36 protein-coding genes (1 of these 36 running past the window's edge) are annotated in these 42,639 nt (G+C 42.1%); 20 read left to right on the top strand and 16 right to left on the bottom strand.

Annotation, left to right across the window (positions count from 1 at the left end; genetic code table 11):
• Window positions 1-169: 169 nt before the first annotated feature.
• The 10 genes from WFY05_RS12855 to WFY05_RS12810 all read right to left on the bottom strand — a co-directional run bounded on the left by WFY05_RS12855 (window position 170) and on the right by WFY05_RS12810 (window position 7,883).
• Window positions 170-1,009 (bottom strand): mechanosensitive ion channel family protein, encoded by an 840-nt coding sequence (locus WFY05_RS12855; RefSeq protein WP_340113276.1) that lies wholly within the window; start codon window positions 1,007-1,009, stop codon window positions 170-172.
• Window positions 1,009-1,782, bottom strand: coding sequence for a DUF432 domain-containing protein (locus WFY05_RS12850; RefSeq protein ID WP_340113275.1), 774 nt, complete (start codon window positions 1,780-1,782; stop codon window positions 1,009-1,011). The genes WFY05_RS12855 and WFY05_RS12850 overlap by 1 nt, the downstream gene beginning before the upstream one ends.
• A 121-nt stretch (window positions 1,783-1,903) precedes the next feature.
• On the bottom strand, window positions 1,904-2,404 hold the full coding sequence (locus tag WFY05_RS12845) for a DUF4252 domain-containing protein (protein ID WP_340113274.1): 501 nt from the start codon (window positions 2,402-2,404) through the stop codon (window positions 1,904-1,906).
• Window positions 2,405-2,514: 110 nt separating this feature from the next.
• Window positions 2,515-3,051, bottom strand: a complete 537-nt coding sequence (locus tag WFY05_RS12840) for a PG0215 family putative anti-sigma factor (protein WP_340113273.1) — start codon at window positions 3,049-3,051, stop codon at window positions 2,515-2,517.
• Entirely contained in the window at window positions 3,008-3,574 is a 567-nt protein-coding gene (locus WFY05_RS12835; RefSeq protein WP_340113272.1) for a GFO_1088 family ECF-type sigma factor, read from the bottom strand. The genes WFY05_RS12840 and WFY05_RS12835 overlap by 44 nt, the downstream gene beginning before the upstream one ends.
• 98 nt (window positions 3,575-3,672) lie before the next feature.
• On the bottom strand, window positions 3,673-4,614 hold the full coding sequence (locus tag WFY05_RS12830; RefSeq protein WP_340113270.1) for a diacylglycerol/lipid kinase family protein: 942 nt from the start codon (window positions 4,612-4,614) through the stop codon (window positions 3,673-3,675).
• Window positions 4,615-4,646: 32 nt separating this feature from the next.
• Entirely contained in the window at window positions 4,647-5,495 is an 849-nt protein-coding gene (locus WFY05_RS12825; protein ID WP_340113269.1) for an aminotransferase class IV, read from the bottom strand.
• A gap of 3 nt (window positions 5,496-5,498) precedes the next feature.
• Window positions 5,499-6,110, bottom strand: coding sequence for a rhomboid family intramembrane serine protease (locus WFY05_RS12820; RefSeq protein WP_340113268.1), 612 nt, complete (start codon window positions 6,108-6,110; stop codon window positions 5,499-5,501).
• The gene (gene holA / locus WFY05_RS12815; RefSeq protein ID WP_340113267.1) at window positions 6,110-7,111 is read right to left on the bottom strand and encodes a DNA polymerase III subunit delta; all 1,002 of its coding nucleotides are present in this window, start codon (window positions 7,109-7,111) and stop codon (window positions 6,110-6,112) included. Before holA ends, WFY05_RS12820 begins: the two co-directional genes overlap by 1 nt.
• A gap of 1 nt (window position 7,112) precedes the next feature.
• Window positions 7,113-7,883, bottom strand: coding sequence for an AMP nucleosidase (locus tag WFY05_RS12810; protein ID WP_340113266.1), 771 nt, complete (start codon window positions 7,881-7,883; stop codon window positions 7,113-7,115).
• A 196-nt stretch (window positions 7,884-8,079) separates the two neighbouring features.
• On the opposite strand from WFY05_RS12810, the gene WFY05_RS12805 reads away from it, so the two are divergent.
• Entirely contained in the window at window positions 8,080-8,523 is a 444-nt protein-coding gene (locus WFY05_RS12805; protein WP_340113265.1) for a type I restriction enzyme HsdR N-terminal domain-containing protein, read from the top strand.
• On the opposite strand, the gene WFY05_RS12800 is transcribed toward WFY05_RS12805, so the two are convergent.
• From WFY05_RS12800 to recR, 3 genes are all read right to left on the bottom strand, one after another.
• The gene (locus WFY05_RS12800) at window positions 8,524-9,051 is read right to left on the bottom strand and encodes a GNAT family N-acetyltransferase (RefSeq protein WP_340113264.1); all 528 of its coding nucleotides are present in this window, start codon (window positions 9,049-9,051) and stop codon (window positions 8,524-8,526) included.
• A complete protein-coding gene (locus WFY05_RS12795) occupies window positions 9,044-11,005 on the bottom strand; it encodes a glycosyltransferase (RefSeq protein ID WP_340113263.1) in 1,962 nt (653 codons plus the stop codon). Before WFY05_RS12795 ends, WFY05_RS12800 begins: the two co-directional genes overlap by 8 nt.
• 79 nt (window positions 11,006-11,084) lie before the next feature.
• Window positions 11,085-11,705: a recombination mediator RecR gene (gene recR, locus WFY05_RS12790; protein WP_340113262.1), complete on the bottom strand. Its 621-nt coding sequence runs from the start codon at window positions 11,703-11,705 to the stop codon at window positions 11,085-11,087.
• Window positions 11,706-11,820: 115 nt separating this feature from the next.
• Here recR and WFY05_RS12785 point away from each other — a divergent pair, with 115 nt between their 5' ends.
• The gene (locus WFY05_RS12785) at window positions 11,821-12,375 is read left to right on the top strand and encodes a hypothetical protein (protein WP_340113261.1); all 555 of its coding nucleotides are present in this window, start codon (window positions 11,821-11,823) and stop codon (window positions 12,373-12,375) included.
• A gap of 43 nt (window positions 12,376-12,418) precedes the next feature.
• Here WFY05_RS12785 and WFY05_RS22315 read toward each other — a convergent pair whose 3' ends face one another.
• Entirely contained in the window at window positions 12,419-14,698 is a 2,280-nt protein-coding gene (locus tag WFY05_RS22315; RefSeq protein ID WP_340113260.1) for an NADP-dependent malic enzyme, read from the bottom strand.
• Between the two features lie 238 nt (window positions 14,699-14,936).
• Here WFY05_RS22315 and WFY05_RS12775 point away from each other — a divergent pair, with 238 nt between their 5' ends.
• On the top strand, window positions 14,937-15,491 hold the full coding sequence (locus WFY05_RS12775) for an HdeD family acid-resistance protein (RefSeq protein ID WP_340113259.1): 555 nt from the start codon (window positions 14,937-14,939) through the stop codon (window positions 15,489-15,491).
• A gap of 19 nt (window positions 15,492-15,510) precedes the next feature.
• Here WFY05_RS12775 and WFY05_RS12770 read toward each other — a convergent pair whose 3' ends face one another.
• Entirely contained in the window at window positions 15,511-16,377 is an 867-nt protein-coding gene (locus tag WFY05_RS12770; RefSeq protein ID WP_340113257.1) for a helix-turn-helix domain-containing protein, read from the bottom strand.
• A 112-nt stretch (window positions 16,378-16,489) separates the two neighbouring features.
• On the opposite strand from WFY05_RS12770, the gene WFY05_RS12765 reads away from it, so the two are divergent.
• The 17 genes from WFY05_RS12765 (at window position 16,490) to WFY05_RS12685 (ending at window position 41,617) form a co-directional block, all read left to right on the top strand.
• Window positions 16,490-16,741, top strand: a complete 252-nt coding sequence (locus tag WFY05_RS12765) for a hypothetical protein (protein WP_340113256.1) — start codon at window positions 16,490-16,492, stop codon at window positions 16,739-16,741.
• Window positions 16,742-16,980: 239 nt separating this feature from the next.
• Entirely contained in the window at window positions 16,981-17,169 is a 189-nt protein-coding gene (locus WFY05_RS12760; RefSeq protein ID WP_340113255.1) for a hypothetical protein, read from the top strand.
• 47 nt (window positions 17,170-17,216) lie between these two features.
• Entirely contained in the window at window positions 17,217-17,507 is a 291-nt protein-coding gene (locus WFY05_RS12755) for a hypothetical protein (protein ID WP_340113254.1), read from the top strand.
• A 299-nt stretch (window positions 17,508-17,806) separates the two neighbouring features.
• Window positions 17,807-18,388, top strand: coding sequence for an RNA polymerase sigma factor (locus WFY05_RS12750; RefSeq protein ID WP_340113253.1), 582 nt, complete (start codon window positions 17,807-17,809; stop codon window positions 18,386-18,388).
• Window positions 18,389-18,465: 77 nt separating this feature from the next.
• Window positions 18,466-19,650: a FecR family protein gene (locus WFY05_RS12745; RefSeq protein WP_340113252.1), complete on the top strand. Its 1,185-nt coding sequence runs from the start codon at window positions 18,466-18,468 to the stop codon at window positions 19,648-19,650.
• Between the two features lie 145 nt (window positions 19,651-19,795).
• A complete protein-coding gene (locus tag WFY05_RS12740) occupies window positions 19,796-23,068 on the top strand; it encodes a SusC/RagA family TonB-linked outer membrane protein (protein WP_340113251.1) in 3,273 nt (1,090 codons plus the stop codon).
• A 13-nt stretch (window positions 23,069-23,081) separates the two neighbouring features.
• Entirely contained in the window at window positions 23,082-24,911 is a 1,830-nt protein-coding gene (locus WFY05_RS12735) for a RagB/SusD family nutrient uptake outer membrane protein (protein WP_340113250.1), read from the top strand.
• Between the two features lie 165 nt (window positions 24,912-25,076).
• Window positions 25,077-28,460, top strand: coding sequence for a glycosyl hydrolase (locus tag WFY05_RS12730; protein WP_340113249.1), 3,384 nt, complete (start codon window positions 25,077-25,079; stop codon window positions 28,458-28,460).
• 114 nt (window positions 28,461-28,574) lie between these two features.
• Window positions 28,575-30,908, top strand: coding sequence for a glycoside hydrolase family 3 C-terminal domain-containing protein (locus WFY05_RS12725; protein WP_340113248.1), 2,334 nt, complete (start codon window positions 28,575-28,577; stop codon window positions 30,906-30,908).
• 65 nt (window positions 30,909-30,973) lie between these two features.
• On the top strand, window positions 30,974-31,921 hold the full coding sequence (locus WFY05_RS12720) for an MBL fold metallo-hydrolase (RefSeq protein ID WP_340113247.1): 948 nt from the start codon (window positions 30,974-30,976) through the stop codon (window positions 31,919-31,921).
• Between the two features lie 208 nt (window positions 31,922-32,129).
• Window positions 32,130-33,158 carry a prolyl oligopeptidase family serine peptidase gene (locus WFY05_RS12715; RefSeq protein ID WP_340113246.1) on the top strand — a complete coding sequence of 343 codons (1,029 nt, stop codon included), beginning with the start codon at window positions 32,130-32,132 and terminating at the stop codon, window positions 33,156-33,158.
• 57 nt (window positions 33,159-33,215) lie between these two features.
• A complete protein-coding gene (locus WFY05_RS12710) occupies window positions 33,216-34,865 on the top strand; it encodes a carboxylesterase/lipase family protein (protein ID WP_340113245.1) in 1,650 nt (549 codons plus the stop codon).
• Window positions 34,866-34,876: 11 nt separating this feature from the next.
• Window positions 34,877-35,704, top strand: a complete 828-nt coding sequence (locus WFY05_RS12705; protein ID WP_340113244.1) for an MBL fold metallo-hydrolase — start codon at window positions 34,877-34,879, stop codon at window positions 35,702-35,704.
• A gap of 33 nt (window positions 35,705-35,737) precedes the next feature.
• On the top strand, window positions 35,738-38,089 hold the full coding sequence (locus tag WFY05_RS12700) for an alpha-L-rhamnosidase-related protein (protein ID WP_340113243.1): 2,352 nt from the start codon (window positions 35,738-35,740) through the stop codon (window positions 38,087-38,089).
• Between the two features lie 18 nt (window positions 38,090-38,107).
• Entirely contained in the window at window positions 38,108-39,283 is a 1,176-nt protein-coding gene (locus WFY05_RS12695) for an esterase (protein ID WP_340113242.1), read from the top strand.
• Between the two features lie 35 nt (window positions 39,284-39,318).
• Entirely contained in the window at window positions 39,319-40,986 is a 1,668-nt protein-coding gene (locus WFY05_RS12690) for an FAD-dependent oxidoreductase (RefSeq protein WP_340113240.1), read from the top strand.
• A gap of 40 nt (window positions 40,987-41,026) precedes the next feature.
• Window positions 41,027-41,617: a hypothetical protein gene (locus WFY05_RS12685; protein ID WP_340113239.1), complete on the top strand. Its 591-nt coding sequence runs from the start codon at window positions 41,027-41,029 to the stop codon at window positions 41,615-41,617.
• A 14-nt stretch (window positions 41,618-41,631) separates the two neighbouring features.
• On the opposite strand, the gene WFY05_RS12680 is transcribed toward WFY05_RS12685, so the two are convergent.
• Window positions 41,632-42,639 carry the end of a rhamnogalacturonan lyase family protein gene (locus tag WFY05_RS12680; protein ID WP_340113238.1) on the bottom strand. 3,510 nt of this gene lie beyond the right edge of the window, so the window shows 1,008 of its 4,518 coding nt (coding positions 3,511-4,518); the start codon falls outside the window, past its right edge — the gene reads right to left on this strand; its stop codon occupies window positions 41,632-41,634.

Genomic DNA, 42,639 nt, shown 5'->3' with positions numbered 1-42,639 from the left:
GAGATACTTAAATATAAACAAAACCTTGTTTCTTTTCTAATAAATTATTGTGTTTCTTATGTCGAACTGACGTTAAATAGAAAGCGTCGTATCAGATTCCTGATGCGACGCTTTTTTTTAATAGAACTCTGTAAATCTCAGCGTTTATTTTCTAGTTCTTACAATATATTTATTCGTTATTTTCTTCTTTCGTTACAATCGGAAACGGCTTGGTAACTTCACCCGTATAAAGCGTAACATGCGGGAACGGTATTTCAATTCCTTCAGTATCAAAAGTGGATTTAATGTCCTGGAAAACCGAATTTTTAACTGCCAGGTAATTGGTCTTTTCAAACCAAACACCCAGTAAAATATCGATGCTGCTGTTGCCAAATTCTTTAAAAACGATTAGCGGTTCAGGTTCATCCAGGCAAAGTGGATTTTGTTTGGCTACTTTTTCCAATAGTTCTTTTACCTGCTTTAAATCTTCTTTATAGGCCACACTCACATTAAAATCGAGCCTGCGAATCGGGAACTTGGTCACGTTTGTAAGTTCGGTACTGATGATGGTTTGGTTGGGGATGCGCAACAATAAATTATCAAAGGTTTTGATTTTAATCGACAGCAGATCAATGCTGTAAACCACGCCCGCTTTATCGCCAACTTTAATCACATCGCCAATCTCAAACGATTTTTCCGAAACCAGAAAAAATCCGCTAACAATGTTCCCAATACTGGTTTGTGAGGCTACTCCAATCACTAATCCGATAACTCCTGCCGTTCCGAAAAGTGGTGCAACCGGTATTTTCAGTTCGGCAATAATTACGGCTGCCAGTGTCAGGTAACCGGTGTAGTTGATCGCCCTGCTGATGATCATTTGCCGTTGTTTTGAAAGTGATTTAGGGAGCAGGCGCTTTACAAGATAAGAAATCCCGTGAATGAGAATTAAACCAATTACAAGAATGATCGCTGCAATGATCAAACGTTCGAGGTTTTCTTCATTAAAATATTTCGACCAGTCAAATTGCATTATTCTGTGCGGTTATAAATGTTTCTGATAAAATGAAAATTAGCTTTTAACAGGCTTTTGGTATCGTTGCTACGTGCCTTGGTCAGGAGTACAGCATTTTCGCCATGATATAATTTTGAGGTTCCGTAATTTACCGAACTAATAGTGTCCTGGCCTTTGTATTCCAATTTCACAACGCTGGTTACAATTTTTGTGTCATTCTTAAAAAGCGTCATATTATCGGCTTTAATGATCAGGCGTTGAATTTCGAGTTGTTGTTCCCAGTCGTTGAAAATAGTAACCGGGCAAACGGCTTCCACCTCAGTTGATCTTATTTCATTAAATTCAAGCTGATAACCGCTTCCCAGCGCAAATGCAGCCACTCCGTTGTCGGGTTCGCCAAACCAGGTATCGGAAAGTCGGCTCGATGAAATTTCTTTTAGCAGGTTCTCGTCCTGGATTTTTGAAAAATAAAGCTGAAGAATCAGTGGAATTTTGACAAAGAAAGTTAAACGTTGATGCGGAGCGATAAGCATTTTATTGCCTTTAAAAACCAGTGGCTTATGTTGTAGTGCCGGCGCGATGACCAGGCTGTTTGATTTACCCGAATGAAAATATTCTCCTTCACTGATCGCTTCTTTATCGACTTCATTAATATCGGTGCAATCTTCGAATACTTTTACAAACCAGCCTTCTTTTTCGCGCTTCACACCCAAAACAAAATCGTTGCAGATGAACAGTTCGGCTTCGCCCGGTTGAATGGTTCGCTTTTTAAATAATGAGTTGTTTTCCATATTAAATATTGAAAACTAAATGTACAAAATTTTGGAATTGTTGGAAATGGGCACAAAAAAAATCCGGGACACTGCCCGGATTCGTTTACGTTGAATTGATGTATCTCTATCGGTGACCCGTTTATTCCAGGTCACCTACCTCGATGTCGAGTGCTTTGGTGATCTTTCCGATCTGTTGCGGATCGATCATTCCGCGGATGCTGATCAAGGCATTATCGTCTCCACCAACAACCAGCAGCAGATCTGATAATTTTCCATTGCCGGCATCTTTGGCCAGGAAACGAACCACTTCATCGTCCTCGGTTACTTCCATCAACACTTCAAAATCGTTGTTTTTGAAAAAGCCATCAGCTTCCAGTTCTTTGTAAAAATCAATCGATCCGTTCAGTTCATCGTCTTCGACGGTAAGTACACGAATGCCGTTTAAGCTCGACAGCATTTCCTGAGTTCCTTTATCACCGGTTTCGATTTCGGCGGCAAATCCAAGCAGTTTCCCCGAAATATTAACGGTTGTAAATCCCTTTTGGTTGGCGTATTTCTCAAACAGTTTATCAACCGGGTCTTTCTGTGCGAACACTGCCATGGGCAGCAAAATCGCTAAAATGATCACTAACTTTTTCATCTCATTATTATTTTAATTTTTTGTTGCACTTAATTTCGTTCAACTCTGTGATAAACGTTTCATGTTGCATGCTCACTGATCCTTTTATCTGAGTTGTCTCTACTTTTTATTTATTGTTGTTCTTCTTCAATTTTCTGCAAACCTTCGTAGAATTCCCTCACCGGAGCAGTACCTTTTTGTATCGGTTTTTTGGCTACTCTCAATTTGTCGAAATTGCTTAACTCGGCCAGTCCCTGGCTGTATTTACCCGATACATATTGTAAGGTCTCTTTTGCGTAGGCATAAGCCTGTTCCGGATCGTCGAAAGTATCGTTGTAAGGTTTTTGCTGTTCCTGGTAAAAGAGGAAGCCTCCAAGTACAATGATCACCGAAGCTGCTACACCGGTTACAATTCTCCACATCGAACGGTAATGTGTTTTTTCGCGGTGTTCGTTTTCGAGGATGTAGTCCATTACATCTTCTTCAATGGTCGGATCGTCGGCAATGCCGGCCAGTTCAGCAATTCCTCCAAAAAACTCGGCGTATTCAGCTACCTCGTCAGCTAACTCTCCCGACTGGAAATAAGCTTCCAGTAATCTTTCATCGACGTCGGTACTTTCGCCGTTAAAGTAGCGTTGCAGTAAGTGTTTTACTTCTTCGGTCTTCATCTTCTTTCAATTTTAAAAATTCATCACGCACTTTTTTTCGTGCTCTCGACAGGTTCACCCTAATGGCATTGACTTTTAAGTCGGTAACTTCGGCAATTTCATCGTACGACATTTGCTCAATGTCGCGCAGTTGCATTACCGTGCGTTGCAGGTCGGGCAATTTCAAAATCAGTTTCCTGATCTGTCCGGCCGTTTCGCTTAATTCAACTTTTGAATGAACGTCCACCGTTTGAGCTTTTAGCTTTCTGTCGGTTTCTTCGTCGATGGCAACCACTTTATTAGCCCTTATTACATCGAGGCAGCGATTGCGCGTCATGCGCATGGTAAAGGCCTCCATGTTTTCTATTTCGTCGAGTGTATCGCGTTTTTGCCAGAGTTTCAGAAAAATGTCCTGAACCACGTCGCGCGCCTGTTGCTCATCCTTTAGAAAGTGAGTTGCAAATCGCAGCAACTTTCGGCTTAATGGTAATACACTTGTTTTAAAATCGCGGGCAACCATGCTTTGTTTTTTGCTTCTTTTCAAAGTTAAGACGCAGCTTCGGGAAAAGCATTACATGGTGGGTGAAAATTTTTTGTGATTGATAAAAGTTCTTTGAAAAAAATAGTAAGTAGAAGGTTTAACTAATTGATCTCCCCAACAATTATCTGTAAAGTCTGAGGAAGTATCTCAATTTCAAACTGGCTTGTGCCAAGAGATTCACCATCTACTTCTCCTGCCAGCGGATTTTGCGACTGGATATTTACTTTTTTAGCCTGATAACAGGAAACACGATGGTCTTTGATATAATTTCCATTGTATAATCCGATCAGATTGCGAAGAATACCTCCGAGGCTAATCTTTTTAATGATGGTAACTTCGAACAATCCGTTGTTCGGGATGGCTCCGGGTGCCTGCATCATCCCAGCACCGTTGAATTTGCCGATTCCAAGGCTGGCAGAGAAAATGTAATCTTCAAGTATATTGTCGTCAATCGATAGCTTTACCTTTTCCGTTTTGTATTCAAGGTAAGCCCTGAACACGCTCACCAGGTAGATCCACAATCCGGTGTGTCCTTTTTCTTTTAACTGATTGGCTTTTTGTGCTGTCAGTGCGTCGAAACCAAATCCTGCCATATTCAGAAAATAACGGGTAAAAGTTTCATCATTTTGTGTGTAGGTAATTCTTCCGATATCCTGACGCAAAACTTTTCGTTCGATAATTTTCCGGATAGAACCTTTATAGCTGTTTGGAATTCCAAATGTTCTGATCCAGTCGTTCCCGGTTCCAACGGGAATTACACCAACCGTTATTTCATTTTTGTTGCCTGCGTTACTTTGGAAAATTCCGTTCACTACTTCGTTTATGGTGCCGTCGCCACCGGCAACAATAAATTGTGTTGCTCCCTGTTCATTGGCATTTTGTGCTAAGAGAATGGCGTGTTTTGGATATTCCGAAATGAGTAAATCGTATTGGAAGCCCTTTGTTTTCAGGTGTTTTTCAATTTCATTTTGATCTTGTCGGCCTTTATTGCCTCCGGCATGGGGATTTAAAATGACTGTCCATTTAGATTTGCTTTCGTTCATTGCATTTAGCAAAGTAAGATAGTAAATTTCCTTTATCCTTGAGAGCGTTGTTGGTTTTTCACCTTTTCTTTTAGATAGTGATTGATTTTTTCATGCAATTCAATCAAAACGGATCGTACAAAACGTTTATTCTCGATACCAAGGATCCATTCAACACCGCAAGCTTCGCTGACCAGAAAAGCTTCGTCCAGAACCAATAAAAGGTCTGGTTTGATTTCTGCTGATTCCAGAATTTTGATTTGCATTTTAGCAGCCTGTTCCAACACAATATTTCTCAACACATCTTCGTAACAACCCGATTCAAGGGCCGGGGTAATTAAAACGCCATCTTTTACAAAAAACAAGTTGGCAGCAATAGCTTCCGAAACAAATCCGAATTGATTGCAAATGATGGAATTGTGAAAAGGTGTTTCCCGAAGTTCTTTTTTTACCGCTTCCCAAAACCGTGAATTGTGGCACCGCAAATTGTTGTATAATTGAAGCGAATATTTTTTTGCGGATGAAATGTTGACCAAGAATCCATGTTCAATGAGCGGGAAGTTGAATCCATTGTAATTCTCGGCAGCGACCATAAAGTTGACTTGTTGCTTCGTAATTGAAAACTGAAAAAGTAAATGCCCCGACCGATAGAACTTGTTTTTATTCAGCAGACGCTTGCACAAACGAAACAGCTCACGAAAATTAAGGAAGAGTGGAGGTAGATCAGCTCCAAAAGAATTAAGTTGTTGTTGCAGATTCTCAATGTTTTCGTTTAACAGCGGGATTCCACCAAAACCAAACCATGCTTTTTGCGAGATCAGAATCGGATCGTTCCATAAAAAGCTTTTGAAGTTGGCTTCTTCTTTTGCTACAATATTTCCGTTAACGATCAGGAATTGCATGGTTCAGAGAAATGAAAACAGGTGGTCGATAAAGCGGTCAAACAATTCGGGTTTTAAAAGAATCGGAAAAATAAACCCAAATACAGCTCCAAGGAAATGGGCATCGTGCGCCACGTTGTCTTTTTGTTTTTTACTCATTTGGTACGAATAAAAAAGGTAGCCTGCTGCAAACAAAATTCCAGGAATGGGCAGTATTACAAACAGGTAAAGCGGCTGCCAGGGATCGAAAAAAATAGTAGCAAACAACACTGCTGAAACGGCACCGGATGCTCCAACTGCATTGTAGTAATAATTATTTCTGTTTTTAATAAGACTCCATAGGTTTGACGCCAAAATACCACCAAAATACAACAACACGAAATAGGCATTGGCACCACGTCCAAAATAGTAGCCAAAGTAGGCCTCAATGTTGCGGCCAAAGAAATAAAGTACCAGCATATTCACACCCAGGTGAGCCCAGCCGGCATGAATAAATGCATGCGAAACCAGGCGATAATACTCTTTCCGGTGAATAATTTGCGCCGCATTGAATTGCAGCTTCGAAGCCAGTGCGGGATTCTGAAATCCGAGGTAGGAGATCAAAACGGTAATACCTATAATAAACCAGGTTATCATCAATGTAAAATTTTATAGATCATTTCTTTTTGCAGATCAGCCATGTCCACCATATTGGAGGAGTTGAATCCTTTGCTTTTCATGTCGTACTCGCGCAAAATGCCCATAATTTCATACAGTTTGGTGGGCGAGTAGCGTTTGGCAGCGGTTATATAATCTTTTGCAAAAAAAGGATGCACCCGCAATTCGGCGGCTACGCTGCGTTCCGATTTATCTTTTAAGAAATGATAGGTAAACAACTTTGAAAAATAGAAATACAAACCGGCCACGGTTTTCTGGATGGGATTTAGCGTGGGATTGGCGCCAAAATATTTGATGATCTTGTTGGCTTTCAATACATCTTTCGCACCTAGAGCATTTTGCAGTTCGAGCAGGTTAAAGTCCTTGCTTACCCCAATGTTGCGTTCAATGTGCTCAGGAGTAATCCGGTTCGTATCTTTTACTGCTATAACCAGTTTATTCAGTTCGTTGGCAATTTTGCTGAGTTCGGTACCGAGATAGGCCGTTAAGAGTTGTGCAGCTTGCGGAGTGATGGTGTACTGGCGCTCTTTCAGGTAAGTATCAATCCAACCCGGAACTTGGTTCTCATATAACTTTTTCGATGTGAAAACTAGTCCGTTCTTTTTAATGGCTTTTATTAACTTACCACGTCCGTCGAGCGTTTTGTATTTATAGGCCAACACCAGAATAGTCGAATCCAGCGGCTTTTCCGCATAAGGTGCCAGGTTCTCGATCTTATTCAGACTTTGTGCTTCTTTAACCACAATTACCTGTTTATCGGCCATCATCGGAAAGCGTCTGGCACTTTCAGCAATATTTATCGGATCAGAATCTTTTCCGTAAAAAATGGTTTGATTAAATCCTTTTTCGGCGTCTGTCAGTACATGATCTTCAATGTAATCCGAAATTGCATCAATGTAATAGGATTCATCACCCTGCAACAAATAAATGGGGTGATAGATTCCCTTTTTCAGGTTTTGAAGAACGCTTGTAATCTCCATACTAAAATCTCAGGTGTTTTACAGAAAGTCCATTGTTTTTGATCTCCAGCAGCGCATCGATACCGGCCTGAATGTGTTTTTCTACATATTGCGAAGTTACTTTCTGATCGCTGGCCGAAGTTTTTACACCCGATGAAATCATGGGCTGGTCGGAAACCAGTAATAAAGCTCCGGTAGGAATAGAATTGGTAAAACCTACGGTAAACAAGGTAGCAGTTTCCATATCGATGGCAATGGCACGGGTTTTTTTGAGGTATTTTTTAAACCTGTTATCAAATTCCCAAACCCGCCGGTTGATTGTAGTAACTACGCCCGTCCAATAATCCTGTCCTGAATTACGCAAAATATGCGAGACCGCACGTTGAAGACTAAATGCAGGTAGTGCGGGTATTTCGGGGGGAAGGTAGTCGTCAGACGTACCTTCGCGACGAATGGCAGCTATCGGCAAAATCAAATCACCGAGCTGATTTTTCTTTTTCAACCCACCGCATTTGCCCAGGAAAAGTACACTTTTCGGGTGTATCGAACTTAAGAGGTCCATGATGGTTGCGGCGTTCGGACTTCCCATTCCAAAGTTGATAATGGTAATTCCTTCTGCTGTAGCATTGGGCATATTTCTGTCGCTGCCTTCCACCGGAACCTCAAACTTACGGGCAAATTTGTCGACATAATCCTGAAAATTGGTCAGTAAAATATAAGAGCCTATATCTTCGAGATTTTTGCCGGTATAGCGTGGTAACCAGTTTTCAACAATTTCTTTTTTCGTCCTCATAAACGTGAAATATTTTACCTTTGAACAATTGGAAATAATATAAGTTGAAACGAGCTTTTACATCATCTTGCACACAGGAGAATGACTATGAGCGAGTTCCATGAGTTACCATAAAAATAAACATTTCCAAACGAATGAAAGGTAGACACAAATGTACATTTTTCAGTGTCGTCGGCCAAAATGAGTTAATAAGTTTATGCAGAAACTGAATTTACCCGAATATGATCTCCGAATCAAAACAGAAGGGAACAGAACCTTAATTTTTGATGGAATCCGAAAGAAGTATGTCGCGCTGACGCCGGAGGAATGGGTACGTCAGAATTTTATTCAGTTTTTAAAAATGGAAAAGAAATTTCCGGAGAGCCTGATGGCCGTGGAAAAACAAATTTTGGTAAACGGGAATCCTCGCCGTTTCGATTTATTGATCTATTCGCGAAAGGGGCAGCCACATTTAATTGCTGAATTTAAAGCTCCGAACGTGAAAATTACCCAGGATACTTTTGATCAGGTGGTGCGTTACAACATGGCGCTTAGAGTGGAACAGGTGGTCGTGTCGAACGGAATGCAGCATTTTGCCTGCCAGATCGATTATACCAACAATTCGTATTCTTTTTTACGTGAGATACCGAAATACAAATGATCAGCATAATATTTTCTGATAAAGTTCTTCGTCTTTCCAGCCATACATGGTTTTCAGCCAGTTCTTTTTTACGCCTACCAGCTCAAACCCTGCTTTTTTAAAAAGATGAATACTTTCTTTATTGTCGGAAGCAATATTGGCAAATAGTTGTTTTAAGCCCAGCACTTCGAGTGTATAACCTGCAAGTGCCTGCAACGCATCGGTGGCATATCCGTGTTGGCGGTCTTTGGTGTTGTGGATCAAAATGCCCACTCCGGCCCGCAGGTGGTAAGGCTCAAAATCAAAAAGATCGACAGCTCCTACGGCTTCGTTTGCTTCGTTTTGGATGATCAGCCGCAGTTGTTTGGTTGCGTAAATATCTTTCGCCGACTCGGCAATGTATTCTGCCAGTATGTGTTTCGAAAATGGCGTTTTGGTATCACTTACCTCCCAAATCTCCATGCTGTTCTCCCAATTGTAGAGCAAATCGATATCCTCAGTTTCGAGGGGGCGCAAGCTGATCTTTCCGTGTGTAAGGTATTCATTCATTTCTGTCCAGCTTTTTCAATGCTTTTAGCAGAATCTCTGCATCCGTCAATATAAGATAATCTTTGGCATAAAGCATATTCAATCGCTTTATTTTATTGTTGTCGAGCTTAATATTCGTGAAAAGATCTACAGGATTCAGCAGGCCTGGCTTTAATTCAGGTAAATTCTCGTAAGTACCTTGAACACGGGCATAACCAATTATCGATTTTTTACCGGACAATACCTTCCATGCATTTGAAAAGAAGCTGATTTTTTGTTTATAGAACCAGCAAATTAACGGGCTGATCAACATTAACAGGAGGGCAATTTCAATATCGAAAATACGCTTTTTACGACGGTTTGCTGCTTTTGAGATCGCATTCACATTTACCACGTATAAATCGCCGGCCGTGTGAATGGAATTGCTGCCAATAATGCTCACACTTTCGGGCGGTGCAATTTTATATTCCACATCAAGCTGAGTGAGGTCGAGCATGGCGCGGATGATTTCGGCCGAACTGATATTGTCGGCACAAAAAATGAGTTCGTTTATGCGGTTAATGTTTATAATCTCGGATAACTGATCGATCTGTCCGATGTACTGTTCGTCACTATCTTCAGCATTGAGCGCAATAAATCCGGCCAGTTGAGAATTTAACCGGGTTTCTTCCAATAACTTTTTTACACGATTTGCTTCCTGTGGATGCCCGACAATGGCAATTCGTTTCACCCGGCTGAGATCGAGCCTGAAGCCCGGTAGTTTAAGCCCATGTCCTATAAAGCGAAGGAGAATGATAGTAACACCTGACCACGCTGCACCGAGCAAAATGAGCGCGCGCGAAAAACGGTATTGTTCATCTACGAGCGAATAAATCAGCAAGATAGCGATCAGCCCCCAGAATATTCCCCGTAAAAGTTTGTAAATGCTAAGTGGTTTGCGATAGCCCCCCGATGTGATAATCCCCAGTAAAAAGAAAAGAATGTAAACAGGTACGACAAACTTCATGAATTCGTCGGGATAATATCCGTGGTTGTGAAAGCGCATGTTTTCCCAAACAGGTGTGATCAGTAGGAAGCCGATGAAGATGAGAATGGCATCGAGCGCGGGAATTATTGCTCTGGAAAATACCCTCTTGCAGATTGAAAGGAAAGCACGAAAGTAAATGGCCAGGTGAATAAACAAGGCAAAAATGCCGGCTTTACGCGCGCTAAAATGCTTTTTCGCAAAAATAACCATGGCGTTGTAAAACACCTTTACATAATTCAAAGAACCTTTTTTGGTGCTTTCACCTTTGTAGTGAATAATGGTCGTTTCGGGGAAATAGTAGTTTTTATAACCTCCTTTTTGGATGCGGTACGACAAGTCGATGTCTTCGCCATACATAAAAAAACTTTCGTCGAGAAGTCCGACTTTATCCAGCGTTTCTTTTCGGATAAGCATAAAAGCGCCTGCCAGCACGTCAACATCGTGAATTTCGTTTTGGTTCAGGTAGGAGAGGTGATACTTCCCAAACACTTTGGATTTTGGAAAGAGGGCTGACAAACCGAACATCTTAAAAAAAGCTACCCACGGTGTTGGCAATCCTCTTTTCGATTCTGGAAGAAAACGTCCCCGGCCATCGATCATTTTTACGCCCAGTCCACCGGCCTCGGGGTGTAGGTTCATAAATGTAATTACCTTTTCAAAAGTATCTTCCTCGACTACTGTATCGGGGTTAAGCAGCAAAACGTACTTTCCTTTCGCAAGTTTAATCGCCTGGTTATTGGCCTTCGAAAAACCTACATTTTTCGCGTTCTCGATAAGATGAACCTCAGGAAATTTTTCGCGGAGAAGTTGCGTGGAACCGTCCACTGAATTATTGTCGACAACAAAAATTTCTGCAGCCACATTTTTAGTGGCCTTTTGCACCGCATGCAGGCACTGTTCGAGAAAATGTTTGACGTTGTAATTTACAATAATTACGGATAGATCCATAGTCAGCAAAAGCTAAGATGTTCAAATGTAGGCAATACTTTTGGATAACGGAAAAAACATGATAATGTGATAAGGAATCTTATTTTCCCACCGAACTTTCATAAGGAACACGGTTGAGCAAGGAACGCCCCAGCGTGATCTCATCAGTATATTCCAGTTCGTCGCCAATAGAAACGCCACGCGCCAGTGTCGATATTTTTACCTCGAAATCTTTGAGTTTACGGTAAATGTAAAAGTTGGTTGTATCGCCTTCCATGGTGGTCGAAAGCGCCAGTATAACTTCTATGATTTCACCTTCACCAATACGATTAATCAGCGATTCAATTTCGAGTTCGGCAGGTCCAATGCCATCCATCGGCGAAATTATTCCTCCAAGAACATGATAAAGCCCGTTGTACTGCTGGGTATTTTCAATCGACATTACATCACGTATGTTCTCCACAACACAAATAACACTTTTATTTCGCGAGGAGTTGGAGCAGATCTGGCAGACATCGGTATCGGAAATGTTGTAGCATACCTGGCAGTGCTTGATCTCATTTCGTAGTTCAATTAGGCTATTCCCAAAGGTTGTTACCTGTTCCTTATCTTGTCGCAAAAGGTGCAGTACCAAACGAAGGGCGCTTTTTCGTCCGATTCCCGGGAGTTTTGAAAATTCATTCACGGCGTTCTCCAACAAACGCGACGGATATTTTTCCATGTTCATGTTTCAAAAATAGATTGAAAAAAATGAAATTCCAGTTTATACGCTACTTCTTTAACAAATCAGTAAGCATTTTTACGTATATTGGAACATAATATTCAATTTTGAAAGTATGAAGTCACTGATAGTATTCCTGTTTGTTTTATTAATAAGTACAATGTCGTTTGCTCAGGTAGCCGATACCACGCAGGTTCAGGAGGAGATGCAAAAGCCCAAACTCGATAGAAGTAAAATGTATTACGGTGGGTATGTAACCTTGAATTTTAGTCGGGATTATAGTGTAATTGGTGCACAACCCATGGTGGCCTATAAGCTCACCCCAAAACTGTCGACCGGCGTACAAGCTACTTACGAGTACATTAATTACAAAAATAACTCGGATTACAGCGGCTCGAATTACGGAGCAAGTGTGTTTAGCCGATATCGGGTGACGCCGCGTTTGTATGCACATGCCGAATTTCAGTTAATGAGTTACAAATGGCTTTATTCTGATGGCGATACGCGCAAAACAGCTCCAATGCTTTACCTGGGAGGTGGATACAGTCAGCCCATTACCAGAAATACCTGGTTGACAGCACAGGTTTTATTTGATGTGTTGAACCACGAAAATTCACCCTACAAAGACTGGGAACCATATTTTAGTGTGGGTGTTGGCGTAGGATTTTAAATGCATAAAGGGCATTCAGTAAGTTACTGAGTGCCCTTTATTTTTATAACTCTTCGCAATTCGACTGAGCATCGATAACGGCTATGGCCGTCATATTTATAATTTCCCTGACGGTGCTGTCGCGCTGAAGAATATGGATCGGTTTTTTCATTCCCATCAATATCGGGCCTACGGCCTCTGCCGGTCCGAGTGACTGTAAGATCTTATAGGTGATATTTCCCGAACTCAGGTTAGGGAAGATCAGTACGTTGGCGTCTTCGTCGCCCAGTTTGTTAAACGGGTAACGGGAATATCGGAGCTTCCCGTTCAAAGCATAATTGGCTTGCATTTCGCCGTCCACTTTCAAATCTGGATATTTTTCGTGGAGCATACGCACTGCTTCTTTTACACGTATCGGGCTGCCCTCGCCTTTGTAGGCACCAAAATTGGAATACGAGAGCATGGCAATTTTGGGTTCAATGTTCAGGCACTGTACTTCGGCTGCAGTAAGAATGGTGGTATCGGCCAGTACCTGGGCCGATGGATTCATATTAACCGTTGTGTCCGAAAGGAACAGCGGACCACGTTTGGTCAGCATGATGTACATCCCGGCAATGTGATTGAACTTTTCTTTTACGCCGATCACTTGCAGCGCCGGGCGGATCGTTGATGAGTATTTTCGCGAGAAACCGGAGATAAATGCATCTGCTTCGCCGGTTTCAACCATCATCGAACCAAAATAATCACGGTTATACATTTTCTCAACGCACTCGTTATAAGTCATGCCTTTGCGCTTGCGTTTTTCATAAAGCACCTGTGCGAACTCATGTCGCTTTTCGTCGCTAACTGATTCGTAAAGATCAATCACCGGAACATTTTCAATATCCAGCTGATTTTCCTGAATTAGCGCATCAATTTTTGCCTTGTTCCCGATAAGAATCGGTTTGGCAATTCCTTCACGAAGAACAAACTGCACGGCTTTAAGAATGCGGTAACTGTTAGCCTCGGCAAATACAATCCGTTTCGGATCCTGTTTGGCTTTATTGCGGATGGCCATGATCAGTTTATTGTCGATGCCTAAGCGGTTTCGAAGTTCCTGTTCGTAGGCCGTCCAGCTTTTTACCGGTTTTCGTGCCACGCCGGTTTCCATGGCGGCGTGGGCAACGGCGGTCGACACCGTAGTTATTAGTCGAGGATCGAGTGGTTTGGGAATAATATAATCTTTTCCGAAGGTGATATTTTGCACATTGTAGGCCCGGGCTACCATTTCCGGAACATAATCTTTCGCGAGTTTTGCCAGCGCTTTTGCAGCAGCTATTTTCATCTCTTCGTTGATGGTTGTTGCCCGAACATCGAGCGCACCCCGAAAGATAAAGGGAAAGCCTAACACATTATTAATCTGATTTGGATAATCGCTTCGGCCAGTAGCCATAATAATATCATCGCGAGCCGAAGTGGCATCTTCGTAAGTAATCTCAGGATTTGGATTAGCCATGGCAAATACGATCGGATTTTTGGCCATCGATTTGATCATTTTTTTACTTACTACATCGCCGATCGAAAGCCCCAGAAAAACATCGGCGCCTTCCATGGCTTCTTCAAGGGTGTTAATTTTTTGTTTGGTGACAAACTGTTGTTTTATCGGATTTAAGCCGGTGCGTTCCTGGTTCAAAACTCCTTTGCTGTCGAGCATCACAACATTTTCAGGTTTTACGCCCATGCTTATGTACAGCTTTATACATGAAACAGCAGCTGCACCGGCGCCATTTACAACCACTTTAATGTCTTCTATTTTTTTATAGATAAGTTCCAGAGCATTTAATAACCCTGCAGCCGAAATGATTGCTGTTCCATGCTGGTCGTCGTGAAATACCGGGATGTTCAGTTCTTTCTTTAAGGTTTCCTCAATTTCGAAACATTCCGGAGCTTTTATGTCTTCAAGATTAATCCCTCCAAAAGTAGGTGCAATGGCTTTAACAACTTCAATGAGTTTTTTGGGATCTTTTTCGTTCACTTCAATGTCGAAAACATCAACATCGGCAAAAATCTTGAACAACAAACCTTTTCCTTCCATTACCGGTTTTCCGGCTTCAGGTCCAATGTCGCCAAGGCCAAGTACAGCAGTTCCGTTTGAAACCACGGCAACCAGGTTGCCTTTGGCCGTGTATTTATAAGCATTGTCAATGTTCTTTTCGATTTCGAGGCAGGGCTGTGCTACTCCTGGCGTATAAGCCAGTGAAAGATCGTATTGTGTATTATGTGGTTTGGTTGGCACGACTTCTATTTTTCCCGGCCGGTCTTTTTGATGGTAATTGAGGGCATCGACTCTTCTCAGTTTAGGCATGACAATAAATTTTTGGTTCCTTTCAAATTTAACGAGAAATAATGGGCAAATGTTAAGATAAATATCAGGTGAAAAATATTTTTATAACACATTATTTTGTTTTTATTAAATCCGGATGGAAATCAGTTTACGGTTAGAACAATAAATGATTCTATATTTAAAAGTTTTAGTCTCATGTTATTGCACGGAAGGCGAATTTTTATGTAAATTGAAAACCTAACTTAAAAACAGGCAACTCATGAATGCAGCAAATCCAGGCAATATAAACAAACAATATTGGTGGATCCCTTTAATTTCGGGATTAACACTCTTATTTTTTGGTATTTGGTTTTTACTGGCTCCGCTCGACAGTTTTAAGTCGCTGACCATTGTGTTTGGACTTATCATATCATTAAGTGGTGCGATTGAAATGTACATTGCCCTAAAGAATCGGAAAGTGGTGATAAATTATTTGTCGTTTTTGTGGGGTGGCCTGCTTAATGTAATTCTTGGGATTTTGCTCATGTTAAATCCCGAAGCCATCTTATGGATCATCAGCCTCGTCATTGGTTTTTGGATGATCTTTAAAGGGGGTGAACTCATCAAAAGAGCATTCCAGCTAAAAAAGAGCAATAGCACACACTGGAAACGTGTTCTTGTTTTTGGAATTTTACTGATTGTGGTTGCTGCAATTCTTTTGTGGCACCCCGAGATCATCGGATTTACCATTGCAATTTGGACATCTCTGGCATTTATTCTTATTGGCGTATTCCGGATTTATCTGGCGTTGCAGTTCCGAAAGATGAATGATTAAGCGTGTGACCGAACTATTGCTAGATGGTACCGGAAAGAAATTCGTTAAAATTTCCACTGATAAAAGTTGCTTTCAGATCAGGGTGAGCTTCCATAGTTTTCTCCCAGACTACCTGCATGCCCATTTCCCTAAAACGCTGGACTTTTAACTTCTGAAAGGTAATGCCGGCAAATATGTATGCTTCGGGTGCCTGCATTTTAAAGTACGATAGCATCCGATTTACCAGGTAATATGAATTGTCCAGGGAATTGGAATAGATGGAATAAAAGTAAAATACCTCGGGATTTTCGTCCTTAAACCGAGTCAGGTCGTTAACATTTAGCTCGTTCTCTTTCATTTTTCGGTCGCGTATTTTTTCGTAGACTTCAAATTTTAATGGGAATATCGAAACATGTCCGCCATGGTACCCTGATTGTTCCCGTATCAACAGGTTCAAATCGGGTAATAAACGGGCGGCGGTTTTTAATACTTCGAGAGGAAGTGGAGAACAATTCTTCTGATTTTTTTGAATATAGCTGATAAACTCAAAATCTTTATCGTAGGAAATCGTCTCGATTCGAGTGGTGTGGTATTCTTCTTCAGCAATAAAATCTTTCGAGTGTCTTACCATACTCGACAAAAGTGTGAGCGAATACCCCCATCGCTCAAAATCGAAATAAACTGGAATGGGTTGCTCGGTATTCAGGTTGCGGATCACCTGGTGTGGAATTCCCATGTTTTCGATCAGTATTTTTTCCTTCTCTCCTTTTATCAGGCTTTCGTTTTTTTCCCACCTGATTACGGTTCGTACATCAACATCAATCATTGCAGCAAGATCTATCTGCGTTATCCCGCGGTGGTTGCGGTAATCAAGAAGGAATTCACCTAATGTGTGGTACTTTTTCATGGGTTATTTTAAACATTTAAATATAGTGAAAATAAGAAAATTAACGACCTGACATTTCATGTCATGTACGCATCGGATTACTCCCCTTATTTTTGCCCTCGAAAGTTGATCGATGATGAATATATACAGAGTTTTAGATACATGCCTCGGGGAAGGTGCTCCTGTGAAATGGAGTAAAAAGATGGCCGCAGCCGACATTAAACGTTGGCTGTCGGCTGTCGACCTCGAAGCAGAAGTATTACCTGAAAAAAATGAAGATATGTTGTGTAGGTTGATCGCCTCGCTAAAGGGAGAAGAATTGAGTGTTGAGGAAGAGGCGATCATTTTTGAAATTACGAATGGGTACAGCAGAGAAAACGAGTAAAAACATACCTGGAGATGAAAACAGATATAAAGCAAAATATTAGCCTGGAAGGATTTGCACTTGGGGTATCGTTAACGGCAATGTTGGTTTATGGTGCAGTTCTGACCGTAGTGCTCTTACTCTGAGCCGTTTTGAAACAAAGTTCAGGAACGTGAAAACGGTTAACACAAAACCATAGAAATGGCTCCGGATGAGTTTCCGGGGCCATTAAATAAGAAAAACAATTAAAACAAAATATCATGTCAAAAGGAAAAAACACAGGTGGAATAAAAGAAAACTGGTTAATGGAAGACAACATCAGGGCTTGGCGCGCCGAAGCTGAAAAGAAAAACGGTAAGTCGAAAATGAGCGAGATCGGTAAACAGTATGAACGGGTTCCTCATCCAACCTTGAAGAATACCTACATATTAAAGGAAAAGAAACAGTAAGTAAATAAATACAACGCACACACTTTATAAATTAAAAGAAAGTAGGAATGAAATCGTTAAACTTGAAATATCCCAGGGGTGGCATAAAATGCACGGCGCCCTTCAGTACTAAAAATAAAATGATTGCAGTTCCGCAAATTTCGGGTACAAATCCCGGGTTGGCCATTGCCTTGAGTTTAATTGTTCCGGGTGCCGGACATATGTATATGGGGCGCGTAAATACCGGATTAAAATGGTTTATTGCGGTAATGCTCGGATACAGTTTGTTCATTGTCCCTGGAATTATATTGCACACGCTTTGTATGTATCGAACAAACTTGCACAACACGACGAAGTAGAACTTACATATAGATTGTTGTTTAATGTTTTTTGAAGGGTTTCGGCAGTTTAGCTGGAGCCCTTTTGTTTTGTTATCTGGCTGATGATTCTGACCATTAAATCAGAGCTAAAGAAACACCAGATATGCCTGAATATAAGAGATGGCATTAACCCAGGTATAAAATAATTTTGAGCTGCTTTATAAAAAACTGCTTACGCTTTCAGGATTTAAGGCCTTTCTCAAAAAGTTGGAAAAGTCTTTTGGATTTGTAACTTTACAATCAATAGACTAAGACTAATCAATCTAAACTGTAGTATTTTGAACCATCGTATCGACGCGGAATACTGGCAACTTATATGGACTAATTTCAAGGCAGGCGATCAGAATGCCTTTAAAACCATATACAACGAATTTGTTGATGCGCTTTTTTCATACGGTTCAAAAATCTCATCCGATCGCGACCTGGTAAAAGATGCCATTCAGGATCTTTTCATCGATGTTTATACCTACGGGAATAAACTGCGTAAACCCGAATCGCTCGAATTTTACCTGTACAAATCGTTAAAACGAATTCTGATTCACAAACTGACTGAAAGACACAAATTTTCATCGGTTCATGAGATCAAGGATATATTTGATCTTAAATTTTCAATCGAAGAGGATCTTGCCGATGATTATTGCGAAGGACAGATAAAAAAAATTAAGGATGAAATCGAGCAATTGACTCCCAAAAAACGTGAGATTCTTTTCCTTAAATTTAATTCCGGGCTCACCTATAAAGAAATTGGTAAACTGTTGGAAATCAATCCCGATTCTGCCAAAAAGCAAGTCTACCGAATCCTTGATACATTGCGTAAAAAGCTAAGCAACGATGTAATTGTTTTGTTTACAATATGTTGAAGAGCATAATTGTTTTTTGAAAAAATGTGTCCCCTTTTTCAATTCCCTACCTCTTATACTAAAACAGAGCCCGGCTTATGAATATATATCATCAACTAATAGAGAACCCATTATTTTTCAAATGGATTTATCAGCCATCCCCAGAAATCAATACTTATTGGACCCATTTTCTGGAACAACATCCCGACGATGCAAAAGTTATCCGCGAATTTAAAGCCGGTTTTCAAAAACATCTCAGGTACAAACAGCATATACTTTCTGAAGGTGAGAAGAAAGAGCTGGCCCTGAAGATCCTTAAACAGCTCGAATTAAAAGACAAGCAAAGCAGAAAGGGAAGAGTAGTTAAATTGATGATGCGGTATGCAGCAGTTGCTATTGTTTTTCTACTAATTGGTGCAGGATTAAGCTATTATTTTTACGACCAGTCTGAACGGTTTTCTGAATTATCAGCACCGGTAAATCCCAATATTCAGATCCCTACACTGATACTGGACGACAAGGAAGAGATTGCCTTAAATCCGGGAGAGTCGAACCTGCAATATTCCGAAAAAGGAGAAATTACAGTAGATGATAAACAAATTACCAAAGAAGAACCACGCGAAGAAGTGAAGACCAATACGTTGGTAATTCCTTACGGCAACCGATCGAACATTACTCTTGCCGACGGGACAAAGGTGTGGTTGAATGCCGGAAGCCGTTTAATTTATCCGTCGAGATTTGTAGATCGCGAGCGGGAAGTTTTCCTGGTCGGTGAAGCCTATTTCGATGTGGCCAAAAATGCGGAACAGCCTTTTGTTGTTCGAACCCCCGATATTGAGGTGGAAGTTTTAGGAACACAATTTAATATCTCGGCCTATCCTGAAGAGAATGTTGTACAAACCGTTCTTACCGAAGGTAGTATTGAGTTGGCGTGGACAAACAGCAGCATTTTCGATCAAAAAATGAAAGTTGTTCCCGGCCAGTTGGTGGTAGCCAACAAAGCAGAAAAAGAAACAAAAGTATATACCGTAAACACCAACTACTACACAAGTTGGAAGGAAGGCTACTTAACGTTCTCGAACAGCGATCTGAACCGCGTTGTAAAAAAGTTGGAACGCTACTATAACATTCATTTCCGCTACGAAGATCCGCTGGATGGAATGATGAAAATTTCGGGGAAACTGGATGTGAGCAACAGTAAAGACGAAGTCTTTAAATACATGAGCTCGTTAACAGGATTAAATTTTACAAAAATCAATGAAACCTACTATATGATAAACTAAAAAAAAGCCGGTATATGCGGCAACATAAACCGGCTTAACCAATACCATCTATCAACAGTATTAATTTAAACATTGTAAACTTATGAAAAAAAATTGGTTACGTGATTCCCTTGACCCGGGAATCCTAATGAAAATTAGTAGAACTATGCGCCTAACTATTATCTTGATCTTTGGAGTCATGTTCACGGTAAGTGCAAATGAGTCCTACTCTCAAGCCAAACGAATGGATGTACAGTTGAGCAACAGTACAATTACTGAGGTGTTCAAATACATCGAACAAAACAGTGAATTTATCTTTTTGTACCGCGAAAATGATGTGGATAAATCACAAATTGTAAATGTCGATTTACAAAACGCAAGTATTAACGAAGTACTCGAATCCGTGCTCGCTGATCAGAACTTATCCTATGAAATTTACGATCGGCAAATCGTAATCACAAAAGGAGACAGTGATGCCGCAGCGCAACAAACCGAGAAAACAATTACCGGGGTGGTTACTGATATTACAGGAGCACCCATGCCTGGGGTTACCGTAGTTGTGGAAGGTATGACCATTGGTACAATTACAAATTCCGATGGTACTTTTACATTAAATATACCTGAAGAAGCCGCAGAATTACATTTCTCCTTTGTTGGAATGAAAACACAAATTATTCCGATTGAAGGAAAAACACATTTTGTTGTTGCCCTGGAAGAGGATGCCATCGGGTTGGACGAGGTAGTTGCTATTGGTTACGGTGTAACAAAACGTAAAAACTTTACCGGTTCAGTGGCTCGGGTTGATATGGAAAATTCACCGATAATGAATAAATCAACTACCGATGCATTTTCATTATTAGACGGTATTACAACCGGTATTAACTTTTCAAAATCGGGTGAAGCAGGAGAAGAAACAGAACTTTTAGTACGTGGTCAGAAATCAATTAATGAGGAAAGTACAGCTCCTTTGTTAGTTGTTGACGGCATCATCTTCTCCGGCAGTATGAATGACATTGATCCTTCAACCGTAGAAAATATCCAGGTGTTAAAAGATGCTACATCCCTGGCCGCTTACGGATCGAAGGCAGCAAATGGTGTTATCATGATTACCCGTAAAAAAGGGATTAAAGGAAAACCGATTATCTCTGTTAGCGCAAATACAGGTTTTTCAAATCCGAATTTTCGTCCCGATATGAGAGATGAGCAGGGGTATATTGAATTGATGAATGCACGTACTGGGGCAACTACCTGGGTATCGGCTCTGGAACAAGCAAACATTGACGCCAATACACCCACCGATTATTACGATATGATCACACGAACCGGAGTTCAACAAAACTATTCTGTAAATGTTTCCGGTGGAGGTAATGCCATGGATTATTTCATCGGTACTTCGTATTTGGATAATAAAAACTTTGTTGTTGGCGACCAGTATAAACGAACAACTTTTTCAGCGAGGATCAACACCCACATTAACGATTATCTTTCGGTAAGTGCCAGTTTTGACAAATCGTTTAACAACTACGATGGTATTGTTCCTAACTACGGTGCTGCGGTAACACTTTCTCCCTGGACCGAACCATATTTGTCTGATGGGAGATGGAGATTATATGTCGACGGTCGGGAAGAAACAACACAGAACCCATTGTGGGATACAAATGTTGGCAGAGATGATGAAGATCGCAGAAACGCTACAATAATTGGCGGTACAGTAGATTTTAAAATCCCCGGCATTGAAGGATTGAGCTACAAACTAACAGGTTCGTACACCACGAACACCAGATTACAACGTGAATTCACTTACGAAACCAACTTTGTAAACCTGGCACTTGGAGAAGCAGGTTATACACCAGAAGCACAGTCTGCCTATCTCGACAGAGCCAATGGATCAATCTCCGAAAATAAAACCACTTCGTGGGTAATCGATAATATTCTGACATATACCAATCAGTTCGACGACCATTTTATTAATGCTACATTGGTATATACACGCGATTCCAGAAAAATGGATTCTTTTGGAATGACCGGTACCGATTTTACAGGAATTGGTAACACTAACCTGGGATTTTATGGATTGTCGAATGCAGTAACTCAGGCGATTGATGAGATTGGATATGAATTGCACAATGACGTTGGTTATCTGGCTCGTGCGAGTTATTCATATAAAGATACTTATCACCTGAATGCATCTTTCCGTCGCGATGGAAGTTCTGTTTTTGGTACCGATAAAAAATGGGGTAATTTCCCTGCTTTTGGTGTAGCCTGGACCATGTCGAACGAAGGATTTTTAAGTACAAACAGTTTAATCGATAACTGGAAGTTAAAAGCTTCGTGGGGTAAAAACGGTAACCAAACCTTGCAGCCTTACGGAACGCTGTCTACTATGGATGTTGGTAGAGGTGGCGGAATTGCTTATTGGTTCGATAATCAGGTAATGTGGGGTCAGAGTCTGGCAACACTTGGTAACAATGAATTGGCATGGGAAACCACAACTTCGTTCAACATTGGTACTGAAATTGATCTTATAGATCGTATTCATCTTGAAGTGGATGGTTATAAGTCGGTTACAACGGACCAGATCTTTAGCAGAACAATTCCTGTTATGGGAGCCGGTATTACAGATCAGATGGCAACCATGGGTAAAGTGGAGAACTGGGGTATCGAGGCCGTAGTAAACACTACAAATATGCAGTCGGGTGATTTCCGTTGGACTTCCGGTTTAACCTTCACAATGAACCGCAACAAGTTGGTTGAGTTATATGGTGGTGACGAAACGGGTGATATTAACGCAGGTTTCTTTATCGGCGAATCATTGTCAGCTATTTATGGTTATGAATGGATTGGTGTTGTTCAGGAAGATGACCTGGATTACATCAATGCAAATAGTGCACACCCCGGAGATGGAAAATTCGCGAATATTGACGGTAGCGAAGATGGTGTAATAACTGTAAACGACAGAAAAATCCTTGGATTCGGTAAGGAAAGTTTCAGAATGAGTTTGCAGAATACATTTACCTGGAAGAACTTCCAGTTGTATGCCTTGTTCAATGGAATTTTCAGCGGTGGCGATTACGGTTATGCCGAAAACAATATCGCTTACCTGTCAACCGATGGTTATCAGTATCATAATATGTTGAATCATCCATTCTGGACACCGGAAAATAAAAGTGATACCTATACTGCTGTAAACTGGAGCGATTCCAAGTTTACCGCCTTACAAAAATATACGTTTGTAAGACTTCAAGAGCTAAATTTATCCTATACGTTTGACAGAGCGACGCTTGATCGAATTAAATTATCAAGTTTGAAAGTATTTGTATCGGGTTCAAACTTATTCTTTTTTGCGCCTGACTGGGAATACAGTGATCCTGAAATCAGAAGTTTCGAGGCAGCGCAGTTGCCAAGAACATTTACTTTAGGTATTAATTTTACACTCTAAACATTTTTGAATAATGAAAAATCTTAAGTATATACTATTAGGCTTAATCGTCATATCATTCTTTCTACCATCTTGTGAGAGTGATAAAGATTTTCTAACGGAAGATCCAAAAACAATATACACGCCTGAAACTGCTTTTGAAAAAAGCAGTCAGGTTGATGCTCAGCTGGTTACAGCGTACAGGCAAGTTTTTAATATGTACGGTGGTTATAATATGTTTTGGACCGGATTAACTACCCAGCAATTGTTGCATGGACAGGGAGCCGACGTTTTTGATATTGTTCATACCGGTGTTGGCCAGCCTACCGCTAATGCTTATTCCAATTATGCTACCTGGTCACCCGGCAATGGGATGTTCAACAACCTTTGGGTGGACATGTACCAGTTGATCAGTTACGCAAACATGGCATTATTAGGTGCCGAGAATGTGGAGTGGTCAAGTGAAGCAGATAAAAGTTATGCGATCGCTCAGGCACGATTCTTCCGGGGCTATGGCTATTTGCGTTTAGCCGAATGTTTTGGAGGAGTGCCAATTGTTGATCAGATCAGTGAAACCTTAAAGTTAGATTATGTGCGCGATTCGCGCGAAGATGTATATAAGTTTGCCATTGCCGATTTAGAGGCTGCAGAAGCGCTTCTTCCCATGTATCCTTTGCAGGACGGACGTTTGGCACAAGGCGTAGCCAATCATTTTATCGCTGAAGCTTATATTGCACTTGGAACTGAGATGAATGATGCTGCCAGTTATGACAAAGCCATTGCAGCTGCAACAAAAACAATTGATGCTCATCCGCTTATGACTGATCGTTTTGGTACGCGTGCAAATCCTGCTGATCAGTCAGTAGTTAACGGAGTACCGGCATATCGCGAAGATGGTAATGTATTCTTCGATTTGTTCCAGGTTGGAAACTACGATTACAGTGCAGGGAATACAGAAGCAGTATGGACTTTACAGGCTGCAACATTTGAAGAAGCCCAGGCCAATGGACTGATTGGTGGTTGGCCATTCGAGAATCCTTACTATTCGCTAACAGCATTTGTTGGTCCTGTTTTCAGGAATATGACGTGGCGGGAAGATTTAATTGAAGAGGGCGCTGCCAGTTGTCCTTTTGCCGGAAACATTGATCAAAGCTTATTTCCCGGTGGAGCTACATGCGCATACCTTGGAGGTTTCTCTACCGGAGGTACAATGGAAACCAATTATGTTTCTAAGAAAGTTTGGGTCGGCGATTACGCAGATGATATGCGCAATCTTCCTATAAATCTTACCCGCGAATTCTTATGTCTTGATCAGGATCACAGTTTGTATTTACAACCTGTAACTGAAGACATGATTTCAATTCCGGATATGATGAGTCCGATGCGTTCAAAAATCAAAATGGACGATTGGGGCTGGCACCCTTCTGAAATCCCGATGCATATATCGCAGTACGGAAGAGACTGGTACGCAGTTCGCTCGGCCGAAACCTTGTTGTTACGCGCGGAGGCTTATTACAGAAAAGGTAGCTCTGATTTAGCAGCTGCCGATATCAATGAAATTCGTAGCCGTGCACAGGCAACCAAGCTTATCTCTGCCGGTGAAGTAGACATTTACACCATTTTAGATGAACGTGCACGTGAGTTATGCTACGAGGAGCACCGTTTCCCAACCCTGCTTCGTATGGGTAGCAGTAATTCAAGTGCTAATGAGGTTCTTGTCAATCAACTATCAAATCATTCAAGATTTATGGGTGATATACCTTATTACACAGGTACAATTCATTTCAAGTTCTTCCCGATTCCTCAAACTGTTATCAATGCGAATACAGAAGGAGGATTAGAACAAAATCCCGGTTGGCAATAGTCTGAAATACTTAAAGGACAGTATGTATTCTGCATACTGTCCTTTTCAACCATTAATTTCGATAGGTACCCAATTAGAATTCAAAGCCTCAAGGATTTACTAAATGTATCTCCCCAGGATTACACAATATGTTTGGATCGATTATAAACTGAAAATCAAAACCTTATGCTTAGAAATATACTAACCGTATTTGTGGTAGGTGCGTCTTTACTGCTTGTTCAGTGCACAAAAGAAACAGGTCGGCAAAACACGGAAGTTAATCTTGAAGAAGGATTTATTAATCCACCCAATGAAGCAATGCCCCGCGTTTGGTGGCACTGGATGAACGGAAACATTACCAAAGATGGAATCCGAAAGGACCTGGAATGGATGCACCGGTCGGGCATAGGTGGTTTTCAGAATTTCGATGCCGGGATGACAACCCCGAAAATTGTTGATGAACGACTGGTTTTTATGACTCCCAAATGGAAGGATGCTTTTCTGTTTACCACCGAATTGGCCGATTCGCTAAATCTTGAGATGGCCATTGCAGGATCGCCCGGTTGGAGCGAGAGTGGCGGCCCATGGGTGAAACCCGAAGAAGCCATGAAAAAAGTAGTGTGGTGCGAATTACGTGTTGAAGGGGGAAAACCTTTTTCAGGCGAACTGCCTCATCCGCCAACATCCACCGGAACTTTTCAAAACCTGGGTGCGGAGGGACCAATGGGCGCACGTTCAGAAGATATGGAGCACCTTCCCGAATTTTATAAAGATATTTCTGTGATCGCCTACCGCATTCCGGAAAATGATTTTACCATGGCTGAATTACAGCCCGTAGTTACTTCAAGCGGTGGTCATTTCAGTTTAGCACAGTTAACCGATGGTGACTTGGTAGAATCGACCAGCCTTCCTTATACTAATCCCGGCGAATTTGCCTGGATTCAGTTTGAATTCAAAAATCCGGTTGAGGTACAATCAATTACTCTGGTAACCGGAGGCGGAAGAAACATGTTCGATTTTGGCGGCGGAGGCCCGGCAAGTCAAATACTGGAAGTGAGTAACGATGGAAGACAGTTTGAAAAAGTTACAGATATCAGGGGAGGCCGTGCAACACAAAAAACATTGGCGTTTTCCGCAGTTACCGGTAAATTTTTTAGAGTTAAAGTAAGAACTCCTCAGCCTTCAAGAGGACCGGGTATTATGGAAATGATGGGGCTTCCGGGCAATAATGGACCAGCACCCACCGGCACTGAAATTATGGAGCTGGTTTTAAATACCGGGGCGTATGTAAATCGCTTCGAGGATAAAGCAGGTTTTGCTGCCGCTACCGATCTGGAAGAGGTTCCGACACCTGCAGTATCAAACGCAATTGCAAAGGAAAATATTATTGACCTGAGCGGTCAGTTAGCAGAAGACGGCACTTTAAAATGGGATGTTCCCGAAGGAAACTGGAATGTTATTAGATTGGGATATTCACTTACTGGACGTCAGAACCACCCGGCTTCACCTGAGGCTACCGGCTTCGAAGTCGACAAGCTGGATCCCGACTACGTACGAAATTATTTCACCAATTACCTCGACCAATATAAAGATGCCACCGGCGGTTTAATGGGAAAACATGGCTTGCAATTTATTATAACTGATAGTTGGGAAGCCGGTACGCAAAACTGGACCGACAACATGGCGGCCGAATTTAAAAACCGGCGTGGCTACGACATCACGCCGTGGTTGCTGGCGCTTACCGGAAAAGTGGTTGCCGGTGCTGCTGAAAGCGATAAATTTCTGTGGGATTTCAGAAGGACACTCGAAGAGCTGGTAGCCGAATACCATTACGATCAGGCTACCCAAATTTTGAACGAAAGAAACATGGGACGCTATTCTGAATCGCATGAAGGAGGACGAGCTTTGATCGGTGACGGAATGGAAGTAAAACGCACAGCTGCTGTTCCGATGAGTGCAACCTGGACACCGGGCGGATTTGGCGGTAATGGTCCCGGGGTTGCTACCCGATTTAAAGCCGATGTTCGTGAATCGGCTTCAGTATCGCACATTTATGGCCAGAAATATGTGGCTGCCGAGTCGCTGACTGCAATGGGTACGGCATGGGCGTGGTCACCAAGGTTGCTAAAACCTGTAGCCGATATGGAACTGGCCAGTGGTTTGAATCGATTTGTCATTCATACTTCAGTGCATCAACCGGTTGACGACAAATTACCCGGACTTAGCCTGGGGCCTTTCGGACAGTGGTTTACACGTCATGAGACATGGTCGGAACAAGCCATTGCATGGATGACTTACCTTGCCCGTAGTTCTTACATGTTACAACAAGGTGATTTTGTGGCCGATGTAGCCTATTTGTATGGCGAAAGCCACAACATTACGGAACTGTTTGGACAGCAGTTGCCACAGGTTCCGGCAGGGTATGAATTCGATTTTGTTAATGCCGATGCTGTATTGAATGTGCTAAAAGTTGAGAACGGAACAATTACAACACCCGGAGGAGCAGCATACAAACTTTTAGTGCTCGATAAAAGTACGGCGCACATGACACTTCCTGTTTTGCAAAAAATTAAGGAAATGGTTACTGCAGGAGCAGTTGTAGCCGGACAAAAACCTTTGAGTACTCCAAGTTTAAGCGACGATGCTGAGCAGTTCAATAAACTGGCGAATGAATTGTGGCCTATTGAAAATGGAATCAACACCCTTGGACAGGGGAAAATTTACATTGGTTATAATATTGATGAAGTGCTGAAAAAAGAACAAATCGTTTCTGATTTTTCATATACGAAAACCTACGACGACACGGAACTGCTTTATGTCCACCGTAAACTTGGAGATGTAGACTTTTATTGGGTAAACAACCGAAAAGACAGAGACGAAGATGTTAAAGCGACTTTCAGAGTTGAAGGAAAAGAAGCCGAAATCTGGCATCCTGAAACAGGTGAGATGACAAAAACTTCCTATAACATCGAAAATGGCACTACAACTGTTCCATTACACCTTGTTCCCAACGATGCTGTTTTTGTGGTATTCAGAAATAAAGCAGATGCAGCCACATACACAGTTCCCGAAGTTAGCGAAACCAAACTGACTGATATCACCGGACCGTGGGAAGTTGCTTTTGAATCGAAAGTGGGGACACCATTTCAGGCAAATTTTGAAACATTATCTCCATGGAACGAAAGTCCGGATAAAAACATTAAATATTTTTCAGGAATCGGAACTTATGTGAAAACTATTTCTGTACCTGCAGAATGGATCAAGGACAAAGGAAAAATTTTCCTCGATTTGGGCGAAGTTGAGAATCTTGCTGAAATACGCATCAATGATAATGACCTGGGAGTTGTTTGGAAAAAACCGTTTAGAATGGATATCAGTTCAGCACTGCATGAAGGTGAAAACGAAATTCAGATTAAAGTGGTCAACCTTTGGGTAAATCGCCTGATTGGTGATGCCCAACCAGAAGTAACTGAAAAATTGACGTACACGGTCATGCCATTTTACCGGGCCGATTCACCCTTGAAACCTTCTGGTTTGTTAGGGCCGGTTTCAATTTTAAGCATGAAATAAAATCACCTTGAGCATTTAGTTTAAATAGTTTAGTTAGCAAATATTCTGGCAGGCACTGCCTGCCGGAATATTATTTTAATGAAATAGAAATCACAAAATTTAATTAATATAAAAATGAAGAAGATATTTTCAATCTTATTGACCGCAGTTTTAAGTTCAACGATTTTCAGCACTGTGCAGGCGCAAAAGCTGAGTTCAGATAATGTTGACGAAATTGTTAAAGCAATGACTCTTGAAGAGAAGGCAAAATTGCTGGTCGGCGCAAGAAACCGAATGTTTGGTGGTGGAGCTGCCATTGGTAATACTGAAGATTTGGTACCGGGTGCGGCAGGTACTACTCAGAGAATCGATCGTTTAGGAATAAGCAGCACAGTGCTTTCCGACGGACCTGCCGGACTTCGGATCAGTCCTACCCGCGAGGGCGATTCCAATACTTATTACTGCACCGGTTTTCCGGTTGGAACTTGTTTGGCTTCTTCCTGGAATACAGAATTGGTGACCAGTGTGGGTAAATCAATTGGTAATGAAGTGCTGGAATACGGTGCAGATGTTTTACTCGCACCGGGAATGAACATTCACCGGAATCCACTCTGCGGAAGAAATTTTGAATATTATTCTGAAGATCCGGTTCTGACCGGGAAAATTGCAGCGGCGTATGTAAACGGTGTTCAAAGCAATGGGGTGGGAACCTCGGTAAAACACTTTGTGGCAAACAACCAGGAAACAAACCGCACCGGCAACGATTCACAAGTGTCGCAACGGGCCTTGCGTGAAATCTATTTAAAAGGTTTCGAAATTGCCATAAAAGAAGCCCAACCATGGACGGTAATGTCATCGTACAACAAATTAAACGGAGAATTTACCCAGGAAAGTCACGACTTGCTTACCACCATTTTGCGTGATGAGTGGGGCTTTGGTGGGATTGTAATGACCGACTGGATTGGACAAAGAAATACTGCCGCTCAGGTGCATGCCGGAAACGATTTAATGGAGCCAGGAATGCCTGAGCAGAGTGAAGAAATTGTAGCGAAAGTAAAAAGTGGTGAACTAAGCATTGAAGATGTGGACAGAAATGTAAAACGCATGCTCCAGTACATTGTAAAAACTCCGCGTTTTAAAGGTTACGAATATTCAAATAAACCCGATCTGAAAGCGCATGCCGCAGTAACCCGTCAATCGGCTACCGAAGGAATGGTGCTGTTGAAAAATAACAATGAAACACTTCCTATGGGCGACCAGGTAAGTAACATTGCGCTCTTCGGTGTAACATCGTACGATTTTATTGCAGGAGGAACAGGTTCGGGCGATGTAAACAAAGCTTATGTGATTGATCTGATGCAGGGACTTGGAAATGTTGGGTACAAAGTTCAGGAAGATCTAAAAGACCTGTACGAAAAATACAAAGCTTACGAAAGGGCAAAAGAAGACAGTGAGTCGACAGGGCGTAACTGGTTCCGTGGAAGATCAGTACTGGAAGAAATGCCGGTTGCCAAGCTTTTTGTTGAAAAACAGGCAGAAAATGCAGATATCGCCGTCGTGACCATTGGTAGGAATTCAGGTGAAGGTGGCGACAGAAAAATCCCTGCCGATTTTAACATTACCGATGATGAACGACAATTGGTAAATAACGTTTGCAATGCATTTCATGCAGCGGGTAAAAAAGTAGTGGTCATTTTAAATGTTGGCGGAGTGATTGAAACGGCCTCATGGAAAGATCTGCCAGATGCTATTTTGTTAGCCTGGCAGCCCGGTCAGGAAGGTGGAAATTCGGTTGCGGATGTTCTAAAAGGAACCGCCAATCCATCGGGTAAATTGCCGATGACTTTTCCGATTGCTATGATGGATCACCCGTCTTCACTAAACTTCCCATACGATTATACCCCTCAACCACAGGGAGGATTCTTCGGCCGCCGGAGCAGTGTGAAAAACGTTGATTACACCGTTTATGAAGAAGATATTTATGTTGGATACCGGTATTTTGCAACAGCCAACAAACAGGTTTCTTATCCTTTCGGATACGGATTAAGTTATACCGACTTTGAATACGGACAGCCAAAAATCTCCAATAAAGGAGATCAGTTCACAGCAACTATTTCGGTTAAAAATGTTGGCGAAATAGCCGGCAAGCAAGTTGTTGAATTGTTTGTAACAGCACCGGATGGCAAACTTGAAAAACCGGCCTGCGAGTTAAAAGCCTTTGGTAAAACAAAAGAACTGGCTCCGGGAGAAAGTCAAACCCTGACTTTAAGTTTTAGTGCTTACGATTTGGCTTCTTACGACGAAGAACTTCAGTCGTGGATTACTGATGCCGGAGAATATATAGCAAAATTCGGAACTTCGGTAAATGATATTTTTTCAACGATTGAGTTTGATGTCAAGGCAGCGTCATACAAAGCAAATGATGCTCTAAAACCTGAAGTTCAGATTAACCGCTTATCATTAAAATAAAAGGGGATTTTTGTAATGATGACGGAGGCAAATCTATCGCAACGATTCAACTAAAACCCAAAGAAATGAAACAAAGGCATATCACAATTTTTGTTACACTATTGCTTGTAAGTTCGTTTTCTCTTGTGCAAGCGCAAAATGTGCAAGACAGACCCGGTCCAATAACCCGGCCAATGATTGTTGAGATAGCAAAGAATACCTATTTCATCAATGAATTCGGAATGAATGCCATGTACGTTTTAGTGGGCGACAAAAGTGCACTGGTTATCGATACCGGCACAGGTTTCTGCGATTTCAAAGGAATTGTTGAAAGCTTAACAGATTTACCTTACAAAGTCGTTCTAACGCACGGACATCCCGATCATGCCGGTGGAATCAATCAGTTCGAAACAGTATATATGAACCTGGCAGATACCGCCATGGCAACGCATATTCCGTTCGAGCAAAAAGTAGAATACGGTGAGATCATGCGGAAAATGAACATAGGTTATAAGAATGTTTGGGGCTACGTAAAAGAAGACGTGATCACAAGCACCGAATTGCCGGAAATTAAGCCAATTCAGGACGAACAGGTTTTTGACCTGGGAAACCGCAAAGTTACCGCTTATTATGCGCCTGGTCACTCACCGGGTTGCACTGCCTTTCTCGATATGAACAGTAAAATTCTTTTCTCCGGCGACGCTGCGAACGGAAATGTTGGCACCCGTCTTCCTGTGAGCACCACGCTTCGTTATTTGGTGCGACTTAAAGAATTGCAGCCTTCGTACGACAGAATGTTTACAGGTCATATTTCGTATGCCGGAACCATCGATGTGTATTCACAAAAGCTCGAGGTTTTGGATGATATTATCGAAGCTTTCCGATCGATATTGCGTGGTGATGCTGAAGTAAAGGAAGTTCAGAATCATCTTTTCCCGGAGATGAAAAATACCGTGGCTGTTTATGGTAAAGCAAGTGTTGGTTTCGATCCGAACAAGTTATGGGAAGAAGGCGAAGAACATATTATTTATTGATTGGTCGATAATAATTAAAGTTGAATTGCAAATACGTAGGTGAACCGATAATGTTGACATTGTGCCGGTTTGATTGACCCGGTTAAAATAGCTGAATCATTTGATAGAATAAACTTTTCTAACGAAATGAAGTCAGAAAATTACATAACGGAAGTTAGAACTTTAAATAAAATAACTGAATACCGAATTAACCTTTAATAACTTGAAAATGATAAGAAAAATAGCGATTCTAAGTTTGGTGATGTTGGTTGTGAGCATTGCTGCTCATGCGCAGGGGGGATCAAATGGTTTATTAATTCCAAAATTCATAAAACCTACCGATAACAGTACCAGTACCGTGTTAACGGACCTTTCAAAAGAAAGACATTGGTTTCGGGAACTGCCTGCTGACAGTGAAATGAATCTTGTAAAAGATGTTGTTTTTCACGAGACAAAGAGTATTGATGGCGACCCGATGTCGCTAAAAATGGACGTGCTAACCTACAAGGATGATCAGATCCGTCCGTGTGTGGTTTATGTTATTGGTGGTGGCTTCTCTTTTGCTGCAAAAGAACGCAATCTTTACGATCGTTACGAAGTGGCAAAAGCAGGATATGTTGTGGCCAGTGTGCAGTATCATGTAATCAGCACCGGTATTTACAGCGATGCGGTAAAAGATGTAAAAGCTGCAATTCGTTATCTGCGAGCCAATGCAGAGGAATATGGAATCGATCCTGAAAGTATTGCAATTTGGGGTGAATCAGCAGGTGGTTATTTAACGGCTATGGTGGCTACAACAAATGGTGTTAAAGATTTTGAAGAAGGTGAGAATCTGGATCAAAGTAGCGATGTAAAAGCAGCTGTTGATGCTTATGGTTTATCTGATCTGACCAAAATTGGAGCCGATTATGACGAAGCAGCAGAAAAGGCTCACTTCACGGTTATCTCTCCCGACGGACAGTTTATTCACGGAAAAAACAGCGGACTAACCAGTCTTGACAAACCGGAAGTTGTGGCCAAGGCAAATCCAATAAATTATGTCGATAAAAATGATCCGCCATTTTTGCTGTTCCATGGAACAAACGATATGGCAGTTTCACCAAGCCAGACCTTATTACTGCACAATGCCTTGCGCGAACATGGTGTTTCTTCAACACGCTATGTGCTTGAAGGAGCGGGACATGCGTCTGCCGAATTTTCTGATCCGCAGGTAATAAATATTATTATTGATTTTCTGGACAAACACCTGAAAGAATAAAATTTAATTTCACCTAAAATGAACGTAAACCATATCATTTCGATGAAAATTGAACCTATGAAATCCGTAAAATTTCTTGTTGTAGCCTTTCTTTTCGCCGGACTGTTTTCGTGTCGAAGCAATCAATCGAATTCAAATAATGCAAGCTCGCAACCGGGAGCTACACCGATGATCGCCGATAGTGAAACAGGCCGAACCACTACCGAAAGCGGTGATGTAATTGGTTATGTACACGACGGAGTTTTTAATTACAAAGGAATTCCTTATGCCAAGGCCGAACGTTTCATGCCGCCACAAAAGCCCGATAAATGGGAGGGAGTAAGAAGTAGTCGTTCATATGGCCCGGTTTGTCCGATCGATGTATCATCGATGATTCTGGCTGACGAAATGGAATTTGCCCAGCAACACAATTTCTGGTTTATGAAAGAAGATGCATGTCAGAATCTAAATGTTTGGTCGCCGGGAATAAATGACGGTAAAAAACGTCCGGTAATGGTGTGGTTGCACGGTGGCGGTTACACAGCCGGTTCATCATGCGAGTTACCAAGTTACGACGGCGAGAATTTAAGTCGTACCGGCGATGTGGTGGTGGTTTCAATCAATCATCGTCTGAATGTACTTGGTTTCCTTGATCTGTCGGCTGTTGATGAAAAATATGCTCAATCGGCCAATGTTGGAATTATGGATGTTGTTGCTGCCTTGGAATGGGTGCATAACAATATTGCCAACTTTGGTGGAGACCCTGAGAATGTAACAATTTTTGGTCAGTCAGGTGGAGGAGGAAAAGTAGCGACAATGCTCTACACACCTTCAGCAAAAGGTTTGTTCCACAAAGCGATTATGCAAAGTGGCGTTGCCGGAAATTTTACCACCAAAGAAGCATCGCAGAAAGTGGGACTGGCCATTTTGGATGAATTGGGATTAAAGAAAAGCGAAGTAGATAAATTAAAAGACATTCCACATGATGAGTTACTGGCAGCAGGAAACCGTGCCATTGCTAAATCGAGAGGAGAGGGCATGGCCCGATTAGGATGGGCTCCGGTTTGCGATGGTGAGTTTATTTCACTGCAACCCGGATCTCCGGGAGCTGAAGAGCTTTCAAAAGACATTCCGGTGATTATCGGTTCTAACCAGGTGGAATTTGGTTCATTTGGCGGGCAAGATCTATTGCATGCCGGTGAAGCCACGATTATCGAATATCTGGAAGAAAGATATGGCGACAAAACCGATGCATTTGTAGCGGCATTTAAAAGTGCATATCCAAATACAAAAATGCCGTCGGATATGAAAGATGTCGATCTCATGTTCCGTCCAATGGCACTGAGTTTTGCCAGGATAAAATCTTCCGTTCCGGAAGGAGCGCCCGTTTACAATTACATATTTAAATGGAATGCCCCGCATCTGGATGGTATGTTAAAATCGAGCCACTGCATGGAAATCGCTTTTGTTTTTAACAACATTGCGCGTACCGAAGAATACAACAGCGGATCGCCGGAAGCATACGCCCTTGCTGATAAAATGAGTAAAACATGGGCAACTTTCGCTCATACAGGAGATCCGAACAGCGAAGCCATGCCGGAATGGGAACCTTTTACTCCTGAAGGCGGAGCTACTATGTTATTTGATAATCAGTCGGAATTGGTTCACAATCACGATAAAGAATTGATTGAGATTGCCACATCAGTTCCACAATCAAGAATGTTTTAATCTTTTGCGATATGAAGAAATTAGTATTGATTTTTAGCACCTTATTTCTAGCACAAATTGCTGGATTGGCGCAACCCAAATTTCAAATCGATGGGGAAGAAGTTTATAAAGGTGACGACGTTGTTTTTCACAAAATTGATGATCACACCTGGGTGGGAACCGGCAAGGCAATGTCGAACGAGAGCCTGTATTTGCTTGAAGGAAGTGATAAATCACTACTTATCGATGCTGGAACGAACATCAAGGATCTGGATAAGATCGTAGCCTCTATTTCAGATAACCCGGTAACGCTGGTTGCCACACACGTTCATCCCGATCATACCGGGCCATCCATCGATGTTTTCCCGGAATTGTACATTAATCCTGCCGATACAGTTGGAATTCCTCAGTTCATGCCCAACTACAAAGGCGAAGTAAAATTCCTGAAAGATGGCGAGATCTTCGATCTGGGAGGCAGACAAATTGAAGTCGTTTTTACTCCGGGACATACACCCGGTTCAACAACTTTTATCGATAAGGCTGCCCATTACGGCTTTAGTGGCGATTCGTTTGGTTCGGGAAATTTGCTGCTCACCACTAATTTTTCCACTTTAGAAGCTACATGTGAAAAGATGAGCGAAATAATGGCCGATAACGGAATAACTGAGCTGTATCCCGGGCATTATTTCGGCGCCAATAAAGAAACCAAAAAACGGGTTGACGACCTGTGTGAAATCAGCAAAGGCGCGCTTTCAGGAGAGATAAAAGGAGAGGAGAATCCAAGGGCTTTTCTTGGGCTAAATCTTCTTATTAACCAGAATGGTGTTCGTGTGAATTACGCACAGAGTGCTTTAAAATAGGAAATACTATAAACCAATAAAAACCTTACATAGATGAAGCAACTAGTTACATTAATTTTAATTGCGTTAGCATTTTCCATTTCCGCCCAACCCTGGAATCGCAATCAAAATAACGAATGGGATGCCAGCTGGGTGTGCGTTCCTGAAGCAGAAGCTACTGATGCAGGTCTTTACCTGTTCCGAAAGACGATAAATTTTGATGCGGTACCTGACAAATTTGAGATGCGGGTGACTGCCGATAACCGCTACAAACTTTACATCAACGAAAAGCTGGTTTCCTTAGGACCTGCTTTGGGCGATATCGAGCACTGGAATTACGAAACCGTGGATATTGCGCCCTATCTGAAAGCGGGTGAAAATATTATTGCTGCAGAGGTTTGGAACGAAGGAGATTTAAAGCCGGTGTCACAATTTTCGTACAAAACCGGATTTTTATTCCAGGGAATTGATGATGCTACAAAAGTGCTGAATAGCAATGACTCGTGGAAATGTATTGAGGACAAAAGTTATACACCAATTCGTCAGCGGGTTCGAGGATATTATGCGGCCGGCGCTGGTGAAAAAATTGACATGAACCACGCCGTAAAAGGCTGGAAAGTTCTTGATTTTGACGACAGCAACTGGAAGTCGGCGAAAGCTGTTTTCGAACGCTCAACACGAGGAATGGGCTTTAATACCCGCGGTGGCTGGACTTTGCAGCCTTCAGTAATTCCACAAATGGAAATGACTTATCAACGTTTGGTCTCAACCAGAAGGACGGAGGGAGTAACTGTTCCCGAAAAGTTTCCGGCTGAAAAAGTGGCTTTTGAAGTAACTGCAAATACTACGGCAAAAATTTTGCTCGATCAGGAAGTGTACACCAATGCTTATCCAACGCTTGTTTTTAGCGGCGGAAAAAACAGCACCATTGTACTAACGTACGCTGAAGCATTATATGGTGAAGATGGTGCAAAAAATAACCGTAACGGGATTGAAGGAAAAACCATTTCAGGACGTATGGATACCATTATTTCAGATGGTTCGTCCAATCAGAGTTTCACCTCATTAAACTGGAGAACTTATCGTTATGTGGAGTTACAGGTGGAAACAAAAGACAGTCCGTTAACTATCGAGGATTTCTATGGAACTTTTACCGGTTATCCTTTTGAAATGAATGCCAAACTGCATTCCGACGATGCGGAACTGGATAAAATCCTGGATATTGGTTGGCGAACTGCGCGCTCGTGTGCGGTTGAAACCTACATGGATTGCCCGTATTATGAGCGTTTGCAATACATAGGTGATGCACGGATACAGCTTTTTGTTTCGTATTTCAACAGTGGCGACGACCGGCTGGCAAAAAATGCGCTGAACCTGATGGATAACTCGCGCCAGAAAGATGGATACACCTTAAGTCGCTATCCCGATACGCAAAACCAGGTAATTGCAACATATTCCATGTGGTATGTTTGTATGTTGCATGATTATTTAATGTACGGCAGCGATCCTGAATTTCTGGATGATAAACTGCTGGGATCACGCCAGATACTAAACTACTTCATCAGTTTTGTGGATGACGACGGTTCGCTTAAGAATCTTCCGGGATGGAATTTTACGGACTGGGCAACGAACTGGCGCATGGGAATGGCTCCAACTGCCGAAGATGGAAGTACCGCTTTGCTCGATTTACAGTTGTTGTTGGCTCTGCAAGCCGGTATCGATCTGGAAAATGCTGAAGGAAGCAAGGAATTTGCAATGATGTATGAAAGTCTGGCGAACAAAATGGCAGCAACCATTAAAAGCAAATATTGGGACGCTTCGCGAAATTTGTTTGCGGATACACCGGATAAGAAAGATTTTTCGCAACATACCAATTCAATGGCTATTCTTGCGGGCCTTACAACTCCGGAACAAAACGTAAAAATTGCTCAACAAATGCTGGATGATGAGTCGCTTACTCAGGCAACCATCTATTTCAAATATTATTTACATCTGGCACTGGCAAAAGCAGGTATGGGCGACGATTTCCTGGATTGGCTGGACATTTGGCGTAAAAATATCGAGCTTGGGATGACGACCTGGGGAGAAACTTCTGAGGTGGAAACCACCCGTTCTGATTGTCATGCTTGGGGTGCCAGTCCGAACATTGAGGCTTACCGGATAATTCTTGGAATTGAGAGTGCTGCTCCTTATTTCAAAAAGGTAAAAATTGAGCCGAACCTAGGTGACTTTGAAATAATCAGTGGTGAAATGCCACATCCGGCCGGTACAATTTCTGTTGATTACGACAATTCCGGAAGTGGTTTAAAGGCAGAAATTAGCCTACCGGATGGAATTAACGGAACATTTGTTTGGGAAGGCGAAATCCACGATCTGAAAAGCGGAAAGAACACAATCAATCTATAACAATATCTACCAAAAATTATGAGTTTCAAATCAATCAAAACCACACTTATTGCACTGGCCGGACTTTTTATTTTTACAGCATCGCAGGCTCAGGAGATTCAACGTCGACGTGGGCCACAGGTAGTTTCACCAGAAATTGCCGGCGACAATAGTGTAACTTTTCGGCTTTATTCCGAAGATGCGAAATCAGTAAAAGTGAATGGCAGTTGGATGGGATTTGGCGAAAATGCTGAAATGACTAAAAATGAAGAAGGGGTGTGGTCAGTCAAAATTGATCAGCTTGAACCTTCCATGTATCATTACAATTTCATTCTAGATGGAGTAAGTATTCTCGATCCCCGAAATCCGCAAGCCATGCGTGATGGAACAAGGTATGCGAACACTCTCCTGATTCCTGGCGAAACTTCTGAAGTTTTTCAGGTAAACGATGTTCCGCACGGAACGATTGAGAAAGTGTGGTACGATTCGCCAACGCTGAAATTAAACCGTAGAATGTATGTATACACGCCTCCGGGATATGCCAGCAGCAAGGAAAAATACCCGGTATTGTACCTGCTCCATGGTGGTGGTGGCGACGAAGATGCCTGGACTTCGCTGGGAAGAGCCAACTACATTCTTGATAATTTGATTGCTGAAGGAAAAGCCAAGCCGATGATCGTGGTGATGACCAACGGAAATCCAAATCAGAAGGCAGCTATTACCGAAACAGAACCCGAACCGACTAATGCAGCATTCGCGATGGCTTCTGATCAATTCCCGGTGAGTTTGGTAAACGATGTTGTGCCGTATATTGAAAGTCATTTTCGTGTTCTTGCCAACAGCTCAAACCGTGCTGTTGCGGGCTTATCGATGGGCTGTTTACATACTCAGATCGTTTCTCTAAATAACCCGGAAATGTTTAAATACATGGGACTGTTCAGCCTCGGATTACATCCTGACGACAATAATCTTAAGGATATTATGAAACCGCTGATAGCTGCATACGACAAGAATCTGAAAACATTGCAAAAGAATTACAAACTGTTTTATGTAGCCTGCGGAACCGAAGACTTTGTTTATGACGGTGTGCAGAACCTACGAAAAAAACTGGACGACAACAATTTCGAATACATTTATAATGAAACAGGTGGAGGCCATACCTGGGCAAACTGGAGAGATTACCTGACCGATTTTACACCACGACTTTTTAAATAGTTCTTCTGAGCGAATGAACTACATCACCGATTAAGATGGATAAATATACTAAGCATACGATTCAACACGGATTATCAAGACGAAGCTTTTTGTCGCGTGCAGCAATTGCTTCTGCAGCAGGATTAGTAAGTTTCAGTGGTTGCACGCCAGACAGTCCGAGCGAGGAGGCGTTTGATGAAGGAGTGGTTTACGGAAGAAGTGCTGATGATGCAGCTAAGCTCTCGTTTTTGCCAAAACCGGAAAAAATTAATGAAGAAGATATTTCTTCCACTGAGACTTATGATGTGGTGGTGGTTGGTGCAGGTGCATCAGGCGTTCCTGCAGCGCTTTCAGCCCTCGAAAACGGTGCTTCAGTTGCAGTTCTTCAAAAAGAAAATATCGCCATTTCGCAGGGGAATTCAGGAGCCGGAATTGATCTTGAAAGTAGTGATAAGGCAGGTGTGGAAGCACTCGTGTCGAGACTGATGAAAGACAATGCCCATCGTTGCAACCCGAAACTTTTAAGAGAATGGGCCTACAACTCAGGGGAGGCAGTTTCGTGGGTGATCGACCGCGCTCAAAAAGCCGGAGCAAAGGTGATAAACCAGGGGAATTTGCAACAGGTAAATATCCTCGAAATGAATGGCTACAAGCTTGGATTTCATACCGCTTATTTCGGATCGAAACCATACACAAATGGCGATGGAATGCGCGATTTGGCGGCGTATGCCGAGAAGCAGGGGGTGCAGTTTTTCTACAGCACTCCTGCTGTTCAGTTGGTTCAAAACGAGTTGGGCGAAATTACCGGCGTTATTGGAAAAGGAGAGGACAGTAAGTACATCAAGTTTCTGGCAAAAAAAGGTGTTATCCTTGCTACCGGTGACTATCAGAATAATAAAGCCATGTGCGATTATTTTGTTCCCGATGCCAGGAATTTTGGTAGAAAACAGATCAATAAAACGGGTGACGGATTTGTGATGGGTTACTGGGCCGGTGGCGTGATCGAACCGATCGGGCATACCAAAATGCTGCACGATTTCGATGCGGGGCCCGCTACTATGTGCGATATGCCCTTTCTGGCTGTCGATCACAACGGGAAGCGATTTGTGGACGAAAGTGTCGAAATGTCCTTGTTGAACAACTACCTGCGTGGCCCTGAAAAGACCGGGCAATATTCGCAAATATTTGACTCGAATTACATGACGCAGGCAAAAAGCTGGCCCGGTGTTCTGGTCCCTCCCGAAGCTTTGAAGAATTATATGCCCGATGAACAGGTTCCTGACCGTCATGGTGTTTACGAAGCATTTATAAATACCCATAAAGCGGATACGATTGAAGAACTTGCCGTGAAAATTGAGGCAGATCCGGCGACTTTATCAGCTACGGTAAAAAGGTACAACGAACTTGCAGAAGCAGGTGAAGATCCGGATTTTGGAAAATCGGCAGAACATCTGAAACCGATCGATACTCCACCTTTTTATGGTATTCACCGGACATTGCGACTGTCAGCAGTTTGTTCCGGTCTTCTTGTTGACGAAAACCATCAGTGTTTGAATGCCGAAGGTAGCCCGATAAAAGGCTTGTATGCCATTGGTAATCTCGGCGGAGGTTTTTATGGCGGAGTGGATTATCCGCTAACTGTTTATGGTTTGTCGCTGGGACGCTGTTATACTTTTGGTTATCTGGCCGGGCGACATGTTGCCAATTTGCAACCTTTAGCTTAAAGCACACTTTTTACTACTTACAAGTTTTAAAACAGATAAAATGAACGATAAAACCAAGTCAGCCGGAAAGAAGTCAAAGCTCAGGATGCCGAGAGTTCTGATTCTTGCGACTGTAATAGTTGTTGTCCTCTCAGGACTCGTAACCGGCGGGGTGCACTGGCACAATCAGCCCGGTTTTTGCACCAATTGTCACACCCCGATGAATAAATATGTAGATAATTATTACGGGGGAGACACCACGTTGATGATCACACGTCATGCCACCGGAGACACCATATTTAGATGTGTTGATTGTCACTCTCAGAAACTAAATGAACAGCTTACAGAAGGAGCTCACTGGCTGACCGGAAACTATACATTTCCTCTGGAAAAGCGGCAAATTGGTACCCGCAGTTTTTGTCTAACCGAAGGTTGTCATGTGGAAGCTGAAATTATTAAAACCACAACTGCAAATCATAATATGTTGTTTGCTTTCAGCCAGCACGATCCCCGGCACGGGAAACAGGAATGTTACACCTGCCACTCGATGCACGGGCAGTCGGTTTATTCCTGTAACCAGTGTCATCATTTTGACTTACCGGAAGGCTGGATTTCGCCGCAACCCAATGGAGTAGTGGCAAGTTTAAATTAAAGTTGATATAAAACCTATTGCTTTGATATTTTTTGAATGATCACATCGTTTCCAAACCGAACTTTAACGAAATAAATACCCCGGGCCAATTCTGATAAGTCGACACTTTCCTCGTAAGAATTAATTTCCTTTTCAAAGACCTTCGTTCCATTTAAAGAATGAAAAGTAATGTCTTGTATCAGTTCACCATTAACAGATTTAATAAAAAGATGGTCATTAACAGGATTTGGAAAGATCTTCAGTTTGCCGGAAGCATTATGGATGATTTTTTCTCCGGTAATACTCGACACTTTTAATTTTCCTTCAGTATAAAGTTCTGAGGTATCCCACTGCAACCCTTCTCCGGGAATCGAAGGTATTATTTCTTCAAATTCGCCGCTAAATTTTGATGCTGTAAATAGTAAAAGCTCGTCGCCATTTTTGAACCCTGCTGTATCTGTTTTATTAATAGTTAGTTTCCCCGACACATTAAATGTTCCTGATACCTCAATTTTGTCATTTGAGTTATCATCAACCTCAATAATTACTGAGCTTCCCTGATTAAGTGTCAGGTTTGAATCAAATCCAATACTTCCGATTCCATCCTTTCCGGGTGTTAAATTTCCACCCGATAAAATAGTGGTCGATCCATGTATTGTAGCGGTTCCTGCAAGTGTTCCGTTATTTTTTACCTGAACGGTTCCACTTCCGGTTGAACTGCCAATCGATGTGATTGCCATAAGCGTACCTCCCTCTATGATTGTTCCTCCGGAGTACGTGTTCTTTCCCCGGAGCGTCAATGTTCCAGAACCTACCTTTTTTAATGATCTGCCTTCGATAATACCCGGGAAAAGACAATCCTTATTATTACTCCCGATCACCCAGTTTTCATCGTACAAACGTGAAGAAGACTTACTACCCAAAGCTCCGATTTTTACTACTGAAGCTTGCGAATCACCACCTGTGGTTCCTGTTCCACCGTGATACATTCCAATGTTGTAACCCAGGTTAATCGTTGCATTTTCATACCCGTAAGAATTCGC

It is taken from the genome of Maribellus mangrovi (genome assembly GCF_037646455.1).
GTDB lineage: Bacteria > Bacteroidota > Bacteroidia > Bacteroidales > Prolixibacteraceae > Draconibacterium > Draconibacterium mangrovi_A.
Note: the sequence above shows the minus strand (reverse complement) of the source record. Positions and strands in the feature narration are given on the sequence as shown.

What these genes read in the sequence shown, in the direction of transcription:
- holA (WP_340113267.1), bottom strand. Translation starts at nt 7,111, where the DNA reads ATGGAGATTACAAGCGTTCTTCAAAACCTGAAAAAGGGAATCTATCAC.
- recR (WP_340113262.1), bottom strand. Translation starts at nt 11,705, where the DNA reads ATGGAAAAATATCCGTCGCGTTTGTTGGAGAACGCCGTGAATGAATTT.
- WFY05_RS22315 (WP_340113260.1), bottom strand. Translation starts at nt 14,698, where the DNA reads ATGCCTAAACTGAGAAGAGTCGATGCCCTCAATTACCATCAAAAAGAC.
- WFY05_RS12740 (WP_340113251.1), top strand. Translation starts at nt 19,796, where the DNA reads ATGCGCCTAACTATTATCTTGATCTTTGGAGTCATGTTCACGGTAAGT.
- WFY05_RS12765 (WP_340113256.1), top strand. Translation starts at nt 16,490, where the DNA reads ATGATGAATATATACAGAGTTTTAGATACATGCCTCGGGGAAGGTGCT.
- WFY05_RS12735 (WP_340113250.1), top strand. Translation starts at nt 23,082, where the DNA reads ATGAAAAATCTTAAGTATATACTATTAGGCTTAATCGTCATATCATTC.
- WFY05_RS12685 (WP_340113239.1), top strand. Translation starts at nt 41,027, where the DNA reads ATGAACGATAAAACCAAGTCAGCCGGAAAGAAGTCAAAGCTCAGGATG.
- WFY05_RS12770 (WP_340113257.1), bottom strand. Translation starts at nt 16,377, where the DNA reads ATGAAAAAGTACCACACATTAGGTGAATTCCTTCTTGATTACCGCAAC.
- WFY05_RS12845 (WP_340113274.1), bottom strand. Translation starts at nt 2,404, where the DNA reads ATGAAAAAGTTAGTGATCATTTTAGCGATTTTGCTGCCCATGGCAGTG.
- WFY05_RS12810 (WP_340113266.1), bottom strand. Translation starts at nt 7,883, where the DNA reads ATGAGGACGAAAAAAGAAATTGTTGAAAACTGGTTACCACGCTATACC.
- WFY05_RS12850 (WP_340113275.1), bottom strand. Translation starts at nt 1,782, where the DNA reads ATGGAAAACAACTCATTATTTAAAAAGCGAACCATTCAACCGGGCGAA.
- WFY05_RS12720 (WP_340113247.1), top strand. Translation starts at nt 30,974, where the DNA reads ATGAAACAAAGGCATATCACAATTTTTGTTACACTATTGCTTGTAAGT.
- WFY05_RS12755 (WP_340113254.1), top strand. Translation starts at nt 17,217, where the DNA reads ATGAAATCGTTAAACTTGAAATATCCCAGGGGTGGCATAAAATGCACG.
- WFY05_RS12840 (WP_340113273.1), bottom strand. Translation starts at nt 3,051, where the DNA reads ATGAAGACCGAAGAAGTAAAACACTTACTGCAACGCTACTTTAACGGC.
- WFY05_RS12705 (WP_340113244.1), top strand. Translation starts at nt 34,877, where the DNA reads ATGAAGAAATTAGTATTGATTTTTAGCACCTTATTTCTAGCACAAATT.
- WFY05_RS12690 (WP_340113240.1), top strand. Translation starts at nt 39,319, where the DNA reads ATGGATAAATATACTAAGCATACGATTCAACACGGATTATCAAGACGA.
- WFY05_RS12695 (WP_340113242.1), top strand. Translation starts at nt 38,108, where the DNA reads ATGAGTTTCAAATCAATCAAAACCACACTTATTGCACTGGCCGGACTT.
- WFY05_RS12775 (WP_340113259.1), top strand. Translation starts at nt 14,937, where the DNA reads ATGAATGCAGCAAATCCAGGCAATATAAACAAACAATATTGGTGGATC.
- WFY05_RS12795 (WP_340113263.1), bottom strand. Translation starts at nt 11,005, where the DNA reads ATGGATCTATCCGTAATTATTGTAAATTACAACGTCAAACATTTTCTC.
- WFY05_RS12805 (WP_340113265.1), top strand. Translation starts at nt 8,080, where the DNA reads ATGCAGAAACTGAATTTACCCGAATATGATCTCCGAATCAAAACAGAA.
- WFY05_RS12820 (WP_340113268.1), bottom strand. Translation starts at nt 6,110, where the DNA reads ATGATAACCTGGTTTATTATAGGTATTACCGTTTTGATCTCCTACCTC.
- WFY05_RS12825 (WP_340113269.1), bottom strand. Translation starts at nt 5,495, where the DNA reads ATGCAATTCCTGATCGTTAACGGAAATATTGTAGCAAAAGAAGAAGCC.
- WFY05_RS12760 (WP_340113255.1), top strand. Translation starts at nt 16,981, where the DNA reads ATGTCAAAAGGAAAAAACACAGGTGGAATAAAAGAAAACTGGTTAATG.
- WFY05_RS12700 (WP_340113243.1), top strand. Translation starts at nt 35,738, where the DNA reads ATGAAGCAACTAGTTACATTAATTTTAATTGCGTTAGCATTTTCCATT.
- WFY05_RS12785 (WP_340113261.1), top strand. Translation starts at nt 11,821, where the DNA reads ATGAAGTCACTGATAGTATTCCTGTTTGTTTTATTAATAAGTACAATG.
- WFY05_RS12855 (WP_340113276.1), bottom strand. Translation starts at nt 1,009, where the DNA reads ATGCAATTTGACTGGTCGAAATATTTTAATGAAGAAAACCTCGAACGT.
- WFY05_RS12830 (WP_340113270.1), bottom strand. Translation starts at nt 4,614, where the DNA reads ATGAACGAAAGCAAATCTAAATGGACAGTCATTTTAAATCCCCATGCC.
- WFY05_RS12710 (WP_340113245.1), top strand. Translation starts at nt 33,216, where the DNA reads ATGAAATCCGTAAAATTTCTTGTTGTAGCCTTTCTTTTCGCCGGACTG.
- WFY05_RS12745 (WP_340113252.1), top strand. Translation starts at nt 18,466, where the DNA reads ATGAATATATATCATCAACTAATAGAGAACCCATTATTTTTCAAATGG.
- WFY05_RS12800 (WP_340113264.1), bottom strand. Translation starts at nt 9,051, where the DNA reads ATGAATGAATACCTTACACACGGAAAGATCAGCTTGCGCCCCCTCGAA.
- WFY05_RS12715 (WP_340113246.1), top strand. Translation starts at nt 32,130, where the DNA reads ATGATAAGAAAAATAGCGATTCTAAGTTTGGTGATGTTGGTTGTGAGC.
- WFY05_RS12725 (WP_340113248.1), top strand. Translation starts at nt 28,575, where the DNA reads ATGAAGAAGATATTTTCAATCTTATTGACCGCAGTTTTAAGTTCAACG.
- WFY05_RS12730 (WP_340113249.1), top strand. Translation starts at nt 25,077, where the DNA reads ATGCTTAGAAATATACTAACCGTATTTGTGGTAGGTGCGTCTTTACTG.